At 75.4% G+C, this 57,671-nt stretch carries 4 protein-coding genes (2 of these 4 cut by a window edge); all 4 read left to right on the top strand.

Annotation, left to right across the window (positions count from 1 at the left end; all coding sequences use genetic code 11):
* A protein-coding gene (locus KSK32_RS31600) for a metallophosphoesterase (RefSeq protein WP_216935504.1) crosses the window boundary here: on the top strand, window positions 1-382 show its 3' end. It extends 467 nt beyond the left edge of the window; only the last 382 of its 849 coding nucleotides appear in the window; the start codon falls outside the window, past its left edge; it ends in the stop codon at window positions 380-382.
* Window positions 383-707: 325 nt separating this feature from the next.
* Window positions 708-23,282 carry a type I polyketide synthase gene (locus KSK32_RS31595; RefSeq protein ID WP_216935502.1) on the top strand — a complete coding sequence of 7,525 codons (22,575 nt, stop codon included), beginning with the start codon at window positions 708-710 and terminating at the stop codon, window positions 23,280-23,282.
* A 26-nt stretch (window positions 23,283-23,308) separates the two neighbouring features.
* Complete coding sequence (locus KSK32_RS31590; RefSeq protein WP_216935500.1) at window positions 23,309-53,194, top strand: type I polyketide synthase; 29,886 nt, start codon at window positions 23,309-23,311, stop codon at window positions 53,192-53,194.
* Window positions 53,195-53,541: 347 nt separating this feature from the next.
* On the top strand, window positions 53,542-57,671 hold the 5' end (the start) of the coding sequence (locus tag KSK32_RS31585) for a type I polyketide synthase (RefSeq protein ID WP_216935498.1). It continues 5,914 nt past the right edge of the window; 4,130 of the gene's 10,044 nt are visible here — the first part of the coding sequence; the start codon lies at window positions 53,542-53,544; the stop codon falls past the right edge of the window.

The raw sequence follows: 57,671 nt of genomic DNA, 5'->3' as shown, positions 1-57,671 counted from the left end.
CGACGAGATCCTGCTGCACCCGGACCCGTACCCGACGCGGGACGCCTGGTGCCGGGCGCGGCTGGCCCTGACGGAGCGCCGGCTCACCGCCGAGCGCAACGGGCTGCCGACCGTCCTGGTCAACCACTTCCCGCTCGTGCGCGAGCCCACCAGGATCCTGCGGTACCCGGAGTTCGCCCAGTGGTGCGGCACCGAGGCCACGGCCGACTGGCACGTCCGCTTCGACGCCCGCGTCGCCGTCTACGGTCACCTGCACATCCCGCGCACCACCTGGTACGACGGGGTCCGGTTCGAAGAGGTCTCGGTCGGCTACCCGCGGGAGTGGCGCCGCCGCTCGACGCCCCCCGGCCGGCTGCGCCGCATCCTGCCGTCGGCCGCCTGAACGGCCCTCGTGGCGCTGGTCACCGCCGCTCCCGGAGCCTGCCGTGACGCCGCCCGCGGGCCGGTCGATCAGGGGTTCTCTAGGGGTTGGGCGGGTGTGGGGCGCTCAGTACCGTCCAGTCACGGTGGCGGGCGTGTGTCGGCGGGACTGTCCGGCGTGGCGGGCGCCTGAGCAGGCACGACAACCGGAATCAGGAACAGGTGTGGGGTTCGTGAGCCGATCGGCCGCGTCTGCACCCACCTGTGCACGAAGCCGGCCCGCCGGCGGTGGTGTGGTCAACGAATCGGCAGATTCCGATCGATAGCAAGCTCTGGGCGGGTGGGTCATGGCGGACGAAGACAAGCTCCTCGAACACCTGAAGTGGGTGACCTCCGAGCTCCGCCTGGCGCGTCGGCGCCTGACCGAACTGGAGGACGAGGACGCCGAGCCGATCGCGATCGTCGGCATGGCCTGCCGTTTCCCGGGTGGCGTCGCCTCACCGGAGGATCTCTGGGACGTCGTAGCCGGCGGGGTGGACGCCACCGGCGCGTTCCCCGACGACCGGGGCTGGGACCTCGACCGGCTCTACGACCCCGACCCCGACCACCCCGGCACCACGTACAGCAACCGGGGTGGCTTCCTGCGCGACGCGGGCCTGTTCGACCCGGCCCTGTTCGGGATCTCGCCGCGCGAGGCGCTGGCCATGGACCCGCAGCAGCGCCTCCTGCTCGAGGTGACCTGGGAGGTCTTCGAGCGGGCCGGCATCGACGCCGCGTCGGTCCGGGGCAGCCGTACCGGGGTGTTCGTCGGCACCGCGGGGCAGGACTACACGTCCGTGCTGCGGCAACTGCCCGAGGGCACGGAGGGCTACGTCCTCACCGGCACCGCCGCGAGCGTCATGTCCGGTCGGCTGGCCTACTCCTTCGGACTGGAGGGGCCAGCCGTCACCATCGACACCGCCTGCTCCTCGTCGCTGGTCGCCCTGCACCTCGCCGGCCAGGCCCTGCGCGACGGTGAGTGCTCCCTCGCCGTCGCCGGCGGCGTCACCGTGCTGACCACGCCGGGTGCCTTCGTCGAGTTCTCCCGCCAGCGGGGGCTCGCCTCCGACGGGCGGTGCAAGGCGTTCTCCGCCGACGCCGACGGGACCGGCTGGTCCGAGGGCGTCGCCATGTTGCTCGTCGAGAAGCTCTCCGACGCCCGGCGCAACGGGCACCCCGTCCTGGCGGTGATCCGGGGCAGCGCCGTCAACCAGGACGGCGCGAGCAGCGGGCTGACCGCCCCCAACGGCCCCGCGCAGCAGCGGGTGATCCGGCAGGCGCTGGAGAACGCCCGGCTCAGCCCGTCCGACGTGGACGCCGTCGAGGCGCACGGCACGGGCACCCGGCTCGGCGACCCGATCGAGGCGCAGGCGCTGCTGGCCACGTACGGGCAGGGCCGCACCGCCGGCCGCCCGCTGTGGCTGGGCTCGCTGAAGTCGAACATCGGCCACCCGCAGGCCGCGGCCGGCGCCGGCGGCGTCATCAAGATGGTGATGGCCATGCGGCACGGCGTGCTGCCGCCCACCCTGCACGTGGACCGGCCCTCACCGCACGTCGACTGGTCGACCGGCGCCGTGGCCCTGCTCGACGAGGCGCGCCCGTGGGCCGGCGGCGAGCACGTCCGCAGGGCGGGCGTGTCGTCCTTCGGCATGAGCGGCACGAACGCCCACCTGATCCTGGAGCAGGCGCTGGCCCCCGACCCGGCCGGCGACCACGCCACCCCGTCCCGCCGTCCCGCCGTCGTGCCCATGCTGCTCTCCGCCGCGCAGCCGGCCGCGCTCGCCGCCCAGGCCGACCGGTGGGCCCGCTGGCTGACCGGCGACGAGCGACAGCGTCCGCTCGACGTGGCCTTCTCCTCGGCGGTGGCCCGCGCGACGCTCGACCGGCGCGCGGTGGTGCTCGCCGGGGACCGCACGAGTCTGCTGGCGAGCCTGCGATCCCTGGCGGCGGGCGAGTCGTCGGGCACGGTGGTCACGGGCCAGGCCGGGGACCGGGGTCCGCTGGCGGTGCTCTTCTCCGGCCAGGGCGCGCAGCGCACCGGCATGGGCCGCGAGCTGTACGCCGAGTTCCCCGTCTTCGCCGCCGCCCTCGACGAGGCGTGCGGGCATCTCGACCGGGTGCTGCCGCGCCCGCTCAAGGAGGTGCTGTTCGCGCCGGAGGGCTCCGCCGAGGCGGAGCTGCTGGACCAGACCGCGTTCACCCAGGCCGGGCTCTTCGCCGTCGAGGTGGCGCTGTTCCGCCTCGTGGAGTCGTTCGGCGTGGTGCCGGACTTCGTGGGCGGGCACTCGATCGGTGAGATCGCCGCCGCGCACGTGGCCGGGGTGCTGTCCCTCCAGGACGCCTGCCTGCTGGTGGCGGCGCGGGGCCGGCTCATGCAGTCGCTGCCCGACGGCGGCGGCATGCTCGCCGTGGCCGCCGACGAGGCGGCCGTGACGGAGTCGATCGCCGGGCTGACCGACCGAATCGGCATCGCGGCCGTCAACGGCCCGACCTCCGTCGTGGTCTCCGGCGCCGTCGACGCCCTCGACGAGGTGGAGCGCGTCTGGCGCGACCGGGGTGTGCGTACCCGCCGGTTGGCCGTCAGCCACGCGTTCCACAGCCCGCTGATGGAGCCGGTGCTGGAGCGCTTCCGCGGCATCGTCGAGCGGCTGGACCTCGCCGCCCCCACGCTGCCGATCGTGTCGAACCTGACCGGTGTGCTCGCCGACGCCGACGAGATCCGCACCGCCGACTACTGGGTACGGCACGTCCGCGAGGCGGTCCGCTACGCCGACGGGCTCGCCGCGCTGCGCGACGCCGGGGTCGACACCTTCCTGGAGGTCGGCCCGCAGAGCGTACTGACCGCGATGACGACCGACGTGCTGCCCGACGACGACGTGCTCGCCGTCGCAGCCCAGCGCCGGGACCGGCCCGAGGCGCAGGCGCTGCTGCACGCCCTCGCCGAGCTGCACGTGCACGGGTTGCCGGTGTCCTGGCAGGAGTGGTTCGCCGACACCGGCGCCGCCCGGGTCGGCCTGCCCACGTACGCCTTCCAGCGGGAGCGGTTCTGGCCCGAGGTGCTGCCGTGGCGGGTCGGCGACGTGTCGGGCGCCGGCCTCGGCGTCGCGGGGCACCCGCTGCTCGGCGCGGCGGTGCGGCTCGCCGGCGACGACGAGGTGGTGCTGACCGGCCGGCTGTCGACGTCGACGCACCCGTGGCTGGCCGACCACGTGGTCGGCGGCAACGTGGTGGTGCCGGGCACCGCCCTGGTGGAGCTGGCGGTCCGCGCCGGCGACGAGGTGGGTGCGTCGCGGGTACGGGAGCTGACCGTGGCGGCGCCGCTGGTGCTGCCCGAGTCCGGGGCGGTACGCGTGCAGGTGCGCGTCGGCGCTGCGGACGACGCCGCCGTGCGGACGGTGTCCGTGTACTCCCAGCCCGAGGATGACGACGACACCGACTGGGTGCGGCACGCCGACGGTCTGCTCGAACCGGTGTCGGCCGACGAGCCGGGACTCGGCGAGTGGCCGCCGGCGGGCGCGACCGAGGTGGACCTGACCGGCTGGTATCCGGCGCTGGCCGAGCACGGCCTGTCGTACGGGCCGGTGTTCCAGGGCGTACGGCGGGCCTGGACGGCCGACGGCGAGGCGTACGCCGAGGTGGCGCTGCCGGACGGGGCGGCCGGGGACGCGAGCGCGTTCGGGGTGCATCCCGCGCTGCTGGACGCCGCGCTGCACCCGGTGGCGCTGCTGCTCGAGGCCGAGGCCACGGGCGGGCCGCGCGTGCCGTTCGCGTTCGAGGGCGTGCAGGTGCACGCCTCCGGCAGCCGGGCGCTGCGGGTGCGGCTGACCCGGGACGGCTCCGGGGTGCGGCTGGTCGCCTGCGACGGCTCGGGCGCGCCGGTGGTGTCGGTGGACTCGCTGGTGCTGCGGGAGATGACCGCGACGGCGACCCGGGGCGGTGCCGCCCGGTCGCTGTACGAGGTGACCTGGCAGGCCGAGCAGATCGAGAGCGTCGACGACCTTACGGGGTGGGCGGTGCTGGGCCGGCCGGCACCGGACGCGCCGCCGGAGGTGCCGGTCTTCGCGGACGTGGCGACCCTGGGGGCGGACGGGGCCACGTCCCGGCACGTGCTGCTGACGGTGCCCGCCGGCGTTCCCGGCGTCGCCGTGCCGGAGGCCGTGCGGGCGGTCACCAGCGGTGTGCTGGACGTGCTGCGGTCCTGGCTCGCCGCCGAGCCGCTGGCCGACACGAAGCTCGTGGTGGTGACCCGGGGCGCGGTGGCCGCCGGGGACGACGACCAGGTCACCGACCTGGCTGCCGCCGCCGTCTGGGGCCTGCTGCGCTCGGCGCAGTCGGAGCACCCGGGGCGGATCGTCCTCGCCGACATCGAGGGCGAACTGACCCCCGCGACCCTCGCCGTGCTGGCCGGGGCCGCCGTCGACCCGTCGGTCTCCGGCGGCCAGCTCGCGGTGCGCGGCGAGCGCACCCTCGTGCCGAGGCTGGCGCGGCCGGTGGGTGACGAGCTGACCCCGCCGTCCGGGCCGTGGCACCTCGCCCCCGTCACCGGCGGCACCCTGGACGGGATCGGGCCGGTGCCGGCCACGCCCGTGGAGCTGGGCGAGGACCAGGTGCGCGTCGCCGTGCGCGCGGCCGGCGTGAACTTCCGGGACGTGCTGATCGGCCTGGGTATGTACCCGGATCCGGCGGCCGTTATGGGCAGCGAGGGCGCGGGTGTCGTGGTCGAGGTCGGCCCCGGCGTGACCGACCTGGCGCCCGGTGACCGGGTGATGGGCATGTTCGAGCTCGGGTTCAGCCCGCAGGCCGTCGCCCATCGCCAGCGCATCGCCAAGATGCCCGCCGGCTGGTCCTTCACCCAGGCGGCGTCAGTCCCCCTGGTGTTCCTGACGGCGTACTACGCGCTGCGGGACCTCGCCGGGCTGCGGTCCGGCGAGTCGGTGCTGATCCACAACGGCGCCGGTGGCGTCGGGATGGCCGCCATCCAGGTCGCCCACCACCTCGGCGCCACCGTCCACGCGACGGCGAGCCCCGGCAAGTGGGGCGTGCTGCGGGGCCTGGGGGTTGCCGGGGAGCGGATCGCGTCGTCGCGGACCACCGAGTTCGAGCAGACCTTCGGCGCGGCCACCGGCGGTGCCGGGGTGGACGTGGTGCTCGACGCGTTGGCCGGCGATTTCGTGGACGCGTCGCTGCGGCTGCTGCCGCGCGGTGGCCGGTTCGTGGAGATGGGCAAGGCCGACGTACGCGACCCGGAGGCGGTCGCCGCCGACCACCCGGGCGTGGCGTACCGCGCGTTCGACCTGAACGAGGCGGGCAGCACCCGCATCGGCGAGATGCTCACCGAGATCCTCGACCTCTTCGCGCGGGGCGCGCTACGCCCGCTGCCCGTACGGGCGTGGGACGTGCGTCAGGCCCGGCAGGCGCTGCGGCACGTCAGCCAGGCCCGCCACGTCGGCAAGGTGGTGCTGCGCATCCCCGCGCCCGCCGACCCCGACGGCACCGTGCTGCTCACCGGCGCGGCCGGAACCCTGGCCGGCGTGCTCGCGCGGCACCTCGTCGCCACCGGCCAGGCCCGCCGCCTGCTGCTGGCCTCCCGCCGCGCACCCGGCCGGGACGACGCGTACGCCACCCTGGTCCGGGAACTGACCGACGCGGGCGCCGACGTCACCGCCGTGGCCGTCGACGTCAGCGACCCCGCGCAGGTCACCGAGCTGGTCGCCGGGATCGACCCGGCGCACCCGCTGAGCGCCGTGGTGCACACCGCCGGCGTGATCGCCGACGCGACCATCGGTTCGTTGGACGATTCCGCCCTGCGTGCGGTGCTGGTGCCGAAGGTGGACGCCGGGTGGGCGTTGCACGAGGCGACCGCGCACCTGGACCTGTCGGCGTTCGTGCTGTTCTCGTCGGTGGCGGCCACCCTCGGCTCGCCGGGGCAGGGCAACTACGCGGCCGCGAACGCGTTCCTCGACGCCCTCGCGCAGCACCGCCGGCAGCAGGGGCTGCCCGCCACCAGCCTCGCCTGGGGCATGTGGGCCACCGACAGCACGATGACCGCCCACCTCGACGGCGACGACCAGCACCGGCTGCGGCGCGTCGGGATGAGCCGGCTCTCCCCGGCCGAGGGCGCCGAACTCTTCGACGCCGCCCTGCTGGCGGCCCGACCGGTGCTCGTCGCGGCCCGCCTTCACCTCACCGGCGAGGCGAGCGGCGTACCGCCGCTGATGCGGCACCTGCTGCGCGGCGGCGGCCGACGCCGCACCGCCACCGACCGGCCGACCGTCGGCGCGTCGTGGCGCGAGCGGCTCGACGGCCTGTCCGAGGCCGACGCCCGGCAGGCGCTCGTCGACCTGGTCTGCGGCCAGGCCGCCACGGTGCTGGGGCACGCCTCGGCACAGGCGGTCCCCGCCGCCCGCGCCTTCAAGGACCTGGGCTTCGACTCACTGACCTCGGTGGAACTGCGCAACCGCCTCGGTGCGGCCACCGGGCTGCGGCTGACCGCCACGCTGGCCTTCGACCATCCCACCCCGGCCCGGCTGGCCGAGCACCTGTTCGCGCAGCTCGGCCCGGCCACGGGCGCCGGCGCCACCGTCCGTACGGTCGTCACCGCCGACGCCGACGAGCCGATCGCCATCATCGGCATGGCCTGCCGCTACCCCGGCGGCGTCGCCACTCCCGAGCAGCTGTGGCAGCTCGTCACCTCCGGGGCCGACGCCATCGGCGAGTTCCCGGCGGACCGCGGCTGGGACCTCGACCGGCTGTACGGCACGGACGGCGACCAGGCCGGCGGCACGGTCACCCACCAGGGCGGCTTCCTCTACGACGCGGCCGACTTCGACTCCGGCTTCTTCAACATCAGCCCCCGTGAGGCCCTCGCCATGGACCCGCAGCAGCGGCTGCTGCTGGAGACCGCCTGGGAGAGCTTCGAGTACGCCCGCATCGACCCCGCCGCCCTCAGCGGCACCGCCACCGGTGTCTTCGTCGGCGCCGCCTCATCCGGCTACGCCACCAGCGGACGCGACGACCTGGACGGCCTCGAGGGGCACCTGCTGACCGGCACGGCGGGCAGTGTCGCCTCCGGGCGGGTCGCCTACATGTTCGGCCTCGAAGGCCCGGCGGTCACCGTCGACACCGCCTGCTCCTCGTCGCTGGTGGCGCTGCACCTCGCCGCCCAGGCGCTGCGCGGCGGCGAGTGCGACATGGCACTGGCCGGCGGGGTGGCGCTGATGGCGCAGCCCGGCATGTTCTCCGAGTTCTCCCGGCAGGGCGGCCTCGCCCCGGACGGGCGGTGCAAGGCGTTCGCCGCCGGCGCGGACGGCACCGGCTGGTCCGAGGGCGTCGGCATGCTGCTCGTGGAGCGCCTCTCCGATGCCCGGCGCAACCGGCACCGGGTGCTCGCCGTGCTGCGCGGCTCCGCCGTGAACCAGGACGGCGCGTCCAACGGGCTGACCGCGCCGAACGGCCCGTCGCAGCAGCGGGTCATCCGCCAGGCCCTGGAAAACGCGCGGCTCGCCCCGGCCGACGTGGACGCGGTCGAGGCGCACGGCACCGGCACCGTCCTCGGCGACCCGATCGAGGCGCAGGCGGTGCTGGCCACCTACGGCCAGGACCGTGCCGTCGGCGAGCCGCTCTGGCTCGGCTCGATCAAGTCGAACATCGGCCACTCCCAGGCGGCCGCCGGGGTGGCCGGCGTGATCAAGATGGTGCTGGCGATGCGGCACGGCGTGCTGCCGCCGACCCTGCACGTGGACGAGCCCTCGCCCCACGTCGACTGGAGTGCCGGAGCCGTCGCCCTGCTCACCGAGGCCCGGCCGTGGCCCGCCGTCGACCGGCCCCGCCGGGCCGCCGTGTCGTCGTTCGGCATCAGTGGCACCAACGCACACACCATCATCGAACAGGCGCCCGGCGAGCCGGCCCCGACGCCCGTGCCGGCGGGGCACGTTCCCGGCCTTGTCGGGCCCGCCGCCGTACCCCTGCCGGTCTCCGGCAGAAGCCCTCGCGCGCTCCGGGCGCAGGCCGCCCGTCTCGGCGAACGGCTCGCCGGCGACGCCGACCTCGACCCGCGGGATCTCGGCTTCTCCCTGGCCACCCAGCGGGCGCACCACCCGTACCGCGCGGTCGTCGTGGCCGCCGGCCGGGACGACGCGCTCGCCCGGCTGGCCACCCTCGCCGACGGCGACACCTCCCCGACGGGCGTGGACGCCGCGTCGAAGGTCGTCTTCGTCTTCCCCGGCCAGGGCTCCCAGTGGACGTCGATGGCGCTGGACCTGATGGAGACCTCGCCGGTCTTCCGGCAGCGGATGGACGAATGCGCCGAGGAGCTGTCCCGGCTGGTCGACTGGAACCTGGGGGACGTGCTGCGGCAGGCGCCCGGCGCGCCGCCCCTGGACCGGGTGGACGTGGTCCAGCCCGCGCTCTTCTCCGTCATGGTGTCCCTCGCGCAGCTCTGGCGCGCGTGCGGCGTCGAACCGGCCGCCGTCATCGGGCATTCGCAGGGGGAACTCGCCGCGGCCTGCGTCGCCGGCGCGTTGACCCTCGCCGAAGCCGCGCGGCTCGTCGTGGCGCGCAGCCACGGCCTGCTGTCGATCGCGGGTCGCGGCGGCATGGTCTCCGTGCCGCTCCCGGCCGTCGACACCGAGCGGCTCATCGCGCCGTGGCGGGGCAGCCTCTCCGTCGCCGCCCTCAACGGCGCCGCCGTGACAGTGGTCGCCGGCGAATCGGCGTCGGTCGCCGAACTGCTCGCGCACTGTGCCGAGCGCGACGTCCGCGCCCGGCAGATCGCCGTCGACTTCGCCGCGCACAGCGGCCACGTCGACCCGATCCGCGACGAGGTGATCGCCCGGTTCGGCACTGTGGACCCCCGCTCCAGCACCGTGCCCTTCCACTCCACAGTCACCGGCGAGCCGATCGACACCGCCGGGCTCGACGCCGACTACTGGTACCGCAACCTGCGGGAGCCGGTCCGGCTCGCGCCGGTCGTGGACCAGCTGATCGAGCAGGGCTTCCGGACGTTCGTCGAGGTCAGCCCGCACCCCGTACTCAAGATCGCCGTGCAGGACGCGCTCGACCGGAAGGCCGACGGCGGCGTGGTGGTGGGCTCGCTGCGCCGCGACGGGCACGGGCCGCGTCAGCTACTGGCCAACCTCGGCGAGCTGCACGTCGCCGGCGTGCCCGTCGACTGGTCGCGCGTCTTCGTCGGCTCCGGCGCCACCCCTGTCGACCTGCCCACGTACGCCTTCCAGCGGGACCGGTTCTGGCCGGCGCTCGACCGCTCCGCCACCGGCGACGTGTCGGGCGCGGGGCTGGGCTCGGCAGGGCACGGGCTGCTCGGCGCGGCGGTGCGCCTCGCCGGCGACGACGAGGTCGTGCTGACCGGCCGGCTGTCGGCGTCCACGCACCCGTGGCTCGCCGACCACGTGGTCGGCGGTGCCGTGGTGCTGCCGGGTACGGCCCTCGTCGAGCTCGCGGTGCGCGCCGGCGACGAGGTCGGCGCCTCCCGGGTGCGGGAACTGACCGTCGCCGCGCCGCTGGTGCTGCCGAACCCGGGCGCGATCCGCGTGCAGGTGCGGGTCGGTGCGGCCGACGGCTCCGGAACCCGGAGCGTGGCGGTGCACTCGCAGCCCGACGGCGACCCCGAGGACCCCTGGACGCGGCACGCCGACGGTCTGCTGGAGCAGGCCACCGACGAGCCGGCGTTGGGCTCCTGGCCGCCGGCCGGAGGCACCGAGGTGGACCTCGCCGGCTGGTACCCGGCGCTCGCGGAGCGCGGCCTGGCCTACGGACCGGCGTTCCGGGGCCTGCGGCGGCTGTGGACCGCCGGCGAAGAGGTGTACGCCGAGGTGACCCTGCCGGACGAGGCAGCCGGCGACGCCGACGGCTTCGCCGTGCACCCGGCGCTGCTGGACGCCGCCCTGCACCCCGTCGGGCTGCTGCTGGCCGAGCGCTCCGGCGGACCGCGCGTGCCGTTCGCGTTCGAGGGCGTGCAGGTGCACGCTTCCGGCGCCCGGACGCTGCGGGTGCGGCTGACCCGGGCGGGCTCGCGCGTGCGGCTGGTGGCCGGGGACGAGTCCGGCGTGCCCGTGGTGTCAGTCGAGTCGCTCGCCCTGCGGGAGATGACCGACGCCACCGGCGCGGAGGCCGCGGAGCGGTCGATGTTCGAGGTGACGTGGCAGGCCGAGACGGTCACCCCGGCGCGGGACGTCTCCGGCTGGGTGCTGCTCGGCGACGGACCCGCCCCGGCGGGCCTCGTCACGCCTGTGTTCCCGACCGTCGGCGAGCTGACCGCGGCGGTCTCGGCCGGTACGGTCGAGGCGCCCCGCGCGCTCGTGGTCCCCGTGCCCGCCGGCACCCCGGAGGGCGACCTGCCCGACCTCGTCCGTACGGCCACCGCCCGCGTCCTGGCCGTGCTGCACTCCTGGCTGGACAGCGAGGCGCTGGCCGACACCACGCTCGTCGTGCTGACCCGGGCGGCGGTGGCCGCCACCCCGGCGGACGCGGTGCGGGACCTGCCCGGCGCGGCGGTCTGGGGCCTGCTGCGCTCGGCCCAGTCCGAGCACCCGGGGCGGATCGTCCTCGCCGACGTCGACGGGGAACTCACCCCGGCCGCCCTCGCCGTGCTGGCCACCGTGGCCCAGGATCCGTCGCCGACCGGCGGCCAGGTGGCCGTACGCGGCAACGAGGTGCGCACGCCCCGCCTGGGCCGGCCCGCCGGCCAGGCCGCCGACGAACTCGTCCCGCCGGACGGACTGTGGCGGGTCGGGGCGGTCAGTCCCGGCACCCTCGACGGCGTCGGCATGGTGCCCGCCACCTCCGCCGCCCTGGACGCGGGCCAGGTGCGCATCGCGGTGCGCGCGGCCGGCGTGAACTTCCGGGACGTGCTGATCGGCCTGGGCATGTACCCGGATCCGGCGGCCGTGATGGGCAGCGAGGGCGCGGGTGTCGTGGTCGAGGTCGGCCCGGGCGTGACCGACCTGGCCCCCGGCGACCGCGTGCTCGGCATGTTCGAGCCGGCCTTCGCCCCCGAGGTGATCGCCACCCGCGACCTCGTGGCGAAGATCCCCGTCGGCTGGTCGTTCGCGCAGGCCGCCTCCGTGCCGGTGGTGTTCCTGACCGCGTACTACGCGCTGCGGGACCTCGCCGGGCTGCGGTCCGGCGAGTCGGTGCTGATCCACAACGGCGCGGGTGGCGTCGGCATGGCCGCCATCCAGCTCGCCCGGCACTGGGGCGCGACGGTCTATGCCACCGCCAGCCCCGGCAAGTGGGGCGTGCTGCGGGAACTCGGGGTGGCCGAGGAGCGGATCGCGTCGTCGCGGACCACCGAGTTCGAGCAGGTCTTCGGCGCGGCCACCGGCGACGCCGGCGTCGACGTGGTGCTCGACGCCCTCGCCGGTGAGTTCGTGGACGCGTCGCTGCGGCTGTTGCCGCGCGGTGGCCGGTTCGTGGAGATGGGCAAGGCCGACGTACGCGACGCCGAAACCGTCGCCGCCGACCACCCGGGCGTCACCTACCGCGCGTTCGACCTCAACGAGGCCGGGCACCGGCGCATCGGGGAGATGCTCACCGAGCTGCTCGACCTGTTCACACGCGGCGCGCTGCGCCCGCTGCCGCTACGGGCGTGGGACGTGCGCCAGGCCCGGCAGGCGCTGCGCCACATCAGCCAGGCCCGGCACATCGGCAAGGTCGTCCTGCGGGTGCCCGCCCCCGCCGACCCGGACGGCACCGTGCTCGTCACCGGCGCCGGCGGCGCCCTCGCCGGCGTGTTCGCCCGGCACCTCGTCGCCACCGGCCAGGCCCGGCACCTGCTGCTGGCCTCCCGCCGTGGCCCCGAGCACTGCCGGGAGCTGGTCGACGAGCTGACCCGCGCGGGCGCCCGGGTCACCGCCGGCACCGCCGACGTGACCGACCCCGCGCAGGTGACCCGGCTGCTGGAACTGGTGGACCCGGCGCACCCGCTGAGCGCCGTGGTGCACACCGCCGGCGTGATCGCCGACGCGACCATCGGTTCGTTGGACGATTCCGCCCTGCGTGCGGTGCTGGTGCCGAAGGTGGACGCCGGGTGGGCGTTGCACGAGGCGACCGCGCACCTGGACCTGTCGGCGTTCGTGCTGTTCTCGTCGGTGGCGGCCACCCTCGGCTCGCCGGGGCAGGGCAACTACGCGGCCGCGAACGCGTTCCTCGACGCCCTCGCGCAGCACCGCCGGCAGCAGGGGCTGCCCGCCACCAGCCTCGCCTGGGGGCTGTGGGCGACCAGCAGCGCCATGACCGCCCACCTGGGCGGCAACGAGCACCGCAAGGCGATCCGCGCCACCAGCGCCCCGTTGACCGACCGGCAGGGCGTGGCGCTGTACGAGCTGGCGCGACAACGCGGGGCGGCGCACCTCGTCCTCATGAACCTGCCGCCGGCGTCGCGGGCGACCGGCCAGAACGTGCCCAGCCTGCTGCGGGACGTGGTCCGCGCGGGAGGCCCGGCCCGGCGCGCGGTGGGTCGCGGCCTCGCGGACACCGCCTCCGTACGCGACCGGCTGGCGACGCTCGGCCCGGCGGAGCGGCGCTCCCACCTGCTCGACCTGGTGGCCGCCAGCGTGGCGGCAGTGCTCGGGCACCGCTCGGCGGAGACCGTCGACGCCCAGCGCGCCTTCAAGGAGCTGGGCTTCGACTCGCTCACCTCGGTGGAGCTGCGCAACCGGCTCTCCGCCGCGACCGGCCTGCGGCTGCCCGCCACCGTGGCGTTCGACTACCCGGCCCCGGTGGTGCTCGCCGAGTTCCTGGACCGGGAGCTCGGCGGCGCGGCGGTCGTGGACCGGCCCGCCGCGGTCGGCACCGCCGCCGCCCTCGACGAACCGATCGCCATCATCGGCATGGCCTGCCGGTTCCCCGGCGACGTGCAGACCCCCGAGCAGCTCTGGGGTGTGGTCACCGCCGGCGCCGACGTCATCTCGCCCTTCCCCACGGACCGGGGCTGGAACCTCGACGACCTGCGCGCCGACGGCGAGGACCCGGGCGCCGTACCACGGCAGGGTGGCTTCCTCCACGACGCCGCCCAGTTCGACGCCGCCTTCTTCGGGATCTCGCCCCGCGAGGCCCTGGCGATGGACCCACAGCAGCGGCTGCTGCTGGAGACTTCCTGGGAGGCCTTCGAGCGGGCCGGGATCGACCCCCACTCGGCGCGGGGCAGCAGCACCGGCGTCTACGTCGGCCTGATCTACCACGACTACGCCTCCCAGGCCGCCGGCGGCACCGACGAACTGGACGGCCACGTCGGCAACGGCAGCGCCGGCAGCGTCGCCTCCGGCCGCATCTCGTACCTGTTCGGCCTGGAGGGCCCTGCCGTCACCGTCGACACCGCCTGCTCGTCATCGCTGGTGGCGCTGCACCTGGCCACCCAGGCGCTGCGGCAGGACGAGTGCCGCCTCGCCCTCGCCGGCGGGGTGAGCGTCATGTCCACCCCCGGCATGCTCACCGAGTTCTCCCGGCAGCGCGGCCTGTCGCCCGACGGGCGGTGCAAGGCGTTCGGCGCCGGTGCCGACGGCACCGGTTTCGCCGAGGGCGTCGGCATGCTCCTGCTGGAGCGCCTCTCCGACGCGCAGCGCAACGGTCACCGCGTGCTCGCCGTCGTGCGCGGCAGCGCCGTCAACCAGGACGGCGCCAGCAGCGGTCTGACCGCGCCGAACGGCCCCGCCCAGCAGCGGGTGATCCGGCAGGCGCTCGCCAACGCCCGGCTCGCCACCACCGACGTGGACGCCGTCGAGGCGCACGGCACCGGCACCGCCCTCGGCGACCCGATCGAGGCGCAGGCGCTGCTGGCCACGTACGGGCAGGGCCGGCCGCAGGACCGTCCGCTGTGGCTGGGGTCGGTCAAGTCGAACATCGGCCACGCCCAGGCGGCGGCCGGCGTCGCCGGTGTGATCAAGATGGTGCTGGCGATGCGGCACGGCGTGCTGCCGCCGACCCTGCATGCCGAGAAGCCGTCCCCGCACATCGACTGGACGGCCGGGTCGGTCGCGCTGCTCACCGAGGCCCGGCCGTGGCCCGCCGTCGACCGGCCCCGCCGCGCGGCGGTGTCGTCGTTCGGCATCAGCGGCACCAACGCGCACACCATCGTCGAGCAGGCCCCCGAGCCCGCCCCGGCGCAGGCCGCCCCCGCCACGGACGTCCCGGGCGGCCTCGTCGCCTGCGTCCTGTCGGCCCGCGACGAGGCCGCCCTGCACGAGCAGGCGCGCCGGCTGCGGACCCTCGTCGACGGCGAGCCGGACCTGACCATCGCCGACGTGGGCCGGGCCCTCGCCACCGCCCGCAGCGCCTTCGAGCACCGCGCCGTGCTGCTGCCCGCCGACCGCGCCGGGCTGCTCGCCGCCCTCGGTGCGCTGGCCGACGACGAGCCCTCGGCCGCCGTCGTGCGGGGGATCGCCCGCAGCGGCCGCACCGCCTTCCTCTTCTCCGGCCAGGGCGCGCAGCGCGCCGGCATGGGTCGCGAGTTGTACGTGGCGTTCCCGGTGTTCGCCGCCGCCCTCGACGAGGCGTGCGGTCACCTGGATCCGCTGCTGCCGCGTCCGCTGCGCGAGGTGCTGTTCGCTGCGGCGGGCACGCCGGGGGCGGGGCTGCTGGATCAGACGGTGTTCACGCAGGCGGGGCTGTTCGCGGTCGAGGTGGCGCTGTTCCGCCTGGTGGAGTCGTTCGGCATCGTGCCGGACCTGGTGGCCGGGCATTCCATCGGTGAGATCGCGGCGGCGCACGTGGCCGGCCTGTTCAGCCTGGCCGACGCGTGCGCGCTGGTCGCGGCGCGGGGTCGGCTCATGCAGGCGTTGCCGGCCGGCGGTGGCATGCTCGCCGTCGCCGCCGACGAGGCCGCGGTGGCCGAGTCGATCGCCGCACTCGCCGACCGGGTCGGCGTCGCCGCCGTCAACGGCCCCGCCGCCGTGGTGGTCTCCGGCGCCGCCGAGGCCCTCGACGAGGTGGAGCAGGTCTGGAGGGACCGGGGTGTGCGTACGCGCCGGCTCACCGTCAGCCACGCGTTCCACAGCCCGCTCATGGAGCCGATGCTGGCCGAGTTCCGGCAGACGCTCGACGGGCTGACGTTCCACTGGCCCGTCCTGCCGATCGTGTCGAACCTGACCGGGCAGGTCGCCGACCCCGACGAGATCGGCACCCCCGACTACTGGGTCCGCCACGTACGCGAGACCGTTCGCTTCGCCGACGGGGTCGCGAGCCTGCGCGAGCGCAACGTCCGTACCTTCCTCGAACTGGGCCCCGACGCGGTGCTCGCCGGCATGGTGGGCGCCTGCCTGCCGGACGACGACGCCGCGGCGGTTGTGGCGACCCTGCGCCCCGGCCGACCCGAGCCGGCGTCGCTTGTCCACGCGCTTGCGGAGCTGTACGCGCACGGCACGCCGGTCACCTGGACCGCCCTGCTGCCGGCCGGAACCCGCCCGGTCGACCTGCCGACGTACCCGTTCCAGCGGCAGCGCTTCTGGCCGGCCGTTGGCCGGCTGCGCGCCGCCGACGTCAGCGGCGCCGGCCTCGGCGTGGCCGAGCACGGTCTGCTCGGCGCGGCCGTGGACCTGGCCGGCGACGACGACGAGATCGTGCTGACCGGCCGGATCTCCCCGACCACCCACCCCTGGCTGGCCGACCACGTCGTCTCCGGCGTGCCGCTGGTCCCGGGCACGGCCCTCGTGGAGCTTGCCGTCCGCGCCGGCGACGAGGCGGACCTGCCGCGGCTGCGGGATCTGACGGTGCTCGTGCCGCTGGTGCTCCCCGAGTCCGGCGCCGTACGGATCCAGGTGCGGGTGTCCGCGTCGGAGTCCTCGCAGCGCCCCGTCGCCGTCTACTCCCGCCCCGACGACGACCCCGAGGCGGGCTGGACCCGGCACGCGGAGGGCGTGCTGGAACCGGCCACGGCCGACGAACCGCAGCCGGCCGCCTGGCCGCCCGCCGGCGCCACCGAGGTGGACCTGACCGGCTGGTACCCGGCGCTGCTCGAACACGGCCTGTCGTACGGGCCGGCGTTCCAGGGGCTGCGCCGGGTGTGGACCGGCGAGGACGACGTCTTCGCCGAGGTGGTCCTGCCGGACGACGCGGCGGCGGAGGCGGCTCGCTTCGGCGTGCACCCGGCGCTGCTGGACGCCGCCCTGCACCCGATCGGGCTGCTGCCGGGCACCGAGGAGACGGGCGGGCCGCGCGTGCCCTTCGCCTTCGAGGGCGTACAGGTGCACGCGTCCGGCGCGAGGCTGCTGCGGGTGCGGTTGACCCGCAACGGCTCCGCGGTGCGGCTGACCGCCCGCGACGAGGCGGGCGCGCCGGTGGTGTCGGTGGACTCCCTCGTCCTGCGGGAGCTGACCGGGGTGGTCGCCCCGAACGCGGCGTCGCGCTCCCTGTTCGAGGTGGCCTGGCAGGCCGAGGAGGCCGACCCGGTCGACGACGTGTCGGGCTGGGCGGTGCTGGGCGGGCCGGCCCTGCCGGGCGTCCCCGGTGGCCCCTCTGCCGAGACGATCCGGCAGCTGCGCGCCGCCATCGACGCCGGCATCGCCCCGCCGCGCCTGCTGCTCTTCACGCCGGCCGCGTCGCCCGCCGACGACGGCGACCCGGCGGAGGCCGTACGCACGGTCACCACCGACGTGCTGGGCCTGGTGCAGGAGTGGCTGGCCGTCGACGCGCTGGCCGACTCGACGCTCGTGGTGGTGACCCGGGGCGCGCTGGCCGTCCGCGACGGGGACCGGGTGAGCGACCTGGCCGCGGCGGCCGTGTGGGGCCTGCTGCGCTCCGCGCAGTCCGAGCACCCCGGTCGCATCGTCCTGGCCGACGTCGACGACGCGATCAACCCCGGCACGCTCGGCGTCCTGGCCCGCTTCGCCGGGGATCCGGCCGGCGGTCAGGTCGCGGTGCGTGCGGGTGGGGTGTTCGTGCCGCGTCTGGTGCGTGCGGTGGTGCCGGCGTCGGTGGAGACGCCGGTTGTGGGTGATGGTGCGGTGTTGGTGACCGGTGGTACGGGTGCGTTGGGTGCGTTGGTGGCGGAGCATCTGGTGTCGGCGCATGGTGTGCGGTCGCTGGTGTTGGTGTCGCGTCGTGGTCCGGCGGCCGCGGGTGCGGGTGAGTTGTCGGAGCGGTTGTCGGCGCTGGGTGCGTCGGTGCGGGTTGTCGCGTGTGACGTGACGGACCGGGATCAGGTCTTCGGGCTGGTGGCTGAGGTTTCCGCTGGGGGTCGGTTGGCGGGTGTGGTGCATACCGCTGGTGTGCTGGATGACGGGGTGGTCGAGCGGGTCACCGAGGAGCGTCTGGCGGGGGTGTTGGCGCCGAAGGTGTCGGCGGGTTGGTTGTTGCACGAGGCGACGGCGGGTCTGGGTCTGGATCTGTTCGTGGTGTTCTCGTCGGTGGCGGGTGTGTTGGGTTCGCCGGGTCAGTCGGCGTATGCGGCGGGTAACGCGTTCCTGGACGGGTTGGCGGTGTGGCGGCGGCAGCTCGGGTTGCCGGCGGTCAGCCTGGCGTGGGGGATGTGGGACACCGCCGGCATGGCCGCCTCGATCGGCGGCAACGACCGGGCCCGTACGGCACGCGCCGGACTCCGACCGATGAACGCCCGCACCGGTCTGGAACTCTTCGACGCCGCCGTGGGGGCACAGCGGGCGGCCCTGGTGCCGGCCGCGATCGACGTACCCGCGCTGCGGGCGGCAGCAGCCGGCGCGGTCGTACCGCCGATGCTGCGCAACCTGGTCGACGTGGCGACGAACCGCCGCCGCGCCGGCCAGGGCGCCCCGGGCGGCTGGGCCGACCGCCTCACCGGCCTCAGCGCAGAGGACGGCCTCGCGCAGGTCGACCAGCTGATCCGGGGCCTGGTCGCGCAGGTTCTCGGGCACGGTGGTGCGGAGTCGGTGCCGGCGGACCGGGCGTTCAAGGACCTGGGCTTCGACTCGCTGACCGCCGTCGAGCTGCGCAACCGGGTGAACGGCGCGACCGGCCTGCGCCTCACCTCGACCCTGGTGTTCGACCACCCGTCCCCGCAGGTCCTGGCGGCCCACGTGTACGCGGAACTCGCCGGCACCCGGCCCGGCGCCGTCACGACCGACGAGGCGGCGACCGGCGACGCCGACGAGGCGGTCGCGATCGTCGGCATGGCCTGCCGCTACCCCGGCGGGGTGGAGTCTCCCGACGAGCTGTGGAAGCTGGTCAGCGCCGGTGGGGAGGGCATCGGGGAGTTCCCGGCCGACCGGGGCTGGGACCTGGAGTCGCTGTACGACCCGGACCCCGACCACGCCGGCACCTCGTACACCCGCCACGGCGGTTTCCTGTACGGCGCGGCAGAGTTCGACCCCGGTTTCTTCGGTGTCTCGCCGCGCGAGGCCCTCGCCATGGACCCGCAGCACCGGCTGCTGCTGGAGGCGTCCTGGGAGACGTTCGAGTCGGCGGGCCTGGACCCGTCGGGCCTGCGGGGCAGCCGGACCGGCGTCTTCGCGGGCGTCATCTACCACGACTACTCGACGCGGCTCATGGAGACGCCAGAAGTCGAGGGCTACATCGGCACCGGCAACTCGGGCAGCGTGCTGTCCGGCCGGGTCGCGTACACGTTCGGTCTCGAAGGCCCGGCGGTCACTGTCGACACGGCGTGCTCGTCGTCGCTGGTGGCGCTGCACCTCGCGGTGCAGGCGCTGCGCAGCGGCGAGTGCGACCTCGCGCTCGCCGGTGGCGTGACGGTGATGGCGACGCCGGGGACGTTTGTGGAGTTCTCGCGGCAGCGGGGTCTGTCGGCCGACGGCCGGTGTAGGTCGTTCGCGGCGTCGGCGGACGGTACGGGCTGGTCCGAGGGTGTGGGTGTGTTGCTGGTGGAGCGGCTGTCGGACGCGCGGCGCAACGGGCACCGCGTGCTGGCGGTGGTGCGGGGCACGGCGGTGAACCAGGACGGTGCGTCGAACGGGCTGACCGCGCCGAATGGTCCGTCGCAGCAGCGGGTGATCCGCCAGGCGCTGGCGAATGCGCGTCTGTCGCCGTCGGATGTGGACGTGGTGGAGGCGCACGGCACGGGTACGACGCTGGGTGATCCGATCGAGGCGCAGGCGTTGCTGGCGACGTACGGGCAGGACCGGCAGGGGCGGGAGCCGCTGTTGTTGGGGTCGGTGAAGTCGAACATCGGGCATGCGCAGGCTGCGGCCGGTGTGGCTGGTGTGATCAAGATGGTGTTGGCGATGCGCCACGGCGTCGTCCCGGCGACGCTGCACGTGGACGAGGCGTCCCCGCATGTGGACTGGTCGGCGGGGGCGGTTGCCCTCGCCACCGAGGCGATGCCGTGGCCGCGGGTGGGTCGGCCGCGTCGGGCGGGGGTGTCGTCGTTCGGGATTTCCGGCACGAATGCGCACGTGATCATCGAGCAGCCGCCCGCCGAGGTGGTTGAGGGGGAGGTCGTCGTCCGCGAGGTGCCGCCGGTGGTGCCGGTGCTGCTGTCGGCCCGCGACGCCGCCGCACTCGCCGGCCAGGCGGGCCGGTGGGCGCGGTGGCTGAGCGTCGACGAGGCCCCGCGCGGCGTGGATGTGGCGTGGTCGTCGGTGGCGTCGCGGTCGGTGTTGGAGCACCGGGCGGTGGTGTCCGGGGCGGGCCGGGACGAACTGCTGGCGGGTCTCGCGGCAGTGGCGGCCGGCGAGCCGTCGGGGGCCGTCGTGACTGGTTCCGCCGCCGCACGCGGCCAGTTGGCGTTGCTGTTCTCGGGTCAGGGTGCGCAGCGTGCGGGGATGGGCCGCGAGTTGTACGGGGTCTTCCCGGTGTTCGCCGCCGCGTTGGACGAGGTGTGCGGGCACCTGGATCCGTTGTTGCCGCGTCCGTTGCGGGAGGTGCTGTTCGCTGAGGCGGGTAGTGCTGAGGCGGGGTTGCTGGATCAGACGGTGTTCACGCAGGCCGGGTTGTTCGCGGTCGAGGTGGCGTTGTTCCGCCTGGTGGAGTCGTTCGGGATCGTGCCGGACATGCTGGCTGGTCACTCGATCGGTGAGGTGACGGCGGCGCATGTGGCGGGTGTGTTGTCCCTGTCCGACGCGTGCGTCCTCGTGGCGGCGCGGGGCCGGTTGATGCAGGCGCTGTCCACGGGCGGCGGCATGCTGGCCGTGGCGGCCGACGAGGCGGCGGTGGTCGAATCGATCGCGGGGCTGACCGACCGGGTGGGCGTCGCTGCGGTCAACGGGCCCGCCGCCGTGGTGGTGTCGGGTGCGGTCGACGCGCTCGACGAGGTGGAGCGGCACTGGCACGAGCGGGGCGTGCGTACGCGTCGCCTGACGGTGAGTCACGCGTTCCACAGCCCGTTGATGGAGCCGATGCTGGCCGATTTCCGGGCCGTTCTCGACGGGTTGGAGTTCGCCGCGCCGTTGTTGCCGGTCGTGTCGAACGTGACCGGGGCCCTGGCCGGCGACGAGATCCGCACGGCCGACTACTGGGTGCGGCATGTGCGCGAGGCCGTGCGGTTCGCCGACGGGATCACCGCTCTGCGGGCTGGCGGGGTGGACACGTTCCTGGAGGTCGGGCCGCAGAGCGTGCTGACCGCGATGGCCGGCGACGTGCTGCCCGACGACGACGCCGTGCTGGCCGTCGCGGTGCAGCGCCGGGACCGGCCGGAGGTGCAGGCGTTGCTGCACGCCCTGGCGGGGTTGCACGTGCACGGCGTGCCGGTGACCTGGACGCAGTGGTTCGCCGAGACCGGCGCGCGGCGGGTGGACCTGCCCACGTACGCCTTCCAGCGGGAGCGGTACTGGCCCGAGCCGGCGAGCCGGCCGCGGCAGACGGCGACCCACGGCGGTGACGCCGACTTCTGGAAGGCCGTCGAACGCGGCGACCTGAGCGCCCTCGCCGCCCAGTTCGGCGACGACGGCGCCGCCCTGGACGCCCTCACCCCGGCCCTGCCGGTCCTGTCGACCTGGCACCGGGCGCGCACGCAGCGGGCCGTCCTGGACACGTGGTCGTACCGCGTCGGATGGAAGCGCACCGACATCACCGCCGGCCCGGCGCGGCCCGGCGCGTGGCTGCTCGTGACGGCGCAGGACGACCTGGCGGACGGCACCCGGGCGGAGGCGGTCACCAAGGCCCTCGCCGAGGTCGGCGCCGACGTGGTCCGGCTCACCGTCGACCCGGCCGGCACCGACCGGGCGGGCCTCGCCCGGCGGCTGGGCGACGCGCTGGCCGACGGTCCCGTCACCGGCGTGCTCTCCCTGCTCGGCCTCCGCGACCAGCCGCACCCCGCCCACCCGGCCGTGCCGGTCGGAACGGCCGCCACGCTGCTGCTGCTCCAGGCGCTGCACGACACCGGGGCGACGACCCGGCTGTGGTGCCTGACGCAGGGCGCGGTCAGCACCGGCGACGGGGACACCGTGCACGCTGCCGTCCAGAGCGGGCTCTGGGGCCTGGGGCTCGTGGCGGGCCTGGAACACCCCCACCTGTGGGGCGGGCTGGTGGATCTGCCCGAGCAGGCCGACGCGACGGCCTGGGACCGGCTGGCGCGGGTGGTGACCGGCGCCGGCGACGAGGACCAGCTTGCCGTACGCCCCTCCGGGGTGTTCGTCCGTCGCCTGGTCCGCTCGGCGCCCGCCGCCCCCGACACGGCGCAGCGGTGGCGGCCGTCCGGCACCCTGCTGGTCACCGGCGGCACCGGCGCGCTGGGCGCGCACGTGGCCCGCTGGGCGGCGGCCAACGGGGCGGAGCACGTCGTGCTGACCAGCCGCCGCGGCGGGGACGCCCCGGGGGCCGTGGAGCTGCGCGAGGAGCTGACCGCCCAGGGCGTACGGGCGTCGGTCGTCGCCTGCGACGTCGCCGAGCGCGACCAGGTGGCGGCGCTGCTGGCCCGCCTCGACGAGGATCCGGCGCCGCTGACGGCCGTGGTGCACGCGGCGGGCGCCGGCGAGTCCGGGCTGATCGCCGACACCGACCTGGCCGCGTTCGCGGGCGTGCTCGACGGCAAGGTGGCCGGCGCGTTGCACCTGGACGCCCTGCTCGGCGACCGGCGGTTGGACGCGTTCGTGCTCTTCTCCTCCATCGCGGGGGTGTGGGGCAGCGGCGGTCAGTCCGCGTACGCCGCCGGCAACGCCTTCCTCGACGCACTCGCGGAGCAGCGGCGCGGCCGTGGCCTGGCGGCGACGTCCGTGGCCTGGGGGCCGTGGGCCGACGGCGGCATGGCCACCGGCGATGCCCAGCAGATGCTGGCCCGACGCGGCCTGACCGCCATGGCGCCGGCCGACGCCGTGCACGCCATGCGGTACGCCGCCGGCCTGGCCAGGGCGGCGCTGACCGTGGTGGACGTCGACTGGGCGGTCTTCGCCCCGGCGTACGCCTCGGCCCGCCCCCGGCCGCTGCTCGACGACATCGCCGAGGCCCGGGAGGCGCTGCACGCCCACGCCGTGGAGCAGCAGCCCGGCGGTGCTGCCGACGCCCTGCGGGAGCACCTGCTCACCCTGCCCCACCGCGAGCAGGTCCGGCACCTGGTCGACCTGGTCCGTACGCACGCTTCGGCCGTGCTCGGCCACGCGGGAACGGACCGGGTCAAGCCGCAGCGGGCGTTCAAGGAGCTCGGATTCGACTCGCTGACGGCGGTCGAGCTGCGCAACCGACTGACCGGCGTCACCGGCCTGTCGCTGCCCGCGACCCTTGTCTTCGACTACCCGAACCCGGCCGTGCTCGCCGAGAACCTGCTCGACGGCCTGCTGCCCGAGGCGGCGCAGGCGGACGACGGCGACCCGGCGGAGGCGGCCGTCCGGCAGACGCTAGCGGCGATCCCGCTGGCCCGCCTCCGCGAGGCCGGGCTGCTGGACCTGCTGCTCAACCTCGCCGACACCGACGGCGACGACGGTGACGAGTCCACCGACGAGGACCTGGACCTCGACGACCTCGACACCGACGCCCTCGTCAGGCTGGCACTTGACGGAACCGATTCCTGACCGTTGTCCCCAGTACGGAGCTCATGATGTCTACGTCCGCAGACAAGGTCGTCGAGGCGCTTCGCGCGTCGCTCAAGGAGACGGGCCGCCTCCGCCAGCTCAACCAGCAGCTGACCGCCGCCGCCCGGGAGCCGATCGCGATCGTCGCGATGTCCTGCCGCTACCCGGGTGGCGTCGCCAGCCCCGAGCAGCTCTGGGACCTGGTGGCCTCCGGCGGCGACGCGATCGGCAGCTTCCCGACGGACCGGGGCTGGGACCTGGACAACCTGTACGACCCGGACGCCGACCGGGCCGGCCGCTCCACCACCCGCGAGGGCGGCTTCCTCTACGACGCGGCCGACTTCGACGCGGAGTTCTTCGGCATCTCGCCGCGCGAGGCCGTGGCGATGGACCCCCAGCAGCGGCTGCTGCTGGAGACGTCGTGGGAGGCGTTCGAGCACGCCGGCGTCGCGCCCGCCTCGATGCGGGGGCAGAAGGTCGGCGTCTTCGTCGGCACCGCCGCCAACGGCTACGGCATGGGCCCGCAGAGCGAGGCCGAGGGCGCCGACGAGGGCTACCTGCTGACCGGGACGGCCACCAGCGTCGTCTCCGGGCGGATCGCGTACGCCCTCGGCCTGGAGGGCCCCGCGGTCACCGTGGACACCGCCTGCTCGTCGTCGCTGGTCGCCCTGCACCTCGCGTGCCAGGCGCTGCGGCAGGGCGACTTCGACCTGGCCCTGGCCGGCGGCGTGTGCGTCATGGCCACCCCCGGCCCGTTCGTGGGCTTCTCCCGGCAGCGAGGGCTCGCCCCCGACGGCCGGTGCAAGTCGTTCGCCGCCGCCGCCGACGGCACGGGCTGGTCCGAGGGCGTCGGTATCCTGCTGGTGGAGCGGCTGTCGGATGCGCAACGCAAGGGGCACCCGATCCTCGCCGTGATCCGCGGCAGCGCCGTCAACCAGGACGGCGCGTCCAACGGTCTCACCGCCCCCAACGGGCCGGCCCAGCAGCGGGTGATCCGGCAGGCTCTCGCGAACGCCCGGCTGACCACGGCCGACGTGGACGCCGTCGAGGCGCACGGCACCGGCACCGTCCTCGGCGACCCGATCGAGGCGCAGGCCCTGCTGGCCACGTACGGTCAGGGCCGCCCCGCCGACCGGCCGCTGCTTCTCGGCTCGATCAAGTCGAACATCGGCCACAGCCAGTCCGCCGCCGGCGTGGCCGGTGTGATCAAGATGGTGATGGCGATGCGGCACGGGCTCGTGCCGTCCACCCTGCACGTCGACGAGCCGACGCCGAAGGTGGACTGGTCGGCCGGCGAGGTGTCGCTGGTGACCGAGGCGACGCCGTGGCCGGCGACCGACCGTCCCCGGCGGGCGGCTGTGTCGTCGTTCGGCATCTCCGGCACGAACGCGCACACGATCATCGAGGAGCCGCCCGCCCCGGACGCCGCCGACCCCGCCGAGACCGGGTCGGCCCCCACCGTCGCCCTGCCGGTGGTGCCCGTGCTGCTCTCCGCCCGCTCCGAAGCAGCGCTCAGCGCGCAGGCGGGTCGCTGGGCCCGGTGGCTGGAGGACGACGAGGCCCTCCGCACCGTGGACGTCGGCTGGTCGTCGGTCGTGTCGCGCTCCGCGCTGGAGCAGCGGGCCGTGGTCTGCGCTACCGGCCGCGAGGAGTTGCTGGCCGGGCTGCGTGCCTTGGGCGCCGGACGGCCGTCCGGCGCGTTGTTCGTCGGGCAGGCGGTCGGCCGGGGTTCGCTCGCGGTGCTGTTCTCGGGTCAGGGTGCGCAGCGTGCCGGGATGGGCCGGGAGTTGTACGCCGAGTTCCCGGTGTTCGCTGCCGCGCTGGACGAGGTGTGCGCACAGCTCGACGCGCTGCTGCCGCGCCCGCTCAAGGAGGTGCTCTTCGCCGAGCCGGGTACGGCCGAGGCGGAGTTGCTGGACCGGACGGTGTTCACGCAGGCCGGTCTGTTCGCGGTCGAGGTGGCGTTGTTCCGCCTGGTGGAGTCGTTCGGCGTCGCCCCCGACCTGGTCGGCGGTCATTCGATCGGCGAGGTCACGGCCGCGCATGTGGCGGGGGTGTTGTCGCTGGCGGATGCGTGTGTGTTGGTGGCGGCGCGGGGCCGGTTGATGCAGGCGTTGCCGGCCGGTGGTGGGATGTCGGCCGTTGCGGCGGCTGAGGCCGATGTGCTGGCGACGCTGGACGGCTTGACCGGTGTGGGGGTCGCGGCTGTCAACGGGCCGACGTCGGTGGTGGTCTCCGGTGCGGTGGAGGCGCTCGACGAGGTGGAGCGGGTCTGGCGTGGGCGGGGTGTGCGTACGCGCCGGTTGTCGGTGAGTCATGCGTTCCACAGTCCGTTGATGGAGCCGATGCTGGATGAGTTCCGGGTGGTCCTGGACGGGCTGACGTTCGAGGCGCCGGCGTTGCCGGTCGTGTCGAACGTGACCGGTGCACTGGCTGGCGTCGACGAGATCCGTAGTCCCGACTACTGGGTGCGGCACGTGCGGGAGGCTGTGCGTTTCGCCGACGGGGTCGCCGCGCTGCGCGCCGCCGGGGTGGACACGTTCCTGGAGATCGGCCCGCGCAGCGTCCTGACCGCCATGGCCCGGGACGTACTGAGCGGGCGGGAGCCGGCGGACGCCGACGACGACACCCCGGTCGTCGCCGTACCCGCCCTGCGCGCCGACCGCCCCGAGTCGCGGGCCCTGCTCGCCGCCCTGTCCGAACTGCACGTCAACGGAACACCCGTCGACTGGGCGGCCCTCTACGCCGGCACCGGAGCGACCCCGGTCGCCCCGCCCACGTACGCGTTCCAGCGGCAGCGCTACTGGCCCGAGCAGATGCCGGCCTCGGCCACCGGCCCGGTCAGCCCGGACGTGGTGGACGTCGAGTTCTGGTCGGCCGTCGAGCGCTCCGACGTGGCGGCCCTCGCCGCGCAGTTCGGCGCCGACGGGGCGGGCGTCCTGGCCCCGGCCCTGCCGGTCCTGTCGTCCTGGCGCAAGGCGCGGCTGCGGGACGCCGTCGTCGACGGCTGGTCGTACCGGGTGGTGTGGAAGCGGACCACCGTCCCCGCACCGCTCACCCCGCCGGGACGCTGGCTGCTCGTGGAGCCTGCCGACGACGCCGCCACGACCGAGTGGGCCGGGGCGCTCGCGGGGGCGCTGAGCGCCGCCGGCGGCGAGGTGTCCCGGCTGGCGGTGGACCCGCTCGCCGAGCGCCACCAGGTGACGTCGCGGCTGGCCGGCGCCGTGGGGGACACCCCGTTCACCGGGATCGTCTCCCTGCTGGGCCTGCTGGAGCGACCCCACCCCGGCCGGCCGGCGGTGCCGCTCGGCACGGCCGCCACGATGACGCTGGTGCAGGCCCTGCACGCCGCCGACGTCGCGGCACCACTGTGGATGCTCACGCGGGGCGCGGTCGGCACCGGCGACACCGACCCGGTGCGCAGCGTCGCCCAGGGCGGGCTGTGGGGCCTGGCCCGGGTCGCCGGGCTGGAACACCCGCAGCTCTGGGGCGGCCTGGTCGACCTGCCGGACGCGCCCGGGCGCGGCGACTGGGACCACGCGGTGGGCGTCCTGACCGGGGGCGGCCACGAGGACCAGGTGGCCGTGCGGCCCTCCGGTGTCTTCGTGCGGCGCCTGGTGCGCGCCACGCCGGCGGCCGTCGGCACCGTCGACCGCTGGCAGCCGTCCGGCACCGTCCTCGTCACCGGCGGCACCGGGGCGCTCGGCGCGCACGTGGCCCGTTGGGCGGCGGCCAACGGCGCCGAGCACCTCGTGCTGACCAGCCGCCGCGGCGAGCACGCCCCCGGGGCGGCCGAGCTGCGCGACGAACTGACCGCGCTCGGCGCCCGGGTGAGCCTGGTAGCCGCCGACATGGCCGACCGCGCCCGTGTCGAGGCGCTGCTGCGCGACGTCGACGCCGACCCGGCGCCCCTGACCGCGGTGGTGCACGCCGCCGGGGTGGGCCAGCTGAACATGCTCGTCGACACCGACCTCGCGGGCCTGGCCGGGGTGCTCGACGGCAAGATCGCCGGCGCCGTGCACCTGGACGAGCTGCTGGGCGACCGACCGCTCGACGCGTTCGTGCTGTTCTCCTCGATCGCCGGCATCTGGGGCAGCGGCGGCCAGGCCGCGTACGCCGCCGGCAACGCCTTCCTCGACGCCCTCGCCGAGCGGCGCCGCGCCCGCGGCCTGACCGCCACCGCCGTGGCGTGGGGCCCCTGGGCCGACGGCGGCATGGCCAGCGGCGAGGGGCAGGAACTGCTGGCCCGCCGTGGCCTCAGCCCCATGTCGCCGGCCCAGGCCGTGTACGCGCTGCGCAGCGCCGTCGGCCGGGCCGGGCCGGCGCTGACCGTGGCGGACGTCGACTGGGCCCTGTTCACCCCGGCGTTCGCCGCCGCCCGCGCCCGCCCCCTGCTCGACGACATCGCCGAGGCGCGCGACGCCCTGCGCGTGGTCGACGCGGAACCGGAGGGCACCGTCGGCGGCGGGCTGCGGCAGCACCTGCTGACGCTGCCCCGCGCCGAGCAGGACCGCCACCTGACCGAGCTCGTACGCACGCACACCGCCGCCGTGCTCGGCCACTCCGGCACCGAACTGGTCAAGGCCAACCGGGCGTTCAAGGAACTCGGCTTCGACTCGCTGACCGCCGTCGAGCTGCGCAACCGGCTCGGCACCGCCACCGGTCTCACCCTGCCCACCACCCTGGTCTTCGACTACCCGAACCCGGCCGCCCTCGCCGACCACCTGTCGGCGACGCTGCGCCTGCACGAGGTCGAGACCGTCACCGCCTGGGGCCCCGCCGGGCCGGTCGACGACGACCCGATCGTCATCGTCGGCATGAGCTGCCGCTACCCGGGCGGCGTGGCCAACCCGGACGACCTGTGGGAGCTGGTCGCCACCGGGCGCGACGGCATCAGCGGCTTCCCCGACGACCGCCACTGGGACATGGGCCGGCTGCTGGCCGTCGACGCCGACGGGCAACCCGTCTCACACACCCGCGAGGGCGGTTTCGTCGACGGCGCCACCACCTTCGACCCGGGCTTCTTCGGCATCTCGCCGCGCGAGGCCGTCGCCATGGACCCGCAGCAGCGGCTGCTGCTGGAGGCGTCCTGGGAGGCCATGGAGCAGGCCGGCATCGACCCGGAGGAGCTGCGCGGCAGCCGTACCGGCGTCTTCGTGGGCGCCTCCCCGTCGGGCTACGGCACCACCGACACCCCGGCCGAGCTGGCCGGCTACCAGCTCACCGGCGGCGCGCACAGCGTCATCTCGGGCCGGGTGTCGTACACCTTCGGGCTGGAGGGCCCGGCGGTGACGGTCGACACCGCCTGCTCGTCCTCGCTGGTGGCGGTGCACCTGGCCGCCCAGGCGCTGCGCGGCGGCGAGTGCGACATGGCCCTGGCAGGCGGCGTCACCGTCATGGTGACGCCCGGCGCCTTCGTCGAGTTCTCCCGCCAGGGCGGCCTCGCCCCGGACGGGCGCTGCAAGTCCTTCGCCGCCGCCGCCGACGGCACGGGCTGGTCGGAGGGCGTCGGCGTGCTGCTGGTCCAGCGCCTCTCCGACGCCCGGCGGCAGGGCCGCCAGGTGCTCGCCGTGCTCGCCGGCAGTGCCGTCAACCAGGACGGCGCGTCCAACGGTCTCACCGCCCCCAACGGGCCGGCCCAGCAGCGGGTGATCCGGCAGGCTCTCGCGAACGCCCGGCTGACCACGGCCGACGTGGACGCCGTCGAGGCGCACGGCACCGGCACCGTCCTCGGCGACCCGATCGAGGCGCAGGCCCTGCTGGCCACGTACGGTCAGGGCCGCCCCGCCGACCGGCCGCTGCTTCTCGGCTCGATCAAGTCGAACATCGGCCACAGCCAGGCCGCCGCCGGCGTCGCCGGCATGATCAAAATGGTGCAGGCGATGCGGTACGGCCTGCTCCCACGGACCCTGCACCTCGACGAGCCGACCCCCCACGTGGACTGGTCCGCGGGCGCGGTCTCCCTGCTCACCGAGGCGCGCCCCTGGCCGGCGGTGGACCGGCCTCGCCGGGCCGCCGTGTCGTCGTTCGGCATCAGCGGTACGAACGTGCACCTGATCCTGGAGCAGCCGCCCGCGCCGACCGACGCGGACGAGCCGGCCGACGGCGACGAGCCGGTCACCGGTGACGAGCCGGCCCGGGTGCCGACGGTGCTGCCGCTGCTGCTGTCGGCCCGCGACGCGGCCGGGCTGTCGGCGCAGGCCGGCCGCTGGGCGCAGTGGATCGGCGGCACCGGGGCCCCGCGCCCGCTCGACGTGGCGTGGTCCTCGGTGGCGTCGCGCTCCGTACTGGAGCACCGGGCCGTCGTGTCCGGGGCGGGCCGGGACGAACTGCTGGCGGGCCTCGAAGCCGTGTCGGCGGGCGAGGTCTCAGCCGGCGTGCTCACCGGCCCCGGCGGCCAGCGCGGCCAGTTGGCGTTGCTGTTCTCGGGTCAGGGTGCGCAGCGTGCGGGGATGGGCCGCGAGTTGTACGGGGTCTTCCCGGTGTTCGCCGCCGCGTTGGACGAGGTGTGCGGGCACCTGGATCCGTTGTTGCCGCGTCCGTTGCGGGAGGTGCTGTTCGCTGAGGCGGGTAGTGCTGAGGCGGGGTTGCTGGATCAGACGGTGTTCACGCAGGCCGGGTTGTTCGCGGTCGAGGTGGCGTTGTTCCGCCTGGTGGAGTCGTTCGGGATCGTGCCGGACATGCTGGCCGGTCACTCGATCGGTGAGGTGACGGCGGCGCATGTGGCGGGTGTGTTGTCCCTGTCCGACGCGTGCGTCCTCGTGGCGGCGCGGGGCCGGTTGATGCAGGCGCTGTCCACGGGCGGCGGCATGCTGGCCGTGGCGGCCGACGAGGCGGCGGTGGTCGAATCGATCGCGGGGCTGACCGACCGGGTGGGCGTCGCTGCGGTCAACGGGCCCGCCGCCGTGGTGGTGTCGGGTGCGGTCGACGCGCTCGACGAGGTGGAGCGGCACTGGCACGAGCGGGGCGTGCGTACGCGTCGCCTGACGGTGAGTCACGCGTTCCACAGCCCGTTGATGGAGCCGATGCTGGCCGATTTCCGGGCCGTTCTCGACGGGTTGGAGTTCGCCGCGCCGTTGTTGCCGGTCGTGTCGAACGTGACCGGGGCCCTGGCCGGCGACGAGATCCGCACGGCCGACTACTGGGTGCGGCATGTGCGCGAGGCCGTGCGGTTCGCCGACGGGATCACCGCTCTGCGGGCTGGCGGGGTGGACACGTTCCTGGAGGTCGGGCCGCAGAGCGTGCTGACCGCGATGGCCGGCGACGTGCTGCCCGACGACGACGCCGTGCTGGCCGTCGCGGTGCAGCGCCGGGACCGGCCGGAGGTGCAGGCGTTGCTGCACGCCCTGGCGGGGTTGCACGTGCACGGCGTGCCGGTGACCTGGACGCAGTGGTTCGCCGAGACCGGCGCGCGGCGGGTGGACCTGCCCACGTACGCCTTCCAGCGGGAGCGGTACTGGCTGCCGCCCGCCGGCCAGTCCGCCGACGTCTCCGGGGCCGGGCTCGGCGTGGCGCGGCACCCGCTGCTCGGCGCGGCGGTGTCGGTCGCCGGCGAGGACATGGTGGTGCTGACCGGCCGGCTGTCGGTGTCGACGCACCCGTGGCTCGCCGACCACGTGGTCTCCGGCGCCGTGGTGGTGCCGGGCACCGCGCTGGTGGACCTCGTCGTCCGGGCGGGCGACGAGGTCGGCGCGTCCCGCGTCCGCGAGCTGACAGTGCTCGCCCCGCTCGTGCTGCCCGCCACCGGCGGCGGGGTACGGGTTCAGGTCCGGGTCGGTCCCGTCGACGGGACCGGCAGTCGCTCGGTGACCGTGCACTCCCAGCCCGAGGACGACTCCGAGTCGGGCTGGACCCGGCACGCCGACGGCCTCGTCGGCGCCCCCACTGCCGACGAGCCCACCCTGGGCGCCTGGCCGCCACCCGGCGCGTCCGAGGTGGACGTCACCAGCTGGTACGCGACGGTCGCCGAGCACGGGCTCGCGTACGGGCCGGTCTTCCGGGGCCTGTGCCGGGCGTGGACCGCCGACGGCGAGGTGTTCGCCGAGGTCGCCCTCCCCGACGAGGTCACCGGTGACCCGGCGGGCTTCGGGGTGCACCCGGCGTTGCTGGACGCCGCCCTGCACCCCGTCGGGCTGCTGCCCGCCGACGAGCCGGGCGGCGGGCCCCGGGTGCCGTTCGCGTTCGAGGGTGTGCAGGTCCACGCCGTCGGCGCCCGGACGCTCCGGGTCCGCCTCACCGCCTCCGGCAACTCGGTGCGGCTGGTCGCCGCCGACGAGACGGGCGTGCCCGTGGTGTCGGTGGACTCGCTGACGCTGCGCGAGATGACCGGCCTGGCGGCCGCGCCGGACGAGGCGTACCGATCCCTGTTCGAGATCTCCTGGCAGCCCGAGCAGATCGCCGCGCCCGACGGCGCGTACGGCTGGGCAGTGCTCGGTGACCGCCCGCTCGACGGCGCGCCGCAGCTCCCGGCGTACGCCGACGTCGCCGCTCTGACCACGGCGGCGACGGACGGCACCGCCCCGGCGGCGCTGCTGCTGCCCGTCACCCCGGCGACCCCCGGGACGGACGTGCCCGACGCGGTGCGCTCCGTCACGACGGACGTCCTCGGCGCGGTGCAGGCGTGGCTGGCGGCCGAGCCGCTGGCGGACTCGCGGCTGGTCGTCGTGACGCGCGGCGCCGTGGCCACCGGCGCCGACGACCGCGTCAGCGACCTGGCGGGGGCGGCGGTCTGGGGCCTGCTGCGCTCGGCCCAGTCGGAGCACCCCGGCCGGCTCGTGCTGGCCGACCTGGAACCCGGCGCCGACCTGGACGCCGACCTGCTGGCCCTGCTCGCCGCAGCCGCCGACGACCCCACCCTCGGCGGACAGGTCGCGGTGCGGTCGGGCACGGCGTACCTGCCGCGGCTGGTCCGCGCCACGGGCGCCGCGCGGACCCCGGCGACCCTCGACGGGGGAACCGTCCTCGTCACCGGCGGCACCGGATCGCTGGGCGCCCTGGTGTCCGAACACCTCGTCACCGCCTACGGCGTGCGTTCGCTGGTGCTGGCGTCCCGGCAGGGCCCGGCGGCCCCCGGAGCCGACGAGCTGGTGCGGGGGCTGGCCGCGCTGGGCGCGACCGCCCGCGTGGTCGCCACGGACGTGACCGACCGCGAGCGCGTCGGCGAGCTGGTCCGGTCCATCACCGCCGACGACCGCCTGGCCGGGGTGGTCCACACCGCCGGCGTCCTCGACGACGGCATCGTCAGCGGGATCACCGCCGACCGGCTGGCGGACGTGCTGGCCCCGAAGGTCACGGCGGGCTGGTGGCTGCACGAGGCGACCGCCGAGCTGGACCTCGACCTGTTCGTGCTCTTCTCCTCCGTCGCCGGGGTGCTCGGCTCTCCCGGCCAGGCCGCGTACGCGGCCGGCAACGCCTTCCTGGACGCCCTCGCCGTGCTGCGGGCGCAGCGCGGGCTGCCCGCCGTCAGCCTCGCGTGGGGCATGTGGGACACCGACGGCATGGCCGCGTCGATCAACGACACCGACCGGGCGCGGGTGACCCGGGCCGGTCTGGTCCCGATGACCGCCCCGGTCGGGCTCGGGCTGTGGGACGCCGCCCTGACCCACGGCGGCGCGGCGCTGGTGCCGGCCGTGGTCGACCTGCCCGCCATGCGGGCACGGACCGCGGCCGGCCGGGTGCCGTTGATGCTGCGGGGCCTGGTGGGACCGGCCGCGAAGCGTCGCCGCTCCGGCACCGGCACGTGGGCCGACCGGCTGGCCGGCCTCGACCCGCAGGAGGCTCGTACGCAGGTGGCCCTGCTGGTGCGCGGGATGATCGCGCAGGTGCTCGGCCACGGCGGCGCCGAGGCGGTGCCGGCGGACCGGGCGTTCCGGGAACTGGGCTTCGACTCGCTGACCGCCGTCGAGCTGCGCAACCGGATCAACAGCGCGAGCGGACTGCGGCTCACGTCGACGCTCGTCTTCGACTACCCGACCCCCGCCGCCCTGTCGGAGCACCTGTACGAGCAGTTGTCCGGCCAGGTCGCCGAGCAGCAGCGGGCCGTGCGGGCGACGAACGTCGACGAGCCGATCGCCATCGTGGGCATGGCCTGCCGCTACCCGGGCGGCGTGACGAACCCGCAGCAGCTGTGGGACCTGGTCGCCGCCGGCGCCGACGGCATCGGCGAGTTCCCCACCGACCGCGGCTGGGACCTCGACCGGCTCTTCCACCCCGACCCGGACAACCCCGGGACGTCGTACACCCGCCACGGTGGCTTCCTGTACGGGGCCGCCGAGTTCGACCCGGACTTCTTCGGCATCTCGCCGCGCGAGGCGATCGCCATGGACCCGCAGCAGCGACTGCTGCTGGAGGCGTCCTGGGAGACGTTCGAGTCGGCCGGCCTCGACCCGTCGCGGCTACGCGGCAGCCGGACCGGCGTCTTCGCCGGGCTCATGTACCACGACTACGCCTCCGGCGTGCAGGACCTGCCCGAGGGCGTGGGCGGCTACCTCGGCACCGGCACCTCCGGCAGCGTGCTGTCCGGCCGGGTCGCGTACACCTTCGGCCTCGAAGGCCCGGCGGTCACTGTCGACACGGCGTGCTCGTCGTCGCTGGTCGCGCTGCACCTCGCGGTGCAGGCGCTGCGCGGCGGCGAGTGCGATCTCGCCCTGGCCGGTGGCGTGACCGTCATGGCGACGCCGGGGACGTTCATCGAGTTCTCCCGGCAGCGGGGCCTGTCGCAGGACGGTCGCTGCAAGTCGTTCGCGGCGTCGGCCGACGGCACGGGCTGGTCCGAGGGCGTCGGTGTGCTGCTGGTGCAGCGCCTGTCGGACGCGCAGCGTGACGGCCGGCGGATCCTGGCGGTGGTACGCGGCAGCGCCGTCAACCAGGACGGCGCGTCGAACGGGCTGACGGCCCCCAACGGCCCGTCGCAGCAGCGGGTCATCCGGCAGGCCCTCGCGAACGCGCGGCTGACCACGGCCGATGTGGACGCCGTCGAGGCACACGGCACCGGCACGACCCTGGGCGACCCGATCGAGGCGCAGGCGTTGCTGGCGACGTACGGGCAGGACCGGCCCGCCGACCGGCCGCTCTGGCTGGGCTCGATCAAGTCGAACATCGGCCACACCCAGGCCGCCGCCGGGGCGGCCGGCATCATCAAGATGATCATGGCGATGCGGCACGGGGTGCTGCCGTCGACGCTGCACGTCGACGAGCCGTCCCCGCACATCGAGTGGAGCGCCGGGGCGGTCTCCCTGCTCACCGAGGCCCGCGACTGGCCCGCGGCGGGTCGGCCCCGTCGCGCCGCGATCTCGTCGTTCGGCGTCAGCGGCACCAACGCGCACGTGATCATCGAGCAGCCCCCCGCCGAAGCGGAGCCCACCCGGGGCGAGCACGCGCCGACGCCCGCCGCCGGGTCGCTGCCGACCCCCGTGCTGCTCTCGGCCCGCTCCGAGGCCGCCGTCGCGGCGCAGGCCGACCGCTGGGCCCGCTGGATCGCCGACGACGAGAAACTGCGCCCCGCCGACGTCGGCTGGTCGTCGACAGTCAGCCGGGCCGTGCTGGAGCACCGTGCGGTGGTCACCGCGACGGGCCGGGACGAACTGCTGGCCGGGCTGCGGGCGCTCGCCGCCGGTGAGCCGGCCGCCGCCGTGGCGGCGGGGGCCGGCACGACGCGTACGCAGCTGGCCGTGCTGTTCTCGGGTCAGGGTGCGCAGCGCGCGGGGATGGGCCGGGAGTTGTCCGCCCTGTTCCCGGTGTTCGCCGCCGCGTTGGACGAGGTGTGTGGGCAGCTCGATCCGTTGCTGCCGCGCCCGCTGCGGGAGGTGCTGTTCGCGTCGGAGGGTTCCGCCGAGTCGGGGTTGCTGGACCAGACCGTCTTCACGCAGGCCGGTCTGTTCGCGGTCGAGGTGGCGTTGTTCCGCCTCGTGGAGTCGTTCGGAGTCGTTCCCGACGTGGTGGCCGGTCACTCGATCGGTGAGGTGACGGCGGCGTACGTGGCCGGGGTGCTGTCCCTGGCCGACGCGTGCGCCCTCGTGGCGGCGCGGGGCCGGTTGATGCAGGCGCTACCCACCGGTGGCGGGATGCTGGCTGTGGCCGCTGACGAGGCGGCCGTGGTGGAGTCGATCGCCGGGCTGACCGATCGGGTCGGTATCGCGGCGGTCAACGGGCCTACCGCCGTGGTGGTGTCGGGTGCCGTCGAGGCCCTGGCGGAGGTGGAGCAGGCCTGGCGGGAGCGGGGTGTGCGTACCCGCCGGCTCACCGTCAGCCATGCGTTCCACAGTCCGCTGATGGTGCCCATGCTCGATGAGTTCCGCGCCGTCCTGGCGGGGCTGGCGTTCCGGGCGCCGCTGCTGCCGGTGGTGTCGAACCTGACCGGGGCGCTCGCCGACCCGCAGGAGATCACCCGCGCCGAGTACTGGGTGCGGCACGTGCGGGAGGCCGTGCGCTACGCCGACGGCATCGCCGCCCTGCGGGCCACCGGGGTTGGCACATTCCTGGAGATCGGCCCGCAGAGCGTCCTGACCGCCATGAACGCCGACCTGCTCGCCGACGACGCGCTGGCGGTGGCCGTCCAGCGTCGGGACCGTCCCGCCCCGCAGGCGCTGCTGCACGCGCTCGCCGAACTGCACGTGCACGGTGTACCGGTGAGCTGGACGCAGTGGTTCACCGACAGCGGCGCGCGCCGGGTCGACCTGCCCACGTACGCCTTCCAGCACCAGCGGTACTGGCTCGGCGCGGGCCAGGCGCGTACCGCCGACGTCTCCGGCGTGGGCCTCGGCGTCGCCGGGCACCCGCTGCTCGGCGCGGCGGTCACCGTCGCCGGCGCCGACATGGTCGTGCTGACCGGCCGGCTCTCCCTCGCCACCCACGCGTGGCTCGCCGACCACGTCGTCTCCGGCACGGTGATCGTGCCCGGCACCGCCCTGGTGGAGTTGGCGGTGCGGGCGGGTGACGAGGTGGGTGCGTCGCGGGTGCGGGAGTTGACCGTGGCTGCGCCGCTGCTGCTGCCGCAGGCGGGTGCGGTGCGGGTGCAGGTACGCGTCGGCGCGGCCGACGAGACCGGCACCCGGGTCGTGGCGGTGCACTCGCAGGCCGAGGGCGACCCGGAGGCCGACTGGGTCCACCACGCGGAGGGCGTGCTGGAGCCGGCGACGGCCGACGAGCCGAGCGTGGGGGAGTGGCCCCCGGCCGGCGGGTCCGAGCTGGACGTGACGGGCTGGTACCCGACGCTTGCGGAGCACGGCCTGACATACGGGCCGGTGTTCCAGGGACTGCGCCGGGTGTGGACCACCGGCGACGACGTGTACGCCGAGGTGGCGTTGCCGGACGAGGTGGCGGGCGACGCGGCGGGCTTCGGGGTGCACCCGGCCCTGCTGGACGCGGCCCTGCACCCGATCGGGCTGCTGCCTGGCACGGAGGGGTCGGGCGGGGCGCGGGTGCCGTTCGCGTTCGAGGGTGTGCAGGTGCACGCCTCGGGTGCGCGGGTGCTGCGGGTGCGGCTGACACGTACGGGTTCGGCGGTGCGGCTGGTCGCGTGCGACGAGTCGGGCGCGGCCGTGGTCTCGGTCGACTCCCTCGCCCTGCGCGAGCTGGCCGGCGTGACCGCGGCGGGCGCGGCGGCCCGGTCGCTGTTCGAGGTCACCTGGCAGGCCCAGGAGGTCACGCCGACCGGGGACGTCGCCGGGTGGGCGCTGGTGGGCGAGCCGGCAACCGCCGACCTGTCGGCCCTCGCTGAGCTGCTGGCGCACGGCGACGTCGCGGCGTTCGCCGGATCGGCGGGTGCGGCGCCGCGGCTGCTGCTGGTGCCTGCCGGCAGCGCGCACCGTCCCGACCACGCAGGCGCGCCGGACGCCGCCGCCGACAACGACCCCGACGCGGTGCGTGCGGCGACCACGGCCGTGCTGGCGACCGTGCGGTCCTGGCTGGCGGCGGATGCGCTGGCGGAGTCGCGGCTGGTGGTGGTGACGCGGGGCGCGGTGTCGGTGGCTGCGGACGACCGGGTGTCCGACCTGGGCGGTGCGGCGGTGTGGGGTCTGCTGCGTTCTGCGCAGTCGGAGCACCCGGGTCGCATCGTGCTGGCGGACGTCGACGGCGACGTGGACGCCGGGCTGTTGGGTGTGCTGGCCACGGTGGCCGACGAGCCGGTGGCCTTCGGCGGTCAGGTCGCGGTGCGTGCGGGTGGGGTGTTCGTGCCGCGTCTGGTTCGTGCGGTGGTGCCGGCGTCGGTGGAGACGCCGGTTGTGGGTGATGGTGCGGTGTTGGTGACCGGTGGTACGGGTGCGTTGGGTGCGTTGGTGGCGGAGCATCTGGTGTCGGCGCATGGTGTGCGGTCGCTGGTGTTGGTGTCGCGTCGTGGTCCGGAGGCTGTGGGTGCGGGTGAGTTGTCGGAGCGGTTGTCGGCGCTGGGTGCGTCGGTGCGGGTTGTCGCGTGTGACGTGACGGACCGGGATCAGGTCTTCGGGCTGGTGGCTGAGGTTTCCGCCGGGGGTCGGTTGGCGGGTGTGGTGCACACCGCCGGTGTGCTGGATGACGGGGTGGTCGAGCGGGTCACCGAGGAGCGTCTGGCAAGGGTGTTGGCGCCGAAGGTGTCGGCGGGTTGGTTGTTGCACGAGGCGACGGCGGGTCTGGGTCTGGATCTGTTCGTGGTGTTCTCGTCGGTGGCGGGTGTGCTGGGTTCGCCGGGTCAGTCGGCGTACGCGGCGGGTAACGCGTTCCTGGACGGGTTGGCGGTGTACCGGCGGCAGCTCGGGTTGCCGGCGGTGAGCCTGGCGTGGGGGATGTGGGACACGGACGGTATGGCCGCGTCGATCGGCGAGGCGGACCGGGCGCGTTCGGCGCGGGCTGGCCTGACGCCGATGAGCGCCGAGATCGGGCTGGAGCTGTTCGACGCCGCCCTGGTGGCGGGGCGGCCGGCGTTGGTGCCGGCCGTGATCGACGTACCGGCGATGCGGGCAGCGCTCGGCGCCGGCCCGGCGCCAGCGGTCCTGCGTACGCTGATCGGATCGACGGCGGCCCGGCGACGGGCCGCACGAAGCGGCGACTGGGCCAACCAGCTCGCGGGCCTCGCGCCCGACGAGGCGCGCGCCCAGATCGACGTGCTGGTGCGGGGCCTGGTCGCGCAGGTGTTGGGGCACGGTGGTGCGGAGGCGGTGCCGGCGGACCGGGCGTTCCGGGAGTTGGGCTTCGACTCGCTGACGGCGGTGGACCTGCGTAACCGGTTGAACGCGGCCACGGGGCTGCGGCTGGCCTCGACGCTGGTCTTCGACTACCCGACCCCGGCCGCGCTCGTCGACCACCTGCACGAGCAGGTCTCCGGGCAGATCACCGCCCGCCAGACGGCGGTGCTCACCGCCGGCACCGACGAGCCGATCGCGATCGTCGGCATGGCCTGCCGCTACCCGGGTGGCGTCGAGAGCCCGGACCAACTGTGGGCGTTGCTGGCCGGCGGCGGCGACGGGATCTCGGAGTTCCCCACCGATCGCGGCTGGGACCTGGAGAGCCTGTTCGACCCGGACCCGGAGCACAGCGGTACGTCGTACACGCGCCATGGTGGTTTCCTGTACGGGGCGGCGGAGTTCGACGCGGGCTTCTTCGGGATCTCGCCGCGCGAGGCTCTGGCGATGGATCCGCAGCAGCGGTTGCTGCTGGAGGCGTCGTGGGAGTCGTTCGAGTCGGCGGGGCTGGACCCGTCGCGGTTGCGGGGCAGCCGGACGGGTGTGTTCGCCGGTGTCATGTACCACGACTACGCCTCCCGCCTGATGGACCTGCCGCCGGACGCCGAGGGCTTCGTCGGCACGGGCACGTCGGGCAGTGTGCTCTCCGGTCGGGTGGCGTACACGTTCGGCCTCGAAGGCCCGGCGGTCACCGTGGACACGGCGTGCTCGTCGTCGCTGGTGGCGCTGCATCTCGCCGCGCAGGCGTTGCGGTCGGGCGAGTGTGATCTGGCGTTGGCCGGTGGTGTGACGGTGATGGCGACGCCCGGCACGTTCATCGAGTTCTCGCGGCAGCGGGGTCTGTCGCAGGACGGCCGGTGTAAGTCGTTCGCGGCGTCGGCCGACGGTACGGGCTGGTCCGAGGGTGTGGGCGTGCTGCTCGTGGAGCGGCTGTCGGACGCGCGGCGCAACGGGCACCGCGTGCTGGCGGTGGTACGGGGCACGGCCGTGAACCAGGACGGTGCGTCGAACGGGCTGACCGCGCCGAATGGTCCGTCGCAGCAGCGGGTGATCCGGCAGGCGCTGGCGAATGCGCGTCTGTCGCCGTCGGATGTGGACGTGGTGGAGGCGCACGGTACGGGCACGACGCTGGGTGATCCGATCGAGGCGCAGGCGTTGTTGGCGACGTACGGGCAGGAGCGTCCGCAGGATCGGCCGTTGTTGTTGGGGTCGGTGAAGTCGAACATCGGGCACACGCAGGCGGCGGCCGGTGTGGCTGGTGTGATCAAGATGGTGTTGGCGATGCGCCATGGTCTCGTCCCGGCGACGCTGCACGTGGACGAGGCGTCCCCGCACGTGGACTGGACGGCCGGGGCGGTGGCCCTCGCGACGGAGGCGACGCCGTGGCCGGCGGTGGATCGGCCGCGTCGGGCGGCGGTGTCGTCGTTCGGGATCTCCGGCACCAACGCGCACGTGATCGTCGAGCAGCCGCCGGCCGAGACGATCGAGGGTGAGGTCGTCGCCCGCGAGGTGCCGCCGGTGGTGCCGGTGCTGCTGTCCGCGCGCTCCGACGCGGCCCTGGCCGCTCAGGCGGGCCGGTGGGCGCGCTGGCTGAGCGTCGATGAGGCCTCGCGTCCGCTGGACGTGGCCTGGTCCTCCGTCACCACCCGGCCCGCGCTGGAGCACCGGGCGGTCGTCACCGCCGCCGACCGGGACGACCTGGTCGCGGCGCTGACCGCCCTCGCCGACGGCGAGCCCACCGGTACGGTCGTCTTCGGCGCCACCGGCCAGCGGGGCCAGCTCGCCCTGCTCTTCTCCGGCCAGGGTGCGCAGCGCGCCGGGATGGGTCGGGAGCTTTCCGCCCTGTTCCCGGTGTTCGCCGCCGCGCTGGACGAGGTGTGCGGACACCTCGATCCGCTGCTGCCGCGTCCGCTGCGTGAGGTGCTGTTCGCCGAGGCGGGCACCGCCGAGGCGGCGCTGCTGGACCAGACGGTGTTCACGCAGGCCGGGTTGTTCGCGGTCGAGGTGGCGCTGTTCCGCCTCGTGGAGTCGTTCGGGATCGTGCCGGACATGCTGGCCGGTCACTCGATCGGTGAGGTGACGGCGGCGTACGTGGCCGGGGTGTTGTCCCTGTCCGACGCGTGCGTCCTCGTGGCCGCGCGGGGCCGGTTGATGCAGGCGCTGTCCACGGGCGGCGGCATGCTGGCCGTGGCGGCCGACGAGGCCGCAGTGGTCGAATCGATCGCGGGGCTGACCGACCGGGTGGGCGTCGCTGCGGTCAACGGGCCCGCCGCCGTGGTGGTGTCGGGTGCGGTCGACGCGCTCGACGAGGTGGAGCGGCACTGGCGGGAGCGGGGCGTGCGTACGCGTCGGCTGGCGGTGAGCCACGCGTTCCACAGCCCGTTGATGGAGCCGATGCTCGACGAGTTCCGCACGGTTCTGGAGGGGTTGACGTTCTCCGCGCCGCTGTTGCCGGTCGTGTCGAACGTGACCGGTGCGCTGGCCGGCGACGAGATCCGCACGGCCGACTACTGGGTGCGGCACGTCCGCGACGCCGTGCGCTTCGCCGACGGGATCACCGCTCTGAGGGCTGGCGGTATCGACACGTTCCTGGAGGTCGGGCCGCAGAGCGTGCTGACCGCGATGGCCGCCGACGTGCTGCCCGACGACGACGCCGTGCTGGCCGTGGCGGTGCAGCGCCGGGACCGGGCGGAGGCGCACGCGCTGCTGCACGCCCTGGCGGAGCTGCACGTGCACGGCGTGCCGGTGACCTGGACGCAGTGGTTCGCCGACGCCGGTGCGCGGCGGGTCGACCTGCCCACGTACGCCTTCCAGCACCAGCGCTACTGGCCCGCCGCCAACCGGGCGCGTACGGGCGACGTGTCCGGGGCCGGACTCGGCCGCACCGGGCACCCGCTGCTCGGCGCGACAGTGGACCTGGCCGGTGACGACGAGACGGTGCTGACCGGCCGGCTCTCCCTGACCACGCACCCGTGGCTGGCCGACCACACGGTCTCCGGGCTGACGCTGGTGCCGGGCACGGCCCTGGTCGAGCTGGCCGTACGGGCCGGCGACGAGGTGGGCCTCTCCCGGCTGCGGGAGCTGACCATGGCCGCCCCGCTGGTGCTCCCGAAATCCGGGGGCATACGCATTCAGGTGCGGGTGTCCACGTCGGAGTCGCCGCAGCGTCCCGTCGCCGTCTACTCCCGCCCCGACGACGATCCCGAGGCGGGCTGGACCCGGCACGCGGAGGGTGTGCTGGAGGCGTCCACCGCCGACGAGCCCGACACGATCACCTGGCCCCCCGCCGCGACGTCGGAGGTGGACCTCGCGGGGTGGTACGCGACGCTGGCGGAGCACGGCCTGGCGTACGGGCCGGTCTTCCAGGGGCTCCAGCGTGCATGGGTCGGCCGCGACGAACTGTTCGCCGAGGTGGCCCTGCCGGAGGCCGCCGCGACGGAGAGCGCCGGATTCGGCGTGCACCCGGCGCTGCTGGACGCCGCCCTGCACCCGATCGGGCTGCTGCTCGGTGGCGAGGAGACGGGCGGGCCGCGCGTGCCCTTCGCCTTCGAGGGCGTGCAGGTCCACGCGGCAGGCGCGGGGACGCTGCGGGTGCGCCTGACCCGCGACGGCTCCGGGCTGCGTCTGGCCGCGTACGACGAGGTGGGCGCGCCGGTCGTGTCGATGGACTCCCTCGTCCTGCGAGAGCTGACCGGCGTGGCCGCGCCGGGCGTGGCCTCGCGGTCGCTGTTCGAGCTGCGGTGGCCGGCCGTGGAGGCCGCACCCGCCGGGGAGCTTTCGGGATGGGCGCTGGTGACCGGCGGCCTGGAGCTGCCGGCACCGGTAGGAATGCCCACGTACGCCGACGTGGCGACGGTCGCGGGGGAGGAGTCCGTCCCCCGTACGCTGCTGCTGCCGGTGTTCCCCGCGCCCGGCGCGGCGACGCCGGAGTCGGTCCGTGCAGTGACCTCGGACGTGCTGGCGACGGTGCAGTCCTGGCTCGCGGCGGACGCCCTGGCGGACTCGCGGCTCGTGGTCGTGACCCGGGGCGCGGTGTCGGTCGGCGGCGGCGACCGGGTGACCGACCTGGCCGGTGCGGCGGTGTGGGGTCTGCTGCGGTCGGCGCAGTCGGAGCACCCGGGCCGCATCGTCCTCGCGGACGTCGACGGTGACCCGGATGCCGCGCTGGTGGCCCTGCTGGACGGCGTCCTGCGGGAACCGGCCGCGACCGGCGGCCAGTTGGCCGTCCGAGGGGGCGCGGTGTACTCGCCGCGCCTGGTCCGGGCCGGCATCACGGCCGCGCAGACGCCCAGCCTGGGTGACGGCGGGGTGCTGGTGACCGGTGGCACGGGTGCGCTCGGTGCGCTGGTGGCGGAGCACCTGGTGTCGGTGCACGGCGTGCGCTCGCTGGTGCTGGTGTCGCGGCGCGGGCCGGAGGCCGCCGGTGCGGGCGAGCTGTCGGAGCGGTTGTCCGCGCTGGGCGCGTCGGTGCGGGTTGTCGCGTGTGACGTGACGGACCGGGATCAGGTGTTCGGTCTGGTGACCGAGATCGGTGCCGGGGGTCGGCTGGCGGGTGTGGTGCACACGGCCGGTGTCCTGGACGACGGTGTCGTGGAGGGGCTGACGGCGGAGCGGCTGGCGGCGGTCCTGGCGCCGAAGGTGTCGGCGGGTTGGTTGTTGCACGAGGCGACGGCGTCGCTGGATCTGGATCTGTTCGTGGTGTTCTCGTCGGTGGCGGGTGTGTTGGGTTCGCCGGGTCAGTCGGCGTATGCGGCGGGCAACGCGTTCCTGGACGGGTTGGCGGTGTGGCGGCGGCAGCTCGGGTTGCCGGCGGTCAGCCTGGCGTGGGGCATGTGGGACACCCCCGGCATGGCCGCGTCCATCGACGAGGCGGACCGGGCGCGGTCCGCGCGGGCTGGCCTGACTCCGATGAGCGCCGAGACCGGGCTGGAGCTGTTCGACGCCGCCCTGGGCGCCGACCGGGCGGCCCTCGTACCGGCCGTGATCGACGTGCCCGCGCTGCGGGCGGCGACCTCCGGCGGCACCGTGCCGGCCGTGCTGCGCACCCTGATCGGCGTGAGCAGCACCCGCCGCCAGGCGGGACAGGGCGGTGGCGGCTGGGCCGAGCGGCTCGCCGGGCTCACCGAGGACGAGGGCCGCGCCCAGGTCGACGTGCTGGTGCGCGGTCTGGTCGCGCAGGTGTTGGGGCACGGTGGTGCGGAGGCGGTGCCGGCGGACCGGGCGTTCCGGGAGTTGGGCTTCGACTCGCTGACGGCGGTGGACCTGCGTAACCGGTTGAACGCGGCCACGGGGCTGCGGCTGGCCTCGACGCTGGTCTTCGACTACCCGACCCCGGCCGCGCTCGCCGACCACCTGTGGTCGGAGTTGTCCGGGGTGCGCCAGTCGACCGCCGGCCAGGTCGCCGGCCCGGTCGTCGGCACCGACGAGCCGATCGCCATCGTGGGCATGGCCTGCCGCTACCCGGGCGGGGTGGAATCCCCCGACGAACTGTGGGAGCTGCTGGCCGGCGGTGGCGACGGGATCTCCGAGTTCCCGGCGGACCGCGGCTGGGACCTGGAGTCGCTGTTCGACCCGGACCCGAACCGCAGCGGTACGTCGTACACGCGCCATGGTGGTTTCCTGTACGGGGCGGCGGAGTTCGACGCGGGCTTCTTCGGGATCTCGCCGCGCGAGGCTCTGGCGATGGATCCGCAGCAGCGGTTGCTGCTGGAGGCGTCGTGGGAGTCGTTCGAGTCGGCGGGGCTGGACCCGTCGCGGTTGCGGGGCAGCCGGACGGGTGTGTTCGCCGGTGTCATGTACCACGACTACGCCTCCCGGCTCATGGACCTGCCGACCGAGGTGGAGGGCTACGTCGGCACCGGCACCTCCGGCAGCGTGCTGTCCGGTCGGGTGGCGTACACGTTCGGCCTCGAAGGCCCGGCGGTCACCGTGGACACGGCGTGCTCGTCGTCGCTGGTGGCGCTGCATCTCGCCGCGCAGGCGTTGCGGTCGGGCGAGTGTGATCTGGCGTTGGCCGGTGGTGTGACGGTGATGGCGACGCCCGGCACGTTCATCGAGTTCTCCCGGCAGCGCGGCCTGTCGCAGGACGGCCGCTGCAAGTCGTTCGCCGCGTCGGCCGACGGGACCGGCTGGTCCGAGGGCGTCGGCGTGCTGCTGGTGCAGCGGCTCTCCGACGCCCAGCGCGAGGGTCGGCGCATCCACGCCGTGGTGCGGGGCACCGCCGTGAACCAGGACGGCGCGTCCAACGGCCTGACCGCGCCGAATGGTCCGTCGCAGCAGCGGGTGATCCGGCAGGCGCTGGCGAACGCGCGCCTGTCCCCGGCGGACGTGGACGTGGTGGAGGCGCACGGTACGGGCACGACGCTGGGTGATCCGATCGAGGCGCAGGCGTTGCTGGCGACGTACGGGCAGGAGCGTCCGCAGGATCGGCCGTTGTTGTTGGGGTCGGTGAAGTCGAACATCGGGCACACGCAGGCGGCGGCCGGTGTGGCTGGTGTGATCAAGATGGTGTTGGCGATGCGCCATGGTCTCGTCCCGGCGACGCTGTACGTGGACGAGGCGTCCCCGCACGTGGACTGGACGGCCGGGGCGGTGGCCCTCGCGACGGAGGCGACGCCGTGGCCGGCGGTGGATCGGCCGCGTCGGGCGGCGGTGTCGTCGTTCGGGATCTCCGGCACCAACGCGCACGTGATCGTCGAGCAGCCGCCGGCCGAGACGATCGAGGGTGAGGTCGTCGCCCACGAGGTTCCACCCGTCGTGCCGGTGCTGCTGTCCGCGCGCTCCGACGCGGCCCTGGCCGCTCAGGCGGGCCGGTGGGCGCGCTGGCTGAGCGTCGACGAGGCCCCGCGTCCGCTGGACGTGGCCTGGTCCTCCGTCACCACCCGGCCCGCGCTGGAACACCGCGCCGTCGCCGTGGTGGCCGACCGGAGCGATCTACTCGCCGCGCTCCGGGCCCTCGACGCGGGCGAGCCCTCCGGGGCCGTCGTGACCGGCACCACCACCGCCGCACGCGGTCAGCTCGCGCTGCTGTTCTCGGGTCAGGGTGCGCAGCGCGCCGGGATGGGTCGGGAGCTTTCCGCCCTGTTCCCGGTGTTCGCGGCCGCGCTGGGCGAGGTGTGCGGACTCCTCGATCCGCTGCTGCCGCGTCCGCTGCGTGAGGTGTTGTTCGCGTCGGAGGGTTCGGCCGAGGCGGCGCTGCTGGATCAGACGGTGTTCACGCAGGCGGGTCTGTTCGCGGTCGAGGTGGCGCTGTTCCGCCTGGTGGAGTCGTTCGGGGTCGTTCCCGACATGCTGGCCGGTCACTCGATCGGTGAGGTGACGGCGGCGCATGTCGCGGGCGTGCTGTCCCTGGCGGACGCGTGTCAGCTCGTGGCGGCGCGGGGTCGGTTGATGCAGGCGCTACCCACCGGCGGCGGGATGCTGGCGGTGGCCGCTGACGAGGCTGCGGTGGTGGAGTCGATCGCGGGGCTGACCGACCGGGTGGGCGTCGCTGCGGTCAACGGGCCCGCCGCCGTGGTGGTGTCGGGTGCGGTCGACGCGCTCGACGAGGTGGAGCGGCACTGGCGGGAGCGGGGCGTGCGTACGCGTCGGCTGGCGGTGAGTCACGCGTTCCACAGCCCGTTGATGGCGCCGATGCTGGCCGAGTTCCGCACGGTTCTGGACGGATTGACGTTCTCCGCGCCGCTGTTGCCGGTCGTGTCGAACGTGACGGGTGCGCTGGCTGGCGACGAGTTCCGTACCCCGGAGTACTGGGTGCGGCACGTGCGGGAGGCTGTCCGCTTCGCCGACGGGATCACCGCCCTTAAGTCCGCCGGTGTGGACACGTTCCTGGAGGTCGGTCCGCAGAGTGTGCTGACCGCGATGGCCGGCGACGTGCTGCCCGGCGACGACGCCGTGCTGGCCGTGGCGGTGCAGCGCCGGGACCGGGCGGAGGCGCACGCGCTGCTGCACGCCCTGGCGGAGCTGCACGTGCACGGCGTGCCGGTGACCTGGACGCAGTGGTTCGCCGAGACCGGCGCGCGGCGGGTGGACCTGCCCACGTACGCCTTCCAGCACCAGCGCTACTGGCCCGAGGGCGCGGCCGAGAAGCGGGCCGCCCCGGACGGCGGCGACGTCGAGTTCTGGACCGCCGTCGAGCGTGGCGACCTGGCCGCCCTCGCCGCCGAACTCGGCGACGACCCCGACGCCCTGGACACGCTCGGCCCGGCCCTGCCGGTCCTCTCGCGCTGGCGTCGGCACCGGTCCCGGGACACCGCGCTGGACGGGTGGTCGTACCGGATCGGGTGGGAGCCGGTCCGGCCGAACCCGAAGACCAGGCTGTCCGGGCGGTGGCTGGTCGTCACCGTCGACAGCGGCGCCGACGCGGGCGTGGCGAAGACCCTCACCCAGGCCGGTGCCCGGGTGGATACGCTCACCGTGTCGTCCACCCTCGACCGCGCCGACCTGGGCGACCGGCTGCGACGGATCAGCGGGGACGGCTGGGCCGGGGTGCTCTGCGTCCTGCCCCGCCAGGACCGGCCCCCGGCGCACACGCCGGCGTTGCCCGCTGGCACGGCCGCCCTGCTCACCCTCGTCCGGGCGCTCACCGACACCGGCCTGGCCGGACGGGTGTGGGCGCTCAGTCGGACCGCGATGCCCGTCACGGCCGGCGAACGGGTCGACGACGTCTGGGCGGCCCTGGCCTGGGGCCTGGGCCGGGTCGTCGCCCTCGAACAGCCGGACCGCTGGGGCGGCCTGGTGGACCTGCCCGCCCGCGCCGACCGCGGCGCCCGCGCCGGGCTCGTCGCGGTCCTCGCCGACGGCACCCTGGACCAGGTGGCCGTCCGGCGCAGCGGCCTCTTCGGCCGGCGGCTGGTGTCGGCCGTGCCGCCCGTGGGTGTGGGTTGGCGGCCTGCCGGGACGGTGCTGGTGACCGGTGGTACGGGTGGGTTGGGTCGGCATGTGGCGCGCTGGTTGCTGGCGAACGGGGCCGGTGAGGTGGTGCTGGCTTCGCGGCGGGGTCCGGGGGCGCCGGGTGCGGCGGAGCTGGTGGCCGAGTTGGGTGCGGTGCGGGTGGTGGCGTGCGACGTCACCGACCGGGCCGCCGTCGACGCCCTGGTCTCCGGGCTGCCGGCGCTGACCGCCGTCGTGCACACCGCCGGGGCGTCCGGCGGCACCACCCCGGCGTACGAGGTGACCGACGGCGAGCTGTCGGACACCCTGGCCGGCAAGGTGCTCGGCGCCCTGCACCTCGACGCCGCCTGCCGGGGTCGCGACCTCGACGCGTTCGTGGTCTTCTCCTCGGTCGCCGGTGTCTGGGGCGGCGGCGGGCAGGCCGGCTACGCGGCCGGTAACGCCCTGCTCGACACCCTCGTCGCAGCCCGCCGGGCGAAGGGCCTGCCCGCCACCGCGCTGGCGTACGGCCCGTGGGCGGAGGACGGCATGGCCGCCGGGGAGACCGCCGACCGCCTGCGCCGCCGCGGGTTCAACCCGCTCGCGCCCGACGCCGCCGTCGCGGCGCTCGGCCGCTGGGTGAACGCCCCCGAGGCGGCCCCGGTGATCGTGGACGTCGACTGGTCCCGGTTCGTCACGGCGTTCACCGCCGCACGGCCGAGCCACCTCTTCGACCGGGTCGCCCCCGCCGTCGCCGAGGAGCCGCAGCGGCCGGAGAGCGCCGCCGCCACCGACGGGCTGCGCAACCGGCTCGCCACGCTGCCGGCGACCGGCCAGGAGGCGCTGCTGGTAGACCTCGTCCGCGCGGAGGCGGCGGCCGTGCTCGGCCACCCCACCACCGACCAGGTGCCAGCCGGCCGGGCGTTCCGGGAGCTGGGCTTCGACTCCCTCGCCGCCGTGCAACTGCGGGACCGGCTGGGCCGGGTCACCGGCCTGACCCTGCCGTCGACAGTGGTCTTCGACCACCCGTCGGCTGCGGAACTGGCCCGCTTCCTGCGTACCGAAATCGTCATCGGCGCGGACGGCGGCCCGGTCACCGGCGGCGTGGCCTCTGCCCGGCCGGCGGCCGACGAGCCGATCGCGATCGTCTCCATGGCCTGCCGATTCCCGGGCGGGGTGTCGTCGCCGCAGGAGCTGTGGCGCCTGCTGGCCGAGGGGGTGGACGCGGTCACGCCGATGCCGACCGACCGGGGCTGGGACCTCGACGGCCTGTTCGACAGCGACCCGGAGCGGGTCGGCACCAGCTACACCCGCAGCGGCGGCTTCCTGCACGACGTCGTCGGCTTCGACGCCGCGTTCTTCGGGATCAACCCGCGCGAGGCCCTCGCCATGGACCCGCAGCAGCGGCTGCTGCTGCACACCACCTGGGAGGTCTTCGAACGCGCCGGCATCGACCCGCACCGGGTACGCGGCTCCGCCACCGGCGTCTTCATGGGCACCAACGGGCAGGACTACGCCACGCTGCTGCTGGGCGCCCGCTCGCAGGTGGAGGGCTACCAGGCGACCGGCAACGGCGCGTCGGTGGTCTCCGGCCGCCTGGCGTACTCGTTCGGGCTGCACGGCCCGGCGGTCACCGTCGACACGGCCTGCTCGTCGTCGCTGGTGGCGCTGCACCTGGCCGCGCAGGCGCTGCGCAGCGGCGAGTGCGACCTCGCCCTCGCCGGCGGCGTGACGGTGATGTCGACCCCGGGCGCGTTCCTGGAGTTCTCCCGGCAGCGCGGCCTCGCGGCCGACGGGCGGGTCAAGGCGTTCGCCGAGGCCGCCGACGGCACGGGCTGGGGCGAGGGCGTCGGCGTCCTGCTGCTCCAGCGGCTCTCCGACGCCCAGCGCGACGGCAACCGGATCCTCGCCGTCGTACGGGGCAGCGCCGTCAACTCCGACGGCGCGAGCAACGGCCTCACCGCCCCGAACGGGCCCGCCCAGCAGCGGGTCATCCGGCACGCGCTGGACAACGCCGGCCTCACCCCCGCCGACGTGGACGTCGTCGAGGCGCACGGCACCGGCACCACCCTCGGCGACCCGATCGAGGCGCAGGCGCTGCTGGCCACGTACGGCAGGGACCGAACCGCCGAGCGGCCGCTGTGGCTCGGGTCGGTCAAGTCGAACATCGGCCACACCCAGGCCGCGGCGGGCGCGGCGAGCCTGATGAAGATGGTGCTGGCCCTGCAACACGAGGTGCTGCCGAAGACCCTGCACGTCGACGCGCCGACCCCGCACGTCGACTGGTCCTCCGGCACGCTGGCGCTGCTCACCGAGGCACGACCGTGGACCGCCACGGACGGGCCCCGCCGGGCCGGCGTCTCCTCGTTCGGCATCAGCGGCACCAACGCCCACGTGATCATTGAGGAGGCCCCGGAGCCGGTCGCCGCCGCCGACCCCGCAGCGTTCGAAGCGACCGTGGGGCACGGCGAAGCGCGACGCGACCACCGCACCGTGGCCCTGCCGTGGCCGGTCTCCGCTGCCGATCTGCCCGCCCTGCGCGAGCAGGCCGGGAGGCTGGCTGACCGCGTCGCGATCGGCGACGACCCGGCCGGCCTGGTCGCCTGGGCGCTCGCCGACGGCCGCGCCCACCTTGGCCGGCGGGCCACCGTGATCGCCGCCGACCGGGAGACCCGGCTGGCCGCGCTGTGCGCCCTGGCCGCCGGGGAGGAGCACCCCGCGGTGGTCACCGCCCGGCGACGCGCCGGCGGCCTCGCCGTCCAGTTCTCCGGCCAGGGCGCCCAGCGCCCCGGCGCCGGCCGCCAGCTGTACGACACGTTCCCCGTCTTCGCGGCGGCCCTCGACGAGGTCTGCGCGGCCCTGGACCGCCAACTGCCGCAGCCGCTGAAGCCGGTGCTGTTCGCGGCCGAGGGCAGCGCCGAGGCTGCGCTGCTCGACGAGACGGTCTTCACCCAGGCGGGGCTGTTCGCGCTGGAGGTGGCCCTGTTCCGGCTGGTCGAGTCGTTCGGGGTGGTGCCCGGGCACGTCGCCGGGCACTCCATCGGCGAGATCACCGCCGCGCACGTCGCCGGCGTGCTGTCCCTCGCCGACGCCGCCACGCTGGTGGCCGCCCGGGGAAGGCTCATGCAGGCCCTGCCCGCCGGGGGCGGGATGCTCGCCGTCGCCGCCGACGAGGCGGCCGTCGTCGAGTCCCTGGCCGGGCTGGGTGACCGGGTCGGCGTCGCCGCCGTCAACGGCCCCACCGCCGTGGTGCTCGCCGGGGCCGTCGACGCCCTCGACGGGCTGGAGCGGCTCTGGCGGGAACGCGGGGTGCGCACCCGCCGGCTGCGGGTCAGCCACGCGTTCCACAGCCCGCTGATGGAGCCGATGCTGGCCGAGTTCCGGGCCGTCCTCGACGGGCTGGCGTTCGCCGCGCCGCTGCTGCCGATCGTGTCGAACCTGACCGGGCGGCTCGCCGAGCCCGACGAGATCCGTACGCCCGACTACTGGGTGCGCCACGTCCGCGAGGCCGTCCGGTACGCCGACGGGATCGCCGCGCTGCGCGACGCGGGCGTGGACACCTTCCTGGAGCTCGGACCGCAGGCGGTGCTGACGGCGATGGCCGCCGGCCTGCTGCCCGGCGACGAGGACGGCACTGCCGTGGCGGCGTTGCGCGCCGGCGCCGACGAGCCGGCCGCCCTGCTCGCCGCGCTGGCCGTCGTGGACGGCACCGGGCGGGACGTCGACTGGGCGGCGGTGCTCGCCGCGCTGGCCGGCCCCCGTCCGGATCCCCGCCTGCTGCCCGAGCTGCCGACGTACGCGTTCCGGCCGCAGCGCTACTGGCCGACCTTCGACACGTTGCCGACACCGGCCGCCGACCCGGTCGACGACGCGTTCTGGCGGGCCGTCACCGACGGCGACCTGGGCCGCCTCGGCCTCGACCCGGACCAGCCGATGCGCGAGCTGCTGCCGGAACTGGAGTCGTGGCGGCGTCGCCAGCAGCTCGACGGGACCCTGGCCGGCTGGCGATACCGGGTCACCTGGGAGCGCCGGGCGCTGACCGGCGCCGACCCGGGCACGTGGCTGGTGGTGGCCCCGCCGCACCAGGTCACCGACCGGGTGCTCGCCGCCCTCACGGCCGGCGCCACGGCGGTGCACCTGCTGACCGTCGACCCGGCCACCGTCACCCGCGACGGTCTGGCCGCCGACCTCGACCGGCTCGCCGCCGCGCACCAGCCGACGGCGCTGCTGTCCCTGCTGGCGCTGGACGAGGCGCCACACCCGGAGCAGACCGCACTGCCGGCCGGCCTGGCGGCGAGCCTGCTGCTGGTGCAGGCGCACACCGGCCGCTCCGGCCCGGCCGTGCCGCTGTGGCTGGCCACCACCGGCGCCGTCGCCGTCGACGGGGAAGCGGTCGCGCACCCGACGCAGGCCACCACGTGGGGCCTCGGCCTCGTCGCCGCGCTGGAGCACCCCCGGCACGTCGGCGGAGTCGTCGACCTGCCGGCGGGCCCGGCCGAGGCGGCGTACGCGGCCCTGGTCGGGGCGCTGGTCAACGTCGACGGTGAGGACCAGCTCGCCGTCCGGGAGGCTGGCGTGCACACCCGGCGGCTGGTCCGGGACACCGGGCTGCCGGCGGCGGGCGACGGCTACCGGCCGAACGGCACCGTCCTGCTCACCGGCGGGACCGGCGCCCTCGCCCGGCACACCACCGACTGGCTGGGCCGCCACGGCGCCGAGGTGCTCCCGCTGGCCGAGCCGGCCACGGGCAAGCTCGGCGACCTGATGGAGCAGCTCGCCGCCGAGGAACGGTCGGTGACCGCGCTCGTGCACGTCCCGGCCGAGACCGGCTCGGTGCCGCTCGCCGAGCTGACCCTCGCCGGCCTGGCCGCCGACCTGGCCGCCACCGTCGGCGACGTCCCCAGGTACGCCGACGAGCTGGCTCACCGCCCGCTCGACGCGTTCGTGCTGTGCACCTCGACCACGGGGGTGTGGGGCGCGGGCGGCCGGGCCGGCCAGTCCGCCGGCGATGCGCTGCTGCACGCGCTCGCGGCGAACCGGCGGCACGGGGGACTGGCGGCCACCGCCGTGGCGTGGGGCCCGTGGAGCGACGACCCCGAGTCGCCCGAGCAGGCGCAGCTGCGCCGACGGGGCCTGCCGGGGCTGCCCCCGGAGCTGGCCCTCGAGGCGTTCGGGCAGGCGCTGCGGGCGGAGACGGGGCTGATCGTCGCCGACGTCCGCTGGGACCGGTTCGTGCCGACGTTCGCGTCGATGCGGCCGTCCCTGCTGCTGACGGGGATCCCGGAGGCGGGCGCGGCGATGCCCGCCGACGACGAGCGCCAGCCGGCGGACGACGAGGCGGCGACCGCGCTGCGGAAGCGGCTGCGGCCGCTGAGCCCCGCCGAACGCGAAGGCGTCCTCGTCGACCTCGTGGGCGGCCTGGCGGCGACCGTGCTCGGCCACGGCGGGGACGCGGGGCTGGAGCCCGACCGGGCGTTCCGCGAGGTCGGGTTCGACTCGATGACGGCCGTGGAGCTGCGCAACCGGCTCCGCGCCGCCACCGGCGTCCAACTGCCCGCCGCCGTGGTGTTCGACTACCCCACGCCGGCGGCCCTCGCCCGGCACCTGCGTGACCGGCTCGCGGAGGACGGCTCCGCCTCGGCGGCCCCGCTGCTCGCCGAGCTGGAACGGCTCGACGGTGTCTTCGCGGCCGACGCGCCGGACCGGCTGACCCGGCAGAAGCTGCTGGTGCAGCTGCAGGCGTTCGTCGCCCGGTGGGGCGACGACCGTGGTCCCGTCGAGGAGAAATCGGCCACGCACACCCTCGACGACGCCACCGATGCCGAGATCTTCGATTTCATCCACCGCGAGCTGGGTGGCCCCGGCGGCAGTTTGCCGGGTATCTAGAAATGGTGTCGTACGACCGTTGTCGACGGTCGTGACACGCTGGGCCGGGCGGGTCCGCGCACCCGCCCGGCCGCACCCCGCGAGGGCGGTGCGCCGCACCGCTCGCGGGACGGGTCGGCCCAGCCTGCGCCCCCGCCACCTAGGGGCACCCGTAGGGGCACGCTAGGGGTTGTGACCGCCGTCCGGCGACAATTACCTTTCGTCCGGCGCGTAAGACCTGGTGGGGGACTGAAACGCCATTGTCTGGCAATTCGTGGTCGGCTGAATGGGTTTGGATCTTCGCGGCTTGTGGCGTCCGTGGACGGTATTGGGTCGCTGTTTCTCTCCGACCCGAAGAGGTGGCGTCAATGGCGACTGAAGATACGCTCCGGGAGTACCTGAAATGGGTGACGGCGGACCTTCACCAGACCCGGAGGAAGCTCGGCGAGCTTGAGGCGGCCAACCGCGAGCCGATCGCCATCGTCGGCATGGCCTGCCGCTTCCCGGGCGGGGTGGCCTCGCCCGAGGAACTGTGGGAGCTCGTCGACTCCCGCCGCGACGCCTACTCCGCGTTCCCCGCCGACCGCGGCTGGGACCTGGCGCGGCTGTTCCACCCGGACCCCGACCACCCCGGCACGTCGTACGTGGCCGAGGGCGGCTTCGTCGACTCCGCCACCGAGTTCGACGCCGCGTTCTTCGGTATCTCGCCGCGCGAGGCGCTGGCCATGGACCCCCAGCAGCGGCTGCTGCTGGAGACGTCGTGGGAGGCGTTCGAGCACGCCGGCATCGACCCCTCGACGCTGCGCGGCCACCAGGTCGGGGTGTTCGCCAGCACCACCGGCCAGGACTATGTGGGGCTGCTCCAGCAGCCGCCACCCGGCACCGAGGGCTACATCCTCACCGGCACCGCGGCCAGCGTCGTGTCCGGCCGGATCTCGTACGCGCTCGGCATCGAGGGCCCCGCCGTCACCGTCGACACCGCCTGCTCGTCGTCGCTGGTCGCGCTGCACCTGGCCTGTCAGGCGCTGCGGCAGGGCGAGTGCACCCTGGCACTGGCCGGCGGGGCCACCGTCATGTCCACCCCGTCCGCCTTCATCGGCTTCAGCCGCCAGCGCGGCCTGGCCATGGACGGCCGGGTCAAGTCGTTCGCCGCCGCCGCCGACGGCACCGCCTGGGGCGAAGGGGCCGGCCTGCTGCTCGTCGAGCGGCTCTCCGACGCCCGCCGCAACGGCCACCCCGTCCTCGCGGTCGTACGCGGCAGCGCGGTCAACCAGGACGGCGCGAGCAACGGGCTGACCGCCCCCAACGGCCCGTCCCAGCAGCGGGTCGTGCTCCAGGCGCTGGCCAGCGCCCGGCTCGCGCCCGAGCAGGTCGACGTGGTGGAGGCGCACGGCACCGGCACCACCCTCGGCGACCCGATCGAGGCGCAGGCGCTGCTGTCGACGTACGGGCAGGGCCGGCCGGCCGACCGGCCGCTCTGGCTCGGCTCGGTGAAGTCGAACATCGGCCACACCCAGGCCGCCGCTGGCGTGGCCGGCGTGATCAAGATGGTGATGGCGTTGCGGCACGACACCGTGCCCGCCACCCTGCACGTCGACGAGCCGACGCCCAACGTGGACTGGACGGCCGGCGCGGTGTCGCTGGCGACCGAGCCGCAGCCGTGGCCCGCGGGGGAACAGCCCCGCCGCGCGGGCATCTCCTCCTTCGGCATGAGCGGCACCAACGCCCACGTGATCATCGAGGAGGCGCCCGCCGCCGACCCGGCCCCCGCGGACGCCCCGGACGGCCCCGCCGCCGCGATCGACCCGGTCACCGTGCCCGACACCGCCCCGGTCGACGGTGCCGGCCTCGTGCCGGTGCTGGTCTCCGCCCGCGACGCCGCGTCCCTGACCGCGCAGGCCACCCGCTGGGCCGACTGGCTCGACGAGCGCCCCGAGCTGCGGCTGACCGATGTCGGCTGGTCGTCGGCGAGCACCCGGGCCAGCCTCGAGCACCGCGCCGTGCTGCTCGCCGGCGACCGCGCCGACCTGACCGCCGCCCTGCGCGCGCTGGCCGCGGGCGGCGACGCCTCGGGCCTGGTCACCGGGGCGGGCCCGCGCGGCGGCAAGCTCGCGTTCCTCTTCTCCGGCCAGGGCGCGCAGCGCAGCGGCATGGGTCGCGAGCTGGCCGCCGTGTTCCCCGTCTTCGACCGGGCGCTGGCCGAGGTCTGCGCCGAGCTGGACCGGCACCTGCCCCGCCCGCTCGCCCCGGTGCTCTTCGCGCCCGAGGGCGACGAGGCCGGCGGGCTGCTCAACCAGACCCTCTACACCCAGGCCGGCCTGTTCGCCGTCGAGGTCGCGCTGTTCCGGCTCCTGGAGAGCTGGGGGATCGTCCCGGACGTGCTGCTCGGCCACTCGATCGGCGAGCTCTCCGCCGCGCACGCGGCCGGTGTGCTGTCGCTTCCCGACGCCGCCACGCTGGTGGCCGCCAGGGGCCGGCTGATGCAGGCCCTGCCGGCCGGCGGCGCGATGCTGGCCGTCCAGCTCCCCGCCGACGCCGTCCGGGCCGCCCTGGCCGGCGTCGAGGACGCCGTCGCCGTCGCCGCCGTCAACGGGCCCACCGCCGTCGTCGTCTCCGGCGCCGCAGTCGTCGTCGAGGAACTCGAACGCCGCTGGGCCGACCAGGGCGTACGTACCAGGCCGCTGCGGGTCAGCCACGCCTTCCACAGCCCGCTGATGGAACCGATGCTCGCCGAGTTCGCCGCCGTGGTGCGCCGGCTGGAGCTGCACCCGCCGGCGCTGCCGATCGTGTCGAACCTGACCGGCGCCGTCGCCGACGCCGACGAGATCCGCACCGCCGAGTACTGGGTGCGGCACGTGCGGGAGGCGGTCCGCTTCGCCGACGGCGTCGAGCAGCTGCGGGCCCTGGGCGTGCGTACGTTCCTGGAGGTCGGCCCCAGCGGGGTGCTCACCGCGCTGGCCCGCGACGTCCTGGCCGACGACGAGACCGCCGCCGTGGCGCTGCTGCGCCGCGACCGCCCCGAGCCCACGTCGGCGCTCACCGCCCTCGCCGAGCTGCACGTCGGCGGAGTGGAGGTCGCCTGGACGCGGCTGTACGCGGGCGCCGAGACCGCGCGGGTGCCGCTGCCCGGGTACGCCTTCCGCCGCCAGCGCTACTGGCCCGAGCCGCCGCCCGCCGGCCCCGACACCGCCTCCGCCGACGGCGACGACGAGTTCTGGGCCGCCCTGGAACAGGCGGACGTCGACACGTTGCGCGGCGAGCTGGGCGACGACGACGAGCAGGTGCGGGCGCTGCTGCCGGCCCTGCCCGTGCTGTCCTCCTGGCGCCGGTCCCGGCGGGAACGCTCCCTCGTGGACGGCTGGTCGTACCAGGTGAGCTGGCAGCCCGTGCCGGTCGGGGACGGCGACGCCCCGGCGGGCCGCTGGCTGGTCGTGCTGCCCGCCGAGGACGCGCCGGCGTGGGCCGACGGCCTGGCCGGGCTCTTCGAGGACGCCGAGCCGCTGGTGCTGCGCGTCGACGCCGCGGACCTGGACCGCGCGGCGCTCGCCGCCCGGCTCCGGGTGCTGACCGACGGCCGCGGTGTCGACGGCGTGCTCGCCGTCGTCGCCGGCCAGGACCGGCTGTTGCCCGAGCACCCCGGCGTGACTCTCGCCGCTGCCGGCACCCTCGCCCTCGTCCAGGCGATGACCGACCTGGACCTGGTGGCGCCGCTGTGGTGCGTCACCAGCGGCGCGGTGGCGGCGGCCCCGGGCGACCGGGTCACGCACCCGCTGCAGACCGAGGTCTGGGGCCTCGGCCGCGCGGCGGCTGTCGAGCAACCGCACCGCTGGGGCGGGCTGGTCGACGTGCCGGCCACCGTCGACGCCGCCACCACCCGGCGGCTCGCCGCCGTGCTGGCCGGCCACGGCGGCGAGGACCAGGTGGCTGTGCGCCCCGGCGGCACCTGGGCCCGGAGGCTCACCCCGGCCCCGCCGCCGACCGACGAGAACCCGGACGGTGACTGGTGGTCCGGCGCCGTCCTGGTCACCGGCGGCACCGGCGCCCTCGGCGGCCACGTCACCCGCTGGCTGCTCGACCGGGGCGCCGGACGGGTGGTCCTGGCCAGCCGCCGGGGCGCCGCCGCCCCCGCCGTGGCGGACCTGCTCGACCGGTACGGCGCCGACGGGCGGGTCACCGCCGCCACCTGCGACGTCACCGACCGGCGGTCCGTGGCGGACCTGGTCGGCTCGCTGCCCGACCTGACGGCGGTCGTGCACGCCGCCGGCACCGACCAGCTCACCCCGATCACCGACACCACCCTCGACGAGTTCTCCCACGTCGTCGCGGGCAAGGTACTCGGTGCCCTGCACCTCGACGCCTGCCTCGCCGAGCGCGACCTCGCCGCGTTCGTCATGTTCTCCTCCATCTCCGGCGTGTGGGGCAGCGCCGGGCAGTGTGCGTACGGCGCCGGCAACTCCCTGCTGGACGCCCTGGCCGTCAACCGGCGCGACCGGGGCCG

Source organism: Micromonospora sp. WMMB482 (assembly GCF_019038635.1).
GTDB classification, from domain to species: Bacteria; Actinomycetota; Actinomycetes; order Mycobacteriales; family Micromonosporaceae; genus Micromonospora; species Micromonospora marina.
Note: the sequence above shows the minus strand (reverse complement) of the source record. Positions and strands in the feature narration are given on the sequence as shown.

Coding starts and splice junctions, on each gene's coding strand:
- KSK32_RS31595 (WP_216935502.1), top strand. CDS start 708: ATGGCGGACGAAGACAAGCTCCTCGAACACCTGAAGTGGGTGACCTCC.
- KSK32_RS31590 (WP_216935500.1), top strand. CDS start 23,309: ATGTCTACGTCCGCAGACAAGGTCGTCGAGGCGCTTCGCGCGTCGCTC.